The organism is Halothiobacillus sp., assembly GCF_027346185.1.
In the GTDB taxonomy this organism is placed as follows: Bacteria; Pseudomonadota; Gammaproteobacteria; order Halothiobacillales; family Halothiobacillaceae; genus Halothiobacillus.
Genome location: NZ_DAIESY010000136.1, coordinates 1 through 57,671, shown reverse-complemented (window position 1 = coordinate 57,671; position 57,671 = coordinate 1). Strand labels below are relative to the sequence as shown.

52 protein-coding genes and 1 pseudogene (1 of these 53 running past the window's edge) are annotated in these 57,671 nt (G+C 55.9%); 18 read left to right on the top strand and 35 right to left on the bottom strand.

The genetic code is table 11. From position 1 onward, the window contains the following. Positions 1 to 8: part of a DUF302 domain-containing protein coding region (locus M7R55_RS09990; RefSeq protein ID WP_298220266.1), annotated on the top strand (this coding region is incomplete at its 5' end). 392 nt of the annotated region lie to the left of the window's left edge; the window shows 8 of its 400 annotated nt. Between the two features lie 181 nt (positions 9 to 189). Here the strand turns inward: M7R55_RS09990 and M7R55_RS09985 are convergent. Then, positions 190 to 1,128, bottom strand: a complete 939-nt coding sequence (locus tag M7R55_RS09985; RefSeq protein ID WP_298220265.1) for a LysR family transcriptional regulator — start codon at positions 1,126 to 1,128, stop codon at positions 190 to 192. Positions 1,129 to 1,401: 273 nt separating this feature from the next. Here M7R55_RS09985 and M7R55_RS09980 point away from each other — a divergent pair, with 273 nt between their 5' ends. After that, entirely contained in the window at positions 1,402 to 1,845 is a 444-nt protein-coding gene (locus M7R55_RS09980) for a DUF4124 domain-containing protein (protein WP_298220264.1), read from the top strand. Positions 1,846 to 2,104: 259 nt separating this feature from the next. Beyond that, positions 2,105 to 3,811 carry a proline--tRNA ligase gene (locus tag M7R55_RS09975; protein ID WP_298220263.1) on the top strand — a complete coding sequence of 569 codons (1,707 nt, stop codon included), beginning with the start codon at positions 2,105 to 2,107 and terminating at the stop codon, positions 3,809 to 3,811. 105 nt (positions 3,812 to 3,916) lie between these two features. On the opposite strand, the pseudogene M7R55_RS09970 reads toward M7R55_RS09975, so the two are convergent. Continuing rightward, positions 3,917 to 4,324: pseudogene (locus M7R55_RS09970) on the bottom strand (flagellin FliC); the annotation flags it as partial. A 498-nt stretch (positions 4,325 to 4,822) separates the two neighbouring features. On the opposite strand from M7R55_RS09970, the gene glgP reads away from it, so the two are divergent. From glgP to M7R55_RS09945, 5 genes are all read left to right on the top strand, one after another. Then, entirely contained in the window at positions 4,823 to 7,399 is a 2,577-nt protein-coding gene (gene glgP / locus M7R55_RS09965; RefSeq protein ID WP_298220262.1) for an alpha-glucan family phosphorylase, read from the top strand. A 596-nt stretch (positions 7,400 to 7,995) separates the two neighbouring features. Next, positions 7,996 to 8,919, top strand: a complete 924-nt coding sequence (locus tag M7R55_RS09960) for a DUF6662 family protein (protein WP_298220261.1) — start codon at positions 7,996 to 7,998, stop codon at positions 8,917 to 8,919. Positions 8,920 to 8,927: 8 nt separating this feature from the next. Beyond that, positions 8,928 to 9,482 (top strand): FMN-binding protein, encoded by a 555-nt coding sequence (locus M7R55_RS09955; protein WP_298220260.1) that lies wholly within the window; start codon positions 8,928 to 8,930, stop codon positions 9,480 to 9,482. Continuing rightward, the gene (locus M7R55_RS09950) at positions 9,479 to 10,318 is read left to right on the top strand and encodes an FAD:protein FMN transferase (protein ID WP_298220259.1); all 840 of its coding nucleotides are present in this window, start codon (positions 9,479 to 9,481) and stop codon (positions 10,316 to 10,318) included. Before M7R55_RS09955 ends, M7R55_RS09950 begins: the two co-directional genes overlap by 4 nt. A gap of 3 nt (positions 10,319 to 10,321) precedes the next feature. Beyond that, positions 10,322 to 10,768: a hypothetical protein gene (locus M7R55_RS09945; protein WP_298220258.1), complete on the top strand. Its 447-nt coding sequence runs from the start codon at positions 10,322 to 10,324 to the stop codon at positions 10,766 to 10,768. A 40-nt stretch (positions 10,769 to 10,808) separates the two neighbouring features. Here the strand turns inward: M7R55_RS09945 and M7R55_RS09940 are convergent, their stop codons facing one another. The 8 genes from M7R55_RS09940 to M7R55_RS09905 all read right to left on the bottom strand — a co-directional run bounded on the left by M7R55_RS09940 (position 10,809) and on the right by M7R55_RS09905 (position 19,322). After that, a complete protein-coding gene (locus M7R55_RS09940; protein ID WP_298220257.1) occupies positions 10,809 to 13,076 on the bottom strand; it encodes a mechanosensitive ion channel domain-containing protein in 2,268 nt (755 codons plus the stop codon). Between the two features lie 45 nt (positions 13,077 to 13,121). Beyond that, positions 13,122 to 15,029, bottom strand: coding sequence for an excinuclease ABC subunit UvrC (gene uvrC, locus M7R55_RS09935; RefSeq protein ID WP_298220256.1), 1,908 nt, complete (start codon positions 15,027 to 15,029; stop codon positions 13,122 to 13,124). After that, the gene (locus M7R55_RS09930; protein ID WP_298220255.1) at positions 15,026 to 15,664 is read right to left on the bottom strand and encodes a response regulator; all 639 of its coding nucleotides are present in this window, start codon (positions 15,662 to 15,664) and stop codon (positions 15,026 to 15,028) included. Before M7R55_RS09930 ends, uvrC begins: the two co-directional genes overlap by 4 nt. Before the next feature lie 70 nt (positions 15,665 to 15,734). Further along, positions 15,735 to 16,211 (bottom strand): CYTH domain-containing protein, encoded by a 477-nt coding sequence (locus M7R55_RS09925; RefSeq protein ID WP_298220254.1) that lies wholly within the window; start codon positions 16,209 to 16,211, stop codon positions 15,735 to 15,737. 21 nt (positions 16,212 to 16,232) lie between these two features. After that, the gene (locus M7R55_RS09920) at positions 16,233 to 17,204 is read right to left on the bottom strand and encodes a beta-ketoacyl-ACP synthase III (protein ID WP_298220253.1); all 972 of its coding nucleotides are present in this window, start codon (positions 17,202 to 17,204) and stop codon (positions 16,233 to 16,235) included. Then, positions 17,201 to 18,226 (bottom strand): phosphate acyltransferase PlsX, encoded by a 1,026-nt coding sequence (gene plsX / locus M7R55_RS09915; RefSeq protein WP_298220252.1) that lies wholly within the window; start codon positions 18,224 to 18,226, stop codon positions 17,201 to 17,203. Before plsX ends, M7R55_RS09920 begins: the two co-directional genes overlap by 4 nt. A gap of 177 nt (positions 18,227 to 18,403) precedes the next feature. Beyond that, positions 18,404 to 18,592, bottom strand: coding sequence for a 50S ribosomal protein L32 (rpmF, locus tag M7R55_RS09910; protein ID WP_012824664.1), 189 nt, complete (start codon positions 18,590 to 18,592; stop codon positions 18,404 to 18,406). 91 nt (positions 18,593 to 18,683) lie between these two features. After that, a complete protein-coding gene (locus M7R55_RS09905) occupies positions 18,684 to 19,322 on the bottom strand; it encodes a YceD family protein (protein ID WP_298220251.1) in 639 nt (212 codons plus the stop codon). A gap of 189 nt (positions 19,323 to 19,511) precedes the next feature. On the opposite strand from M7R55_RS09905, the gene M7R55_RS09900 reads away from it, so the two are divergent. Beyond that, the gene (locus M7R55_RS09900) at positions 19,512 to 20,099 is read left to right on the top strand and encodes a Maf family protein (RefSeq protein ID WP_298220250.1); all 588 of its coding nucleotides are present in this window, start codon (positions 19,512 to 19,514) and stop codon (positions 20,097 to 20,099) included. 8 nt (positions 20,100 to 20,107) lie between these two features. Here the strand turns inward: M7R55_RS09900 and M7R55_RS09895 are convergent, their stop codons facing one another. The 3 genes from M7R55_RS09895 to M7R55_RS09885 all read right to left on the bottom strand — a co-directional run bounded on the left by M7R55_RS09895 (position 20,108) and on the right by M7R55_RS09885 (position 22,216). Next, positions 20,108 to 20,338, bottom strand: a complete 231-nt coding sequence (locus M7R55_RS09895) for a hypothetical protein (RefSeq protein ID WP_298220249.1) — start codon at positions 20,336 to 20,338, stop codon at positions 20,108 to 20,110. Next, on the bottom strand, positions 20,307 to 21,329 hold the full coding sequence (gene lplT, locus M7R55_RS09890; RefSeq protein WP_298220248.1) for a lysophospholipid transporter LplT: 1,023 nt from the start codon (positions 21,327 to 21,329) through the stop codon (positions 20,307 to 20,309). The genes M7R55_RS09895 and lplT overlap by 32 nt, the downstream gene beginning before the upstream one ends. 293 nt (positions 21,330 to 21,622) lie before the next feature. Next, positions 21,623 to 22,216: a Spy/CpxP family protein refolding chaperone gene (locus M7R55_RS09885; protein WP_298220247.1), complete on the bottom strand. Its 594-nt coding sequence runs from the start codon at positions 22,214 to 22,216 to the stop codon at positions 21,623 to 21,625. 194 nt (positions 22,217 to 22,410) lie between these two features. On the opposite strand from M7R55_RS09885, the gene M7R55_RS09880 reads away from it, so the two are divergent. From M7R55_RS09880 to M7R55_RS09855, 6 genes are all read left to right on the top strand, one after another. After that, entirely contained in the window at positions 22,411 to 23,121 is a 711-nt protein-coding gene (locus tag M7R55_RS09880; protein ID WP_298220246.1) for a response regulator, read from the top strand. After that, positions 23,118 to 24,605 (top strand): ATP-binding protein, encoded by a 1,488-nt coding sequence (locus M7R55_RS09875; protein WP_298220245.1) that lies wholly within the window; start codon positions 23,118 to 23,120, stop codon positions 24,603 to 24,605. Before M7R55_RS09880 ends, M7R55_RS09875 begins: the two co-directional genes overlap by 4 nt. Next, positions 24,569 to 25,492: an alpha/beta fold hydrolase gene (locus tag M7R55_RS09870; protein WP_298220244.1), complete on the top strand. Its 924-nt coding sequence runs from the start codon at positions 24,569 to 24,571 to the stop codon at positions 25,490 to 25,492. Before M7R55_RS09875 ends, M7R55_RS09870 begins: the two co-directional genes overlap by 37 nt. 210 nt (positions 25,493 to 25,702) lie before the next feature. Next, positions 25,703 to 26,302 (top strand): peroxiredoxin, encoded by a 600-nt coding sequence (locus tag M7R55_RS09865; RefSeq protein ID WP_298220243.1) that lies wholly within the window; start codon positions 25,703 to 25,705, stop codon positions 26,300 to 26,302. A 239-nt stretch (positions 26,303 to 26,541) separates the two neighbouring features. Next, on the top strand, positions 26,542 to 28,755 hold the full coding sequence (locus M7R55_RS09860; protein ID WP_298220242.1) for a S8 family serine peptidase: 2,214 nt from the start codon (positions 26,542 to 26,544) through the stop codon (positions 28,753 to 28,755). Then, positions 28,752 to 29,156, top strand: coding sequence for a hypothetical protein (locus tag M7R55_RS09855; protein WP_298220241.1), 405 nt, complete (start codon positions 28,752 to 28,754; stop codon positions 29,154 to 29,156). Before M7R55_RS09860 ends, M7R55_RS09855 begins: the two co-directional genes overlap by 4 nt. A gap of 44 nt (positions 29,157 to 29,200) precedes the next feature. Here M7R55_RS09855 and rlmC read toward each other — a convergent pair whose 3' ends face one another. From rlmC to leuC, 7 genes are all read right to left on the bottom strand, one after another. Beyond that, positions 29,201 to 30,346, bottom strand: a complete 1,146-nt coding sequence (rlmC, locus tag M7R55_RS09850; protein WP_298220240.1) for a 23S rRNA (uracil(747)-C(5))-methyltransferase RlmC — start codon at positions 30,344 to 30,346, stop codon at positions 29,201 to 29,203. Between the two features lie 148 nt (positions 30,347 to 30,494). Continuing rightward, positions 30,495 to 32,627 (bottom strand): FimV/HubP family polar landmark protein, encoded by a 2,133-nt coding sequence (locus M7R55_RS09845; protein ID WP_298220239.1) that lies wholly within the window; start codon positions 32,625 to 32,627, stop codon positions 30,495 to 30,497. Between the two features lie 337 nt (positions 32,628 to 32,964). Further along, entirely contained in the window at positions 32,965 to 33,987 is a 1,023-nt protein-coding gene (locus M7R55_RS09840) for an aspartate-semialdehyde dehydrogenase (RefSeq protein ID WP_298220238.1), read from the bottom strand. A 72-nt stretch (positions 33,988 to 34,059) separates the two neighbouring features. Next, entirely contained in the window at positions 34,060 to 35,133 is a 1,074-nt protein-coding gene (gene leuB / locus M7R55_RS09835) for a 3-isopropylmalate dehydrogenase (RefSeq protein ID WP_298220237.1), read from the bottom strand. A gap of 26 nt (positions 35,134 to 35,159) precedes the next feature. Further along, positions 35,160 to 36,089 carry an EamA family transporter gene (locus M7R55_RS09830; protein ID WP_298220236.1) on the bottom strand — a complete coding sequence of 310 codons (930 nt, stop codon included), beginning with the start codon at positions 36,087 to 36,089 and terminating at the stop codon, positions 35,160 to 35,162. A gap of 15 nt (positions 36,090 to 36,104) precedes the next feature. Beyond that, positions 36,105 to 36,755 carry a 3-isopropylmalate dehydratase small subunit gene (gene leuD, locus M7R55_RS09825; protein WP_298220235.1) on the bottom strand — a complete coding sequence of 217 codons (651 nt, stop codon included), beginning with the start codon at positions 36,753 to 36,755 and terminating at the stop codon, positions 36,105 to 36,107. A 48-nt stretch (positions 36,756 to 36,803) separates the two neighbouring features. Beyond that, positions 36,804 to 38,210: a 3-isopropylmalate dehydratase large subunit gene (leuC, locus tag M7R55_RS09820; protein ID WP_298220234.1), complete on the bottom strand. Its 1,407-nt coding sequence runs from the start codon at positions 38,208 to 38,210 to the stop codon at positions 36,804 to 36,806. A 123-nt stretch (positions 38,211 to 38,333) separates the two neighbouring features. Here leuC and M7R55_RS09815 point away from each other — a divergent pair, with 123 nt between their 5' ends. Next, positions 38,334 to 39,245 carry a LysR family transcriptional regulator gene (locus M7R55_RS09815; RefSeq protein WP_298220233.1) on the top strand — a complete coding sequence of 304 codons (912 nt, stop codon included), beginning with the start codon at positions 38,334 to 38,336 and terminating at the stop codon, positions 39,243 to 39,245. Here M7R55_RS09815 and M7R55_RS09810 read toward each other — a convergent pair. Further along, complete coding sequence (locus tag M7R55_RS09810) at positions 39,233 to 40,324, bottom strand: alkene reductase (RefSeq protein WP_298220232.1); 1,092 nt, start codon at positions 40,322 to 40,324, stop codon at positions 39,233 to 39,235. The two genes, M7R55_RS09815 and M7R55_RS09810, sit on opposite strands and share 13 nt — an antisense overlap. A gap of 81 nt (positions 40,325 to 40,405) precedes the next feature. Continuing rightward, on the bottom strand, positions 40,406 to 40,756 hold the full coding sequence (locus tag M7R55_RS09805; protein WP_298220231.1) for a DUF2288 domain-containing protein: 351 nt from the start codon (positions 40,754 to 40,756) through the stop codon (positions 40,406 to 40,408). Positions 40,757 to 40,888: 132 nt separating this feature from the next. Between M7R55_RS09805 and M7R55_RS09800 the strand changes: the two genes are divergently transcribed. Continuing rightward, on the top strand, positions 40,889 to 41,287 hold the full coding sequence (locus tag M7R55_RS09800) for a cupin domain-containing protein (RefSeq protein WP_298220230.1): 399 nt from the start codon (positions 40,889 to 40,891) through the stop codon (positions 41,285 to 41,287). A gap of 49 nt (positions 41,288 to 41,336) precedes the next feature. Beyond that, entirely contained in the window at positions 41,337 to 41,585 is a 249-nt protein-coding gene (locus M7R55_RS09795; protein ID WP_298220229.1) for a hypothetical protein, read from the top strand. A gap of 141 nt (positions 41,586 to 41,726) precedes the next feature. Here M7R55_RS09795 and kdsB read toward each other — a convergent pair whose 3' ends face one another. From kdsB to rlmH, 13 genes are all read right to left on the bottom strand, one after another. After that, a complete protein-coding gene (kdsB, locus tag M7R55_RS09790) occupies positions 41,727 to 42,497 on the bottom strand; it encodes a 3-deoxy-manno-octulosonate cytidylyltransferase (RefSeq protein WP_298220228.1) in 771 nt (256 codons plus the stop codon). Beyond that, the gene (locus M7R55_RS09785) at positions 42,494 to 42,712 is read right to left on the bottom strand and encodes a Trm112 family protein (RefSeq protein WP_298220227.1); all 219 of its coding nucleotides are present in this window, start codon (positions 42,710 to 42,712) and stop codon (positions 42,494 to 42,496) included. The genes kdsB and M7R55_RS09785 overlap by 4 nt, the downstream gene beginning before the upstream one ends. Before the next feature lie 71 nt (positions 42,713 to 42,783). Then, positions 42,784 to 43,806, bottom strand: a complete 1,023-nt coding sequence (gene lpxK, locus M7R55_RS09780; RefSeq protein WP_298220226.1) for a tetraacyldisaccharide 4'-kinase — start codon at positions 43,804 to 43,806, stop codon at positions 42,784 to 42,786. Beyond that, positions 43,807 to 45,612, bottom strand: coding sequence for a lipid A export permease/ATP-binding protein MsbA (gene msbA, locus M7R55_RS09775; RefSeq protein WP_298220225.1), 1,806 nt, complete (start codon positions 45,610 to 45,612; stop codon positions 43,807 to 43,809). It abuts the gene before it with no gap. Positions 45,613 to 45,667: 55 nt separating this feature from the next. Further along, complete coding sequence (locus M7R55_RS09770) at positions 45,668 to 46,081, bottom strand: biopolymer transporter ExbD (protein WP_298220224.1); 414 nt, start codon at positions 46,079 to 46,081, stop codon at positions 45,668 to 45,670. Between the two features lie 10 nt (positions 46,082 to 46,091). Further along, positions 46,092 to 46,715, bottom strand: a complete 624-nt coding sequence (locus M7R55_RS09765) for a MotA/TolQ/ExbB proton channel family protein (RefSeq protein ID WP_298220223.1) — start codon at positions 46,713 to 46,715, stop codon at positions 46,092 to 46,094. A 46-nt stretch (positions 46,716 to 46,761) separates the two neighbouring features. Then, entirely contained in the window at positions 46,762 to 48,648 is a 1,887-nt protein-coding gene (locus M7R55_RS09760) for a DUF4139 domain-containing protein (protein ID WP_298220222.1), read from the bottom strand. A gap of 57 nt (positions 48,649 to 48,705) precedes the next feature. Next, positions 48,706 to 49,809 (bottom strand): 3-deoxy-7-phosphoheptulonate synthase, encoded by a 1,104-nt coding sequence (locus tag M7R55_RS09755; RefSeq protein ID WP_298220221.1) that lies wholly within the window; start codon positions 49,807 to 49,809, stop codon positions 48,706 to 48,708. Between the two features lie 106 nt (positions 49,810 to 49,915). Then, positions 49,916 to 50,803, bottom strand: a complete 888-nt coding sequence (locus M7R55_RS09750; RefSeq protein ID WP_298220220.1) for a carbon-nitrogen hydrolase family protein — start codon at positions 50,801 to 50,803, stop codon at positions 49,916 to 49,918. Beyond that, positions 50,800 to 54,843 carry a YhdP family protein gene (locus M7R55_RS09745; RefSeq protein WP_298220219.1) on the bottom strand — a complete coding sequence of 1,348 codons (4,044 nt, stop codon included), beginning with the start codon at positions 54,841 to 54,843 and terminating at the stop codon, positions 50,800 to 50,802. Before M7R55_RS09745 ends, M7R55_RS09750 begins: the two co-directional genes overlap by 4 nt. 90 nt (positions 54,844 to 54,933) lie before the next feature. Further along, on the bottom strand, positions 54,934 to 56,424 hold the full coding sequence (gene rng, locus M7R55_RS09740) for a ribonuclease G (RefSeq protein WP_298220218.1): 1,491 nt from the start codon (positions 56,422 to 56,424) through the stop codon (positions 54,934 to 54,936). Beyond that, positions 56,417 to 57,046, bottom strand: coding sequence for a Maf family protein (locus M7R55_RS09735; protein ID WP_298220217.1), 630 nt, complete (start codon positions 57,044 to 57,046; stop codon positions 56,417 to 56,419). The genes rng and M7R55_RS09735 overlap by 8 nt, the downstream gene beginning before the upstream one ends. A 152-nt stretch (positions 57,047 to 57,198) precedes the next feature. Beyond that, a partial coding sequence (gene rlmH, locus M7R55_RS09730) for a 23S rRNA (pseudouridine(1915)-N(3))-methyltransferase RlmH (protein ID WP_366881182.1) occupies positions 57,199 to 57,671 on the bottom strand: 473 nt, incomplete at its 5' end.

Here is a 57,671-nt window from a genome sequence, read left to right as displayed (position 1 = left end):
GTTTCTGATCCGACTTGGCCGGTGGCCTGCACCGGCCACCACGAGAAAACCCCGGTGTAATCCGGGGTTTTTTATTCTCTGCGGCTTGAACGGGGTTGAACACCCCAAATAAAAAACCACCCTAATCAGGGAGGTTTTCAGATTGAACCGGCACAAATCACCATTGCCTGATCGGGGCGCCTGCCAGATTTAACCGATGTTACCCCCCCGGATGCTTTCCAGATCTTGCATCGGCGAGCTGTTGCTACAGTAATCCCGCGAAAACTCAAGCAAATCTTCCATCGCCGGCAGACGGAACTTGTGCCGCTGACGGACAAAAGAAAAATCACGGAACAAACGAGGGCTCAGTGGCACGGCCTTGAGCAGACCGAGCTTGAGTTCTTTGGTAATGCCGGATGAGGACATGATCGACAGACCCATACCAGCTTGAACCGCCCCCTTGATCGCTTCCGGGCTACCCAGTTCCATACAGACATCCCAGCCATCTGAATAACCATGCTCAACCAGATAGTTCAGTACCATTTCCCGCGTACCCGACCCTTCTTCGCGGCAGATGAAGTCATAAGACATGAGCTGTTCAAGGGAAACCGACTCCAAACCAGCCAGTTTATGGTCCGGCGGAAGAATGACGACCAGCTCATCACGGCGACAGGTTTCAACCAGTAGGTTCTTGTTCCCCACCGTACCCTCCACAATCGCCAGATCAACCACATTATGCTCAACCATGGATACGACTGACTCGGTGTTACCCACTTTCAATCGCACGGCGAGGTCTCGATGCTTCAAGCGGAATTTACCCAACAGGGCGGGTAGCATGTTCTCAGCAACCGTCATACTCGCGCCGATATTCAGTGAACCGCCGACCTCACCCGTCATCTCTTTGACACGGCGATCCATCTCATCATAGAGCTCGAACATACGCTCGGAAATTTCGTACACCACATGACCTACATCCGTCAGCGTGACCCGGTTATGTGTCCGGTCAAACAGGCGTGTATCAAAATGCTCCTCTAACTGACGAACCTGAAACGTGACTGCAGGCTGGGTCATATGCAAGGCATCGGCCGCCTTGGTAAAACTCAACAAGCGGGCGACGGTGTTGAACACCTTAAGACGTCGATCTGCCATGAAGAAAACTCACCTTAGTTTTGTGAATACAGATAGTGTATCAAGCCTATTTATCATTTGCGACATTACTGCGTGAAACCAAGCGTTTTACTGCATTTGGCCCATAGGTATTCCCAAGTACGCAACGAAAAGACTAATGCTTATATTTTTCGCTAATTCTCCCACAATTTGCGTGCACACTCAGAGCTGTTGAACAATCGGTTCAAAACGTTATGCTTGCACTCTCACACATCAAAAGGACGCGATATTATGCGAGGCTCAAGGAAAATAGCATTGATTGCTTTAACAGCCGCTGCAACATTTATGTTTTCCGCAGCCAGTCAGGCTGATGGCTCTACCCAGATATATAAATGGGTCGACAAAAATGGTGAAACGCATTTCAGCCAGCTCCCTCCTAAACATGGTGAGGCCCAGATCATCAACCCGGACTACGCCAATCCAGACTCTAACGAAGATAGCATGGCGGCACCTGCAGAAAAAAACAAAGACGAAACCAAGAAACCCTTGGCACCAGACCAACCCGTTTTGGCAATAAATAAAAAAGAAGCAGCCAAAGCCTGCGAAGCGGCCAAAGCCCAGATCAAGATGCTGCAGAATACGCAAAACCAACTGATGACTCAGGATGCCGACGGCAAGTACCGCCCACTGACTTCAGAAGAAATTGCTGGCCGCCTGAAGCAGGCGCAGGATGTGGCCAACAAGGCCTGTGTCCAGTAATACCAGGCTGGCTCTTCCGGGCCGCTCCCCTTCCGTTCTCACAGCCGCTCAAAAACAGGGATAAATGGCATGAGCCCATGAGCGCACCGGCTTGGGCCTATTAGCCACCGGACGGGCGTGATCTCCACACGCGAACACGCTCGGCAATATTCGCCAAATCATGTCAAAATACTCCGTTTACAACCTACATAACGCCGAAGTCTCTCGCACCCGATAGGCACAAGCGGCACGCCCCCGAACCTTTTGAGACCAAGCCCACATGCGCAGTTCGCAATTCCCGCTAAACACCCTGAAAGAAACCCCGACCGAAGCCGAGATCGTCAGCCATCAATTGATGCTGCGCTCTGGCATGATCCGACGACTGTCCTCGGGGCTATACACTTGGAGCCCGCTTGGGCTGCGTGTCTTGCGCAAAGTGGAAGCGGTCGTTCGCGAGGAAATGGAGCGCATTGGCGCGCTGGAACTGCTGATGCCCGCCATTCAACCTGCCGAGCTGTGGCAGGAATCCGGCCGCTGGCAGAAATACGGACCGGAATTGCTGCGCGTCAAAGATCGCCATGATCGCGAGTTCTGCGTTGGCCCCACGCATGAAGAGGTCATCACCGACTACGCCCGTCGAGAGCTCAAAAGCTACCGTCAGCTTCCGATCTGCTACTACCAGATTCAAACCAAATTCCGCGATGAGATTCGTCCGCGCTTCGGTGTCATGCGTGCCCGCGAATTCATCATGAAGGATGCCTACTCGTTTCATGCCGATGTGGCATCACTGCGTGTCACCTACCAGGCCATGTATGACGCCTACTCACGCATTTTCACCCGCCTGGGTTTGAAATTCCGCGCGGTGGAAGCCGATACCGGCTCGATTGGCGGCAAAGGCTCCCAAGAGTTTCACGTTCTGGCCGATTCGGGCGAAGATGCCATTGCCTATGCGGTCAATGGCGATTACGCCGCCAACATCGAAATGGCGCCCACCTTCCCCGCAAAATCGGGCCGTGCCCTGGCTACAGCCAGTTTGACGCGTGTCGCCACACCCGGCGCCAAAACCATCGACGAAGTGGCCTCCTTCTTGGGCGTGCCCAGCAACCGGATTCTCAAAACCTTGCTTGTGCGTGGGCGAGAAACGCCTGTCGTAGCCGTTGTACTGCGCGGCGACCACGAATTGAACGACATCAAGGCAGCCAAGCATCCGCTGATCGCCGATCCGTTTGAGTTCATCCCGCCAGCGGAAGCGTTCACACACACGGGGGCGAACGTCGGTTCCATCGGCCCGATCGATTTGAAAATGCCCGTCATCGCCGACTTTGCGGCGGCTGACTGCGCGGATTTTGTCTGCGGCGCCAACGAAGATGGCTGGCATCTGACCGGCGTAAACTGGGGACGCGACCTGCCCGAGCCACAAACCGCTGATCTGCGCAATGCCGTCGAAGGCGATCCGGCACCCGATGGTCAGAGCGTTCTTGCCATCGCCCGAGGCATCGAAGTCGGTCATGTATTCCAGTTGGGCACCACCTACAGCGAGAAAATGCACTGCGAATTCCTGGACGAAGCGGGCAAACCCGCCACCGCCATCATGGGCTGCTACGGCATTGGTGTTTCCCGCATCGTGGCTGCCGCCATCGAACAGAATCACGATGAAAACGGCATTGTCTGGCCCGTCCCCCTTGCCCCATTCGAAATCGCCATCGTCCCCATCAACGGCCACCGCGCGCCCGCAGTTCAAGCCGAAGCCGAGCGGCTGGAGGCCGAACTCACCGCCCAAGGCTTCAGCGTGCTGCTCGAAGATCGCGGCCTGCGCCCCGGCGTTGCGTTTGCCGACATGGAACTCATCGGCATCCCCTTACGCATCGTGGTGAGCGAGCGCGGCCTTGCGGCGGGTGAATTTGAGACCCGCCTGCGGTGGGAAAGTGAGAATAAGAGCGTCCCCGCCGATCAGGTTCTCGACTGGGTCAGCCAGAACTTGAAATAAAATCTGTCGCCCCGACCCGGTTGCTGCAACGAAGCAACGGGACAGGTAGCAAGCACCGACCTGATATCTGGCATTGGCAGAGCCGCTCAAGCCACCAGCCAACACGTTCTTGCCGTTAAATTGGGTGTTACTGATGATGCGGCTTAATTCACTTTGCAGTTGACCAAATTCAGTCTGCAGGTTTTGCTGGCCAGTCGTGCTATTGGTGGCATTGGCAGATTGAACAGCCAGATCACGCATCCGTTGCAGGGTAGAAGTCAACGCACCCATTGCGCCTTCGGCGGTCTGCGCCATGGAAACACCATCCTGCGCGTTGCGCGCGGCCACGGTTGAACCGTTGATCTGGGTTGTCATCCGATCAGCAATCCCCAAGCCAGCCGCATCGTCCTTGGCGCTATTGATACGCAAACCGGTGGACAAGCGCAGCATTGCAGTCTGCATTGTATTCTCGGTCATTCGCAGGGTATTTTGGGATTGCAGTGAAAGAATGTTGGTATTGATTACGTTAGCCATGATCTTAATCCTCTCGTGGGTTTTTGCTTGGCAACATGCCAAAGAATTCGGACTGTGGTTGCTTTATCGGCGGCCTCGGAAAAAACTTTAGGGAAGCTCTGAATAATTCCATCCTGGAATTCTCAGAGCACGCAAAGCAAAAGATGTGACTTTTGCTTTGCTTCATTTTCAATCACATACGTGATTGAAAATGGCGGCACGTCCTTGTGCCGCGCGGAACCTCTGAATTATTCAGAGGTTCCTTAGAATTTTTCAAAAAAATTTTTCGACCCTTGATGTACCGGTTTCACATGCCATCAATTCGTCCGCAAACTGCTTATCGGCAATGGGGTGAGAAACTTGAGCCCCGATCCACAATCCAGGTCAGAAATCGTAGTGCTCAGAAATAGTTCGCATGAACATGACAGCTTCAAATGAAAACGGTATAACCCTAATAGCCAACCTTGATACGAAGGCATTGTTCTCGCAACCATCACCGAGCAAGGGATACGTAAACCCATGACCGCCCAGATTTATGTCTTAGAAATCACCCCGCGCCTGCCAGAACGCATCAAGCGTATGGATGATCTGGCCAATAATCTTTACTACAGCTGGACTCGATCCATACGGCACCTGTTCAGCCAGATTGACCCGGTGTGCTGGCAGCAGACCGATGACAATCCGAAACTGTTTCTGAAAAGGGTATCGCAGGCAAAAATGGACGCCGCGATGGCTGATCCGGTATTTCTGGCCGATTATGATGACGCTTGTCGGCATTTCGATGACTACCTTGCTCAGCCCATACCTGAGTCAATAGCTAAGAGCATTCAACCCAATGACCTGATCGCGTACTTCTGTGCCGAGTATGGCTTTCACGAATCACTGCCCATTTATTCCGGCGGGCTGGGGATTTTGGCGGGTGATCACTGCAAGGCGGCATCAGATATTGGCATCCCGTTTGTAGCGGTCGGCTTGTTGTACCGACAAGGCTATTTCAAGCAGACCATCGATGCCCAAGGCAACCAGATAGCCACCTATCAGGACATTGATTTCACCACACTACCCATCGCACCTGCCACCGACTCCAAAGGCAATGCCGTAACCATCAGCCTCAACTTTCCTGGCCGTGTTATCGAAGTCAAGGTCTGGCTTGCCATGATCGGGCGCATCCGCTTGTTTCTGCTGGATACGGACTTGCCCGGCAATTCGACTGATGACCGACAAATCACCTACCGGCTGTATGGTGGTGATCGCCGTACGCGAATCGAGCAGGAAATTGTACTGGGCATTGGCGGCGTACGTGCGTTGCGCGCACTCGGGTTGGCGCCCACTGCATGGCATATTAATGAAGGTCACGCGGCATTCCAGATTCTTGAGCGTCTGCGCGAACACGTGTCATCGGGCGAAACACAAACGGTTGCATTGGAAATGGTTGCCTCAACCACTGTGTTCACCACGCATACGCCCGTACCCGCTGGGCACGATGTGTTCACGGATGAACTGATAACAGAATATTTCAGTTCATTCTGGCCGGAGATCAACCTCGATCGGGAATCATTTCTCGCACTGGGTCATGAGCCCCAGGAACCGGGTTTCAACATGACCGCATTGGCACTGCATGGCTCGCGTCAGCACAATGGGGTTTCAGCCATTCACGGTCGAGTCGCGGCAGAAATGAGCCGTGATTTCTGGCCTGAAGTACCGGCCAGTGAAAACCCAGTCTCGCATGTTACCAATGGTGTTCATGTCGACACGTTTCTCGCTCGCGAACTTTCCCAGCTATTCAGCAGCCTGCATCGAGACTGGCGATGGAATATGCAGGACCCGGAATTCTGGCGATTTGTCGATGCCATCGCGGAAGATCGGTTCTGGTCGGTGCGTTGTTCACTCAAGGCCGAGCTGATCCGGGAAATCCGTCAGCGCCTCACCCAACAGCTCTCGCAAGACGGTCTGAGCGACATCCGAACAGAACGCACCTTACGGTATCTGGATCGCCCGGTGTCCGATGTTCTACTCGTCGGTTTTGCCCGTCGCTTTGCCACCTATAAACGAGCGAATCTGCTCTTCCGCGATCGTGCACGGTTGGCGGAACTGCTGGCTGACGAAGAGCGCCCAATCGTATTCGTATTCGCGGGCAAAGCTCATCCAGCAGACGAACCGGGCAAGGCTTTGATCCGGGAAATCTGGCAAATGGCCAATGAACCCGAATTCCAGGGTCGTATTTTGCTGTTGGAAGGCTACGACATGGCACTCGCGCGGAAACTGGTCACCGGCTGCGATGTATGGCTGAACAATCCCGAATATCCTCTTGAAGCATCGGGTACTTCGGGGCAGAAGGCGGGTTTGAACGGTATATTGAACCTGTCTGTGGCCGATGGCTGGTGGGGAGAGGGTTACAAAAAGGAAGGACAAATTGCGAATGGCTGGTCCATCAAACCCTATAACCGCAGCTTCAACCATGACTATTGCGACACGGAAGAAGCCAGCGATTTGCTGACGCTGCTGGAAAGTGAGGTCAAGCCGCTGTTTTATCGACGTGACCACAATGGCATGCCAAACGAGTGGATCAAATACGCCAAGATGGCCATCCGCACGATCCTGCCGCAATTCAACTCCGCCCGTATGGTTTGTGATTATCTTACCCAGCATTATTTACCCGCAACGGTTTACGGGCGTCGCTTGAGACAAAATAATGGTGCCGAAGCACTCTCCCTCGAAGACTTCAAACGCCGTGTTCGTGCCGCATGGCCAGACGTGACGGGAGCATTGGTTTCTGATGTTCCTGCACAAATACATAGCGGCGACACGCTCACCCTGAACGTTGCGGTCACACTCAATGGCCTGAATCCACAGGACATTGCCGTTGAGTGCCTGTTCGGACAGGATACGCCGAGCGGAGACTGGACAACTGTCGAGCGGTTCAGTACAACCGCCACCTTAACAGGCACCGAACCCACCACCCCGGCCGGGACGCAGGTATACAGCTTCATACTGAATATTCAACTCGTCGGTTTACAAAAATTCAGATTTCGGCTCGTTCCCAATCACAGCGCCCAACTTCACCCGTATGAGTTGGGTTTGATGAAGTGGATATAAGGGAGCACGAATGCCAAGAATTCTTAGGGAAGGTCTGCACAAATGCAGACATTCCCGTGCAGGGCATGGATGCCCTGCCACTGAATGACGCAAATCATTGATATGCAAAGCACAAGACGGGCGTGAACGCGTAGCTGGCGTAAGCCCACCGGCTTGTGAACGCGAAGCTGGCGCAAGCCCGTGTCTGCATGAAGCCATGGATGGATTCGTGCAGAGATTCCTTAAAGCACCGGTTACAAACCGGTAAACCCTCCCCCTGCCCCAATGCCATTAAGTCAGGCTCTACAACATAAGGAACTATCACAATGATCACCGCCAGGCCAGTTTGAAAACACTTATGCCCACAAACCAACAAGTTCATTCGCCTTGAATTTCGCCCCAAATACATTTCGTTTCATTCCACCCATCGCCCGCTTCCTTTTCGCTTCGGATAACAGCTTAATCTACTGTCTCAAATTCGGGTTCCACTATATCCGACAGGCTCCTGGCTTTCATACCTAACCAAAAAAACAGGATCGCGTGTTGACTTCAATTCAAATCTAATCATAATGCGAACGGTTCGCGTTTGCCTTTGGATACCTATTGAGGAAACTGATATGATTTTTGCAGCAAAACGTTCTTCACTGGCCGGTGTGGTTGCTCTGAGCCTAACGGGTGCTTTCGCACCACCTTTCATTGATCGCGCCGAGGCGGATGAGAACCTTCTGGGGTACACCACCGGGGCCGAGACGACACCAAAGGGAGGCAACGAACTGTATCTGTGGAACACGATTCACTCAGGCAAACGCCAAGGCAGCTATACCGCCGACTATTTCCGGCTGGAGTACGAACGTGGCCTCACGGACACCCTGTCCGGTTCAATTTATCTCAATGGCTATCGGCATAAATACAGTGGCAGTCCGGTACCTGGAGAAATAGATGGTTCATTAAGCCAAACCAAATTCAGCGGTTTCTCCGTCGAGCTCAAAAAGAATATCTTGTCGCCCTACAAGGATGATCTTGGTGTGGCCTTATATGGTGAGCTCACCTATGACACGGTCGACAGCATCACCGGTGCGGCCATTCGTGGCTGGGAGCTGGAGACCAAGGTCATTTTCCAAAAACCCTATCTCGATGGTCAGTTTCAGTGGCTGACCAATATCGAATTCGAGGCCGAAACAGCGAAGGATAATGAATCCGGCGCCGTTGAGAGTGCCATCGCGCCCAGGCTGCGCTCAGGTATCTCCTATCGTTTTATACCGAACTGGTACATCGGTGCGGAGGGTTGGGTGGATATGGAAATGCTCAATGCCGCAGCCGATCCGGCAGAACCGGGCAGTGGCGGCTGGGAGTTCGATCACTGGGATTTCTTCGCCGGACCCAGCATTCATTACGGCGGGAAGCGCTGGTGGGCCACCCTTACATGGGCGCATCAGTTCGCCGGTTCCAGTGAGGAATCTGGTGCGCAGAACCGGACCGATTTGCACTTAGCCGATCACGAACGTAACGAACTCCGCCTGAAAGTGGGTTACAACTTCTGAGGTTTACCATGCGCTATGCCCCCATCATCGCGCTGGCGCCGTTCATGGTGTCCGCGGTTCAAGCCAATCAATACTTCACAACCGAACAGGCACAAAAGGCATTGTTCCCTTCGGCAACTCAATTTCTTGCAACACCGGTCAAACTCAGCAGCGATCAACGATCGCAGATAGAAGAACTGAGCGATGTGCGCCAGCGCTGGAAGGAGCAACCCGTCTGGCGCGCAGAAAAAGATGGCGCATTTCAGGGTTGGTATATCGAGGATCGTGTGATCGGTAAACACGAATTCATTCGTTATGCCGTCGCGCTCTCGCCGGAAGGCCGTGTTTTGGGTATCGAGATCATGGAATACCTCGAAACCTACGGTGATCAAGTCCGGCAGGCCGACTGGCGCGGTCAGTTTCTGGGGCGGACCACCCAAAGTGGCTTCAAACTCGGCGAGGATATTCGCAACATCAGCGGCGCGACGCTCTCCTGCCGCAATGTCACCAATGGGGTCAAGCGTCTGTTGGCGTTGCAACAAGTGGCGCTGACCACACCTGATTCGAGATCGAAGCCAAAATGAGTCCGAGCGGCACACCACCGATTCAACGCATGCGCCCGGCTCTGGGTACCTTTGTCGAGATTTCGGCAGCGGGCCGACCACCGGATCAGCTCACAGCGGCCATTGATCGGGCGTTCGCCGACATCGAGCACGTGGAACAATTGATGAGTTTTCATCGGCCTGAGAGTGATATCGGTCGAATCAACCGCAGTCACGGTGCGATTGAGATTCATCCCTGGACTGCCCACGTGCTGCGTCTGGCGTTGCGATTGGCGCAAACCAGCGCGCATCGATTCAATCCCACCGTAGGCGGTGAACTGGTTGCGCGCGGACGACTCCCTGATCCGGCGACACCGTTCATACCAACGGGCCACGCCGACGACATCCGGCTTGAGGGCACGCGCCTGCAACGCCTTCGCCCCGTGCTGATTACGCTCGATGGCATTGCCAAGGGCTGGGCGGTTGACCGCGCCATTGCTCGCTTGAGAGCCTGTGGCGTGACGGATGCCGTTGTCAATGCCGGCGGCGACTGGCGCTGCTTCGGCACACCCCGGGTGATTCGACTTGACTCGAACGCCGGTTGCATCGCCTTGGGTCAACTGACGAACGGTGCCTGCGCCACTTCAGCAGCGGGCCGAAACGCACAGGACTTTCCCGCTCAATTGATCGCGGGAAGCGAGCCCGTTCGCTACGGGCAATGGACTGTGATCGCCCGATATGCCTGGCTGGCGGATGCGTTGACCAAAGTCGCCGCTGCCACCGCAAACGACGAGGCGCCCGAAGTTATCCGGCGGCTCGGCGGTCAGCTGCTCGAACCGATCGCCCCGCGCCAACCCATCCTTTTGGACGATATCTGAGTCATGCTGCCTAAATTCAAACAACAAGGCTACCCGGCCCCGTTTGCGCCCTTACTGATGGCTGGCCTGGCCCTGGTGCTCGCAACCGGACTGGCACTGGTGCCGTTGTTGCTGGTCTTTCAATGGGATTGGTGGGACTTTCCCTGGAAGCCCTCCGGCTTGACCCGCATCGTGCTTACCGCAAGCCATGTATTCAGTGGTTTTCTGGTGCTGGCGTTGATCGGTGCGGTTTGGACGGTGCACGCACGCGCCGGATGGCTGAGGCAAGAGCGTCATATCTCCGGCACCGGATTGCTGCTGACCGTTGGGATACTCACGATCACGGCCCCGCTCCTGCTCTACGTCAGCCATGAAAACAGTCTCACATGGATTGCCACCGCGCATGCTGCGTTCGGCGGTCTGCTCCCCCTGATCCTGCTGGGTCATGTCCTATGGAGAAGAAAACGTTGATCTGGCTTTTGAGGTGACAGGATCGTAATCACAGACGAGATCAGCCTGCCGCCTCCGGCTTGCAGCCCAAATTCTGGACATAGACCGGCGGTGCTTTGCCCGATTTATCTTCACCGAAGTAAATGGTGGTGTGCGGAAAGGGAATTTCAATGCCCGCCGCATCAAAATGCATTTTGACGAGGCGGTTATATGCTCTACCAACAGCCCATTGTTCGCCCGGAGCTGTTTTGATCTGAACGCGGATATTCACCGAACTGGCGCCCAGTTCCGTGACACCCGGAATGCGTATCGGCTCAAGAATTTTGCCCAGCATCGCGGGGTCCGACTTGAGCTCATCAAATGCCGCTTCCAGATGTGCGATGGCATCGTCGATATTTTCACGATAGGCAATGCCATATTCTGCCTTGTGATAGGCGTAGCCCCGCATGTAGTTGGAAACCACCTCCACGGCCGAGAACGGCACGATGTGGTAGGTGCCATTAAGATCACGCAGACCGACCGAGCGGATCGACAACCGCTCGGCCGTTCCGGTAATTCCGCCGACGGTAATCGTATCGCCGGTATTGATGGCGTTTTCGAGCTGGATGAATACGCCCGTGATGACATCCTGCACCAGTTTCTGGGCACCAAAACCGATGGCGAGACCCAAGACACCCGCGCCCGCCAGTAAGGGGCCGATGTTCACACCCAATTCCGACAGCACCATCATGACAGCCATGGTCAACAGGGCGATGGCTACCACATTGCGGAACAGGGCGAGCAGGGTCTGCATCCGGGCAGATGGCATGTGGTCGCTCACACCATTGAGCTTGATTTCGATCAGACTGGCCGTCACCAACCATGCGAGCAAGGTACCGAGCAGAATGAAAGCCACATCGAAAACCGTGCTGAGGAACTGTTGTCCAGGATTTGTTCCCAACCAGTTGAATATGTTCGTGACATGCCATACCGAGAGTATCAGAGCGATGGTCATCAACAGAATGACCAACCGGATGGCTCGAACCAGCCAAGGCAGATAGATATTGAGGCGCCGTTCGAGTAACGGAACCTTCTTGCGATGCCTGTCCTTGAGCCGCACCTCACCGCCGAGCAGCTGCACCACGATCCCGGAAAGCAGTAGAGCGCCGATAATCACCAGTGCGGTATAGCCTGTCGCGCGAGCGATAAAGGGCAGGGCATCGGTCGGACGCGTCAATCCAACCAGAAATACCATGCAGATATATAAAGTGGCAAGCAGGTGCCAGCTATGTGCCAGGGCGCTCAACAGCCAGGAAACCATCCCAATGGGGTGCCTCTGGGCTATTGTCAACAGGGCTGCACGCAGGGCTCGACGCTGACAGAACACTGTGTGGAGCGCATAGATCAAACCAGCCAAGGCCAGCGCCCAAACCACGAACTGCGCCGTGTCGCCTCCCCAAGCACGCCTCACGACGGGCACCAGCCACATCAAGCCGTAACCGAGAAAACGAATCAAGCGCGAACTGCGCCGCATCCAGAAGCGTGCCTGATCTGATTTGATAGGGAACAAGCCCAAGTTGTCGTATGAAGGCGTCAGCACCAGTGCGATGATCAGCCGGACAAACTCAAGGCTGATGAATGCATTGAGGAATAAGGTTTGTTGCCACAAGAAATCCTCGCTATCCCCCGCCAGGGTCGCAGACAGGAAATTCCCCATAAAAAAGATCAGGCCCAGAACCAGCAAGCCGATGCCACCAATCAGGCTCAGGGATAAGGAAAGCCGCAGCAGATGCTGCCGCGGGCTGGCCACGGCCGCCCAGCGGTCCAAACGCGAGAGCACCGGCCGGATTAATCGGCCATACATCAGCCACGAACCGTAGGCGAACAGGAACAATACCGCAAGACGCCAGGCTTGGTCTCCCATCCGTAACCAGTCCCAGGAGGCAGGGTCCATGTGAAGCAAATGATTCAGTTGTATCCATGCCTTGATTGCCCCTTGGTGAATGGCATGAAACACACCCAGGGTATCGACCGCCATGTCACTGGCCAGCGCGAACCCGGCATGAGATTTTTGTGCTGTTTCGCCTGAAGCTCCGCCAGCACCCCCACCAGGAGACTCGGCCGCAAGTCGTTGCAACTCCTTGATCAGAACCGCTCTGGATTTGGGATCTTCCAGCAAGGCTGCAAGGGCCGCGTAATCGGGAGCCGCATTGACCTGCTGCGCCTTGGATTGCGCACCCGCACCTGTCACCTGTGCGGGTGCGGCCAAGGCCGCCTTCATGAAGCCGATAAGCGCCGCCAGCATCAGGCCCAGCATCACCAATCGTCGTCCTTCAAAAATGAATCGCATGACCTCTCCTGTTTCGTTCTTCGGCGCCATGATCCGCCAGCACATTTATGTTTCGCTTTCTGATGTGGCACCTTCGTGCAACCAGGCATGAATGCCATCGGCCAAAGACACCGAAATACCCGGCACCTTGGCCAACTCCGCAGCGCTGGCGTTGCGCAAACCGCGCATGCCACCGAAGTGCTTGAGCAGAGCCTGCCGACGCTTCGCACCCACGCCGGGAATCTTTTCCAGATCCGATTGAGTGCGTGCTTTCTGGCGCCGTGCCCGATGGCCGGTAATGGCGAATCGATGCGCTTCATCGCGCACCTGCTGAATCAGGTGCAGCGCCGGATCGTGCGGGTCGAGCCGTGTTTCCTCACCACCCTGCCCGGTCGATGTCTTGGGTCGGATCAGTCGTTCCTCACCCGCGCGGCGTTCAACCCCTTTGGCCACACCGAGGATGTAAACCGAATCGATGCCCAGTTCTGTGAGCACATCCTGTGCCTGCGCCACCTGCCCGGCTCCCCCATCGATCAGCAGAACATCCGGCAGGATACCGCCCTCGCGCTGAGCACGAGCGAACCGGCGCGTCAGCGCCTGATGCATGGCGGCATAGTCGTCGCCGGGCGTAATGCCCTCGATCGAGTAGCGACGATACTGATCTTTCTGCGCGCCTTCCACCCCGAAAACCACACAAGACGCCACGGTTAATTCCCCTTGTGTGTGGGAAATATCAAAGCATTCAATGCGTTGAATCTGGCTCAACCCCGTCACAGTGCGCAAGGCGGCGAACCGTGTCTCAAGGCCAATACGGCTGGCCAGGCGCTCTTGGGCTGCCAGACTTGCATTTTCTGCCGTTTGATCCAGCCACTCCCGGGCCTTGCCGCGCTGCGGCGTTGTGAAGCTGACGCGGCGCCCGGTTTGCGCACCCACGGCATTGGACAGGCCATCGGACAAGAACGCGACATCCTGCGGCAGGGGGAAACATAAAACGCGCGCGGGTGCCTCGCGTTCGGCGTAATACTGGCTGATGAAACCGGCCATGGTTTCCGCCGGTTCCGTATCCGCCGGGACTTGGGGGAAATAGCTGCGCGTACCAAGGTGGCGGCCATCGCGAATGGTCGATACCGCCACGACCGTCAGGTTCATCAGCGTGATCAGGGCAATCACGTCAGCATCACCATTCACGCCCGTGATCGATTGCTGTTGGGCTACCACACGAAGCTGGCTGATCTGGTCGCGCAATTGCGCTGCCTGTTCGAAGTCGAGCGCGGCGGCGGCCTGCTCCATGCGTTCGGCCAGTTGTTCGGTCAGGATCTGGCTGCGACCGCTCAGGAAGGCCATGGTATCGTCGACGTCCTGCCGATAAGCCTCCGGGCTGATATAGCCGACACATGGCGCCTTGCACCGCCCGATCTGATATTGCAGGCAAGGGCGACTGCGATTGCGAAACACGCTGTCTTCACATTGACGCACCTTGAAAACCTTTTCGAGCAGATTCAGCGTCTCACGCACCGCACTGGGCGCACTGTACGGCCCGAAATAGCGCCCCTGCCGCTTGCGGGCTCCCCGGTGGTAGGCGAGCCGCGGATATTCCTGATCGGTGGAAACATAAATCCAGGGGTAGCTTTTGTCGTCGCGCAGCAGAATGTTGTATCGGGGGCGATGGGCCTTGATGAGATTGCTTTCCAGCAACAGCGCTTCGGCTTCGGTCTGGGTGGCAGTGATTTCGATCTGGACGATCTGGCGCACCAAAGCCTGCGTTTTAATGGCCTGCTGACCACGAAAGTAGCTCGACAGGCGCGCCTTGAGATTCCGCGCCTTGCCGATATAGAGAATCACATCATCATCACCGTACATCCGGTAGATACCGGGGCGTTCGGTCACCGATTTCAAAAAACTCGCCGCATCGAAAACCGATGACGCCTCTGCGTCGGGCGGGGAAACAGGCTGGGCGGCAGGCTGGTCGATCATTCGTTGATCACGACCCGCCCGGATTTCACGGCCAAGCGCAATAACTCGATGTCGTTGTTGACGCCGAGTTTCTCCTGCAAGCGCACTTTGTAGGTACTGACTGTCTTGGGGCTCACGCACAGCGCATCGGAGATGAACTGATTGGATTTTCCTTCCAAAATCATCATCAGCACCTGCTGTTCCCGTCCCGAAAGGGTTTCGAAGGGGTCTGAGGTTTTGCGCATGGATTGCAGGGCGATTTCCTGCGCGATGCGCGATGAGATGAAACGGATTTTATGACTGGCGTTTTCGATGGCGGTGATCAGCTCCTGCGGCGGCGCGTCTTTCGTCACATAACCATGTACACCAGCCTCCAGAACCGAGCGCGCCAAGGCCGCATCCGCTTCCGCCGTTACCGCAATCAAACCGATCTCGGGATAGCGGGCCTGTATCCGCCGGATGGCTTCCAACCCGCCCATGCCGGGCATGTGTATGTCACAAAGCACGACATCGACAGATTCGGTTTTAAGCAGCGCCAACGCCGCTTCGCCACTATCCGCTTCAGATGTCACAGCAATGCCCTGCTCGCTCCCAATCAAATGAGCCAGCGCCTTGCGCACCATGGTGTGATCATCTACGAGCATCACACGAATCATGTTTCCACTCCCGATCGCGATGCCGATACATAACACATGGATTTAGTAGCTCCCGAACACCCTTGCGTAATCACCATTGTGCAAAGGGATTCCGAACCAGCGACACATTATAGTAACGAGGGTCTTCGGTCACTTCTTCCCCGACCCAATCGGGCCTATGGAACGTCTGATCCACAGAGTTCAGTTCCACTTCAGCCACCACAAGGCCCTGATTGGCTCCGAGAAACTCATCGATTTCCCAGAGCAGGCCGGCAAAATGCACGTGATGGCGGATTTTCTCAATCACGGCACCCGAACACAAATAGGCCAACATATGCTCGGCATCCTCATTAGGAATCGGATACTCGAACTCGTCGCGCGACATGCCCAATCTCATGCTCTTGATATTGAGATAAGCCTGATCGCCGCCAATTCGCACTCGCACCGACGCCTTGGCGCCATCGGTCAGGGTGGTCAAATAACCTTGACTCAAACGACGACTGGATGTCGCCGCCGCACGCCAGGTGTCATCCTTGAGCAAAAACTTGCGTTCGATTTCCAGTGCCATCGTTGAACCTCTCGGATGAACTTAAAATCGGATCAGCGCCGAACCCCAGGTAAACCCGCCACCAAATGCTTCGAGCAGAATGATATCGCCCCGCTTGATGCGCCCATCGCGCACGGCGGTATCCAGTGCCAGAGGCACCGAAGCTGCCGAGGTATTACCGTGTTTGTTGACCGTGACCACCACGCGCTCCATCGGCAAATCGAGCTTGCGTGCCGTCGCCTGGATGATTCGGATGTTGGCCTGATGAGGAACCAGCCAATCGATGTCGGCATTGGTCATCCCGGCAGCATCCAAGGTCTCATCGACGATACGACCGAGCGTATTCACTGCGATCTTGAACACCTCGTTGCCACGCATTTCAATGAACGCCGTGCCGTCGGCCAGCATCTGTGGGTCAACATCCGGCCCCGGCTTGACGGTTGTCAGAAGCGATTCATAAGCCCCATCCGCATGAATGTGGGTACTGATGATTCCGGGTTCTTCGCTGGCTTCGAGCACGACCGCACCGGCACCATCGGCAAACAGCACGCAAGTACCGCGATCCTGCCAGTTGACGATTCGAGACAGGGTTTCCGCCCCGATGACCAGCGCGCAATGGGCCGCGCCAGTATTGATGAATTTCTCTGCCACGCTCAACGCATAAACGAAGCCCGTGCAGACCGCCTGAATATCGAAGGCAGGCGAGCCGTGGATGCCCAGCTTTTGCTGCAGCAGGCAGGCTGTTGAAGGAAACACACGATCAGGCGTCGTGGTCGCCACGATCAGTAGGTCGACATCCGACGGGGTTCTGCCGGCTGCTTCCAAAGCACGGCGCGCCGCCGGTTCGGCCAGATCAGAAGTGAGTTGTCCTTTCTCGGCGATATGACGTTGCTCAATACCCGTCCGTTCCCGAATCCAGGTATCCGAGGTTTCCACCATCTTTTCCAGATCCTGATTTGTCAGGATCCGTTCAGGAAGGTAACTCCCGGTACCGGTGATACGTGCATGAATCATGCTGTTTCCTTTTCATTCAATAACTGACCCAGCCGCTGGTCGATGCGGCGCGGTACGTCTTTTTCGATCTCGCGCAGCGCCACGCCCAGTGCACTGGAGAACGCCGCCACATCGGCGCCGCCATGACTTTTGATCACAATACCCTGCAGCCCCAGAAAACTGGCGCCATTGTAGCGGCCGGGATCGAGTCTGTTCTTCAAACGTTTGAGTACGGGTAGTGCAAATGCTGCGGCCAGCTTGGACATTAGACTACGACCGAACTCTTCGCGCAGAAACTGGGTGATCATCTTGGCCAGTCCTTCACTGGTCTTGAGGGCGACATTGCCCACGAAACCATCGCAAACCACGACGTCCACATCACCTTTATAGATGTCGTCCCCTTCGACAAACCCGATATAGTTGATCGGCCCGTTTTCCAGCAGTGCCGAGGCGGCCTTGACGGTATCGTTGCCCTTGATGGACTCGGCACCGACATTGAGCAGGCCGACTCTGGGAGCGGGATTATCGTCATAAGCTTCCACCAGCACCGAACCCATTACGGCAAACTGGAACAGATGGTCGGCATTACATTCGACATTCGCTCCCAGATCCAGCACATGGGTATGCCCGCCCTTGCGACTCGGCAAAGCCGTGCAGATGGCCGGACGCTCGATACCGGGCAGGGTCTTGAGGACGAATTTAGCCGTAGCCATCAGCGCGCCGGTATTGCCCGCGCTCACGGCCGCCTGGGCCGATCCATTGCGCACGCAGTCGATCGCAATTCGCATGGATGATTTTTTCTTTGTACGCAATGCCACAGCGGGCGATTCCGCCATCTCAACGACTTCCGGCGCGTGGACAATTTCCACCTTTTCGCCTTCGACCAGCCCATGAGCGCTCATCTGGGCACGTAACAGCGTCTCATCCCCGACCAACAGCACGGTGACGTTGGGATGTGTCTTGAGGAATTGCGCCGCTGCCGCCAGCGTAACGACGGGGCCGTGATCGCCGCCCATCACATCAATCGCAATTTTTACCTTCATGAAAAATATTCAGCCTCACCAAATCTTGACTCAAAAAACAAACCCAAGACCAATCCGATGCGAACGAATTCACATCAGGTTGATCGCACGCATCACTCAAAAATGCCGGGCAAAACAAAAACCTTGCGCACCAGGGCACGCAAGGTTGGGATCATTCCGCACCGCCACTTGGGTCGATTAAGCTTCGGCGGTCGCTTTTTCGGCAATCACACGCTTGCCACGGTAGAAACCGTCCGCAGTCACTTGGTGACGGCGATGGGTTTCACCACTGGTCGCGTCCACTGACAGAGTGGGTTTAACGAGGGCATCGTGGGTACGACGTGAATCGCGACGCGCACGGCTCTTTTTATTTTGCTGAACAGCCATTTCTCAACTCCTGACACTAAAAATCGCGTTTCTCACCAAAACGCCAAACTAAAACTCCGCGACCATGACCAATGCACGGTTGCGGCTAAATCTATTGATCTTCACCCTTTTTGCCTGACCCTTTCGACCCCGGCGCGTTCCACTGTTCGGCTAATCCAGCAAAGGGATTAAGCCGCTTCGGTCGCTCAACCATGGGGGCGACGACCTCATCCTCGGCTTCTTCTCGCCAAATGGGTTGGCACTGATGCTCGTGCATAACCACCACAGGGATAGCCATCAGCACTTCCTCTTCGAGCAAGTCCGAAATACTCACCCCGCCTTCAGCATCAACCAGAACGGGTTCGCGAGCATCACCCACCTGTTCCGCCTGGTCGTCATTGTAGACAAACTGCAACAATGACGAACCCGTCAAGGGCTGGCTCATGGGTTGAAGGCACCGGGCACAATCAATCTGAACCGTGGTATGCACGTCCAGCTGCGCAAGCATTGCCCGGCCTTCATCCCGAAAAAACCGCAGATCGAAATCAAGCGACGTCTCCGGAGCTTCACGCGGTACAAAAGGCGCCAACCGCGGCAACTCGGCCAAAAGAACAGATGCAGAAAACGCTCGCTCACTATCGCAAGCCATGCGCACCATCAAGCGCGGCAAACTTGCTGCGGATTGAAGCTGCCCGCCCGCCCCGCTGCCAGATTGGCCGACCGCAGGATGCGATCCGTTGTCTAAACTCATGCCGAATACCTGTTTATATGGCCCGGCCCCAAATCAACCCAGGTCTATCAACCCAGGCTAATTAACCAAGGCTAATTGACCAGAAGCAATTAACTTTGGCGCGAGCCAAAAATATGACCGCACACTCGGCATTAGCCAGACCAGAATCGTATAATATTAGCGATTTATTGCTTGGCACGCAAAATGTATATGCAAAATAATCCTTCTCTTGTGCTCGCTTCATCCTCCATCACCCGTCGCGCCTTGCTTGATCGCATCGGGATGCCCTATCAAATCGACGCACCCGACATCGACGAACGCGTCCATGAGAATGAAGCGGCCGAAGCAGCCTGCCGTCGTCTGGCACGGGGAAAAGCACGCACGGTTGCCGAACGCCACCCCGGTTCGGTCGTCATCGGGTCAGATCAACTGGTATCCTGCGATGAGCGCATCATGGGCAAACCACACGATAGGCCACGTGCAATCGAGCAATTACGGTTCATGTCCGGCAAAGCCATTTATTTCCATGTATCGGTCGCTGTCATCGATGCTCATGGCGGTCTGCAGGAACACAGCGAAACCGTCACTGCACATCTTCGAAGCCTTTCTGATTCGGAGATTCAACATTATCTCACTCGGGAACAACCATTCAACTCGGCGGGCAGCATGAAATCAGAGGGACTGGGCACCGCCCTGCTCGAGTCAATGCAATCGAACGACCCCACGGCAATCCTCGGCCTGCCCCTGATTGCCACCTTACGATTACTCCGCGCAGCCGGTATCAACCCGCTGGGTTGAGCGCCCCATCAGCAGGAACGACCTCCTCGAAGCCGCCAGACGGCCAGCGCAGCCATCCCCGACGTCACCACTATTCCAAACCCGTAAGCTACGGCCACCGGGTTCATTCCCGCTTCGATAGCTAGAAAATACAACCCGGCCATACCCAACATGGCCAGATTTTCGAAAAAATTCTGCACGGCCAATGTACGACCCGCACCGATGGTCTCATGCCCCCGTTCCTGCAGGAGCGCATTCAACGGCACCACAAAGTAACCACCCGCCACGCCCACCAGCATTAGGATGACAGCCGTGGGAGCGAATGCGTGCATGGGCGCCAGCAACACGATCAATGGCCCCAGCGCCAAACCACCCAGAATCGTTCGATTGGCCTGCTCCAGACGCACGCTGACGGCAGCCAGACCGGCCACCCACAACGATCACGATGGACACCAACCCCATCAGGTTGGCTGGCGCCTGATTGTCGAGCAATGACAATGCAACCGGAACCCAGGCAAAAATCAACAGCCGCAAGGAAGCGCCCATCCCCCAGAACAAACTCGTGCCGATGATGGCAAAGCGCACGTCGCGAATAAGCCACAACACAACCAGGTTGTGAATAAACTGCTTAAGCAAATGCGCCAGCTCATGCCGAACAAAGCGATGGATCACGGGCAACCTGGGGATTCCCAGATTCGCGAGCGCAGCCAGAAGATACATACCCGCCGACACAACCACGGCCAGCACCACAGACTGATCCGTGAGCCAACCGCCCGCCAATACCCCTAACAAAATGGCGGCGATCGTCGAACCTTCCAGCAAACCATTTGCCTTGACCAGACGATCGGGATGCACAAGTTGCGTGAGAATGCCGTATTTGGCGGGCGAGTAAATTGCCGCACCGATGCCTGCGATGGCATAACCCAATAGCGAGTTTGCACCGAACAGAATCATCAACGCACCCAGCAATTTGACCAGATTGGCGTACAGCATCACACGCCCCTTGGGAAAGGCATCCGCCACCGGCCCCACATAAGGCGCCAAAACAATGAACGCCACAACAAACACAACCTGCAGCAGAGGCAGGAGTGCCTCGCCATGAGCCGCCGTTTTAAGCAGCGCGATGGCCGCCACGAACAGAAGGTTATCGGCCATCGCCGAAAGAAACTGCGCCACGAGTACGGCCATCATGCCGCGCGATGCAAGTCCGTTCACTGCCGTTTCTTGTGCCGAAATCTGTGTTGTATTCATGCTGCGGTTTCCGCCCTATCGATCACATGACATAGGTTTAATGGGGGCAATTTTACCTCTTCAAACATACGCTTGTCCCGCCCGAACGGGTGCACGACGAGAAGCAAGCAACAGGATCTGCAAGATTGCACACATCTTCTTCGGTTTGCCACTTGTTTGCTGTGGCCGAAGCTGGAAGCTCGATAAGTTGAGCAAACGCTGACTCGTCAAACGCAAAATTGAACAAACAAAAAAAACCCCGCCGGAGCGGGGTCATGCTTGCTTGGCTTCAAAGGCCGGATCGAGAGGATCGATCAGGGCTGGATCGGCGCGCCCATTGGGCGCCCTGCTCCACCGGGGCCTTGTTGCATACCGGGTTTTTGACCATGAGCACCAAAATGCTTGTGCTGATGTTGACGTGCCATTTCATCCAGAACCTGCTGCTGATTCGGCGCAAGAGCCGCACGCAGCTCGGATGTCGCCTTGCTCAGACGCGCCATCTTTTTCGCCATCAGTTCGGCTCGTTCCGCACGGAACTCTGCCAGTTGGGCTGCATTCATATCGGGGCCGGGACGTTTGAAATGCTTCGGCATCATATCCATACGCACTTTTTTATACTCATCCCAAACAGCTTGCTGACTAGCCGTAATTTGCAGACGATTGGCCATAGAATCGAGATTTTCCTTCATCCGGGCGGCCATCTGCACGCGCATATTTTCTCTCTGCGCGGGGTTATTGCAGTCGGGCGCCATTTTCTGGCCGACTGGCGCGGCAGAACTGACCGACGTCTCGGCCATGCTGATCGTAGCGAAACCACCGGCAAGGGTCATCAGTGCTGTGGCGAGGGCCGCCATGCGCAGTGCCGGGCGACGGGTTGAAATAATCTCGTTTGATGTTTGAAGGCTCATAGCTTCTACCTCGGGTCAATGGAACAACGATTCACGGGAATCATTAAACCCTGCGACTGTAAACCGGGTATTTCAGGGTCACCCCCACGTGTAAACGGCATGTAGTGGTTTTGTAATTCAAAGAGATTATGTCGCTTTCCGGCGGCATGGCTGGGCTAAGATAGCGCCTATTCATTAATAGACGAATCAAATTCATGAAAACAATTCTAGTGGTAGATGACGATGCCGATCTGCGTAGCCTGTTGCGGAAATATTTGACCGATCAAGGCTATCACGTGCTCGAGGCAGCGGAAGGGAACGAGTTATGGACGCGACTCGAGAACTCGACGGTCGATCTGATCATTCTTGACCTGATGCTGCCGGGTGAGGACGGCTTGTCCCTATGCAGAACTATCCGGGCACGCCAGACCACCCCAATCCTGATGCTGACCGCCCGTGGCGATGAGATGGATCGCATCATCGGTCTTGAGATGGGCGCTGATGATTATCTACCCAAGCCATTTCACCCGCGCGAATTGCTCGCTCGGATCCGCAGCATTTTCCGTCGCTCGGAACAGCAGAACCATGCCCAGCCACCCCGCCACCTGCACTTCAACGGTTGGACGCTTGATCTGGCCGCCCGACATTTGATGAGCGCAGATCAAATCGTCATTCCGTTGTCCACGGGAGAGTTTCGCCTGCTCAAAACACTGGCGGAACACCCGAACACGGTGTTGTCTCGCGACCAACTCATGGACGCGCTCGCGGGTAGAGAATCCGATCCGCTCGACCGAACGATCGATGTCATGATGAGCCGCCTCCGCCGCCGACTGAGTGATGACGCCCGCGAACCCACGCTTATCAAGACCATTCGAAACGAAGGCTACATGCTCCTCACAAACCCACAAGGCGGGCAACCGGGGTGAACAAGAAGCGAACCCGGGCATGGTGTATCTGGCCACTCAGCCTGTTCGGACAGGTACTGTTCATGCTCACGCTGGGCATTGTTGCGGCGCTCGTGTTGAGCCTCGGCTTACTGGTGGCCGATCGCGCCCGCCTAGGTGAGCGTTTGCTGGGCGACTACGCCGTACAGCGGATTGCCCAGATCATTCAGATTCAGAACGATACCGCACCAAATGAACGGCGCCGTCTTGCCCGCTGGATGAATACACCACTGACCCACCTGATGTTTCGCCAACCTTGGCGACAAGCCGGGCGCCAAACTACGGGTCCACTCAACGCAGCAGGAATGCCGGTGGAAAATGCGATGACACGGCAGTTTGCACAACGCCTGCAAGCCGCGTTGGAGCAACCGATACCGATCCAGGTTCTGGCCATTAACGGCGACGACATGGATCGGCGCGCCCAGCGAACGCTTGAACCCGAAACGGCGCCCATACTGCTTCAGCAGGCACCGTGGACACTCGACCGCCATTGGCAGATGCAGCCCCCGGCGCGCGGTCACTGGGAACATGCGCTGTTGATTCAGGCTCGGCTCGATGACGGCAGCGTTCTGACTCTGCGCCATGCCCTGCCGCCGCCCATGCGCTGGCCATTTGAAACCATGGGATGGCTTTTGCTGCTGGGTCTGATTGTAATCGCAGGCGTGGCCTGGATTCTGCGCCGCCTCACACATCCACTCGATGCGCTGGTCGAAGCGGCCGTCCGTCTGCCTCAGAATCTGAATCAGGCACCACTGGCGGAAACCGGCCCCTTAGAAGTCAGTCGGGCGGCACAGGCATTCAACCAGATGCAACGCGACATTCAACGACTGATCGAAGTTCGTGGGCAAGCGCTGGCGGGCGTCTCGCACGATTTGCGATTACCGATCACTCGAATGCGGCTGCGACTCACCTCACTTGCGGACGATGAGCTCAAACAGAAAATAGAAAACGACCTCAGCGAAATGGATGAGATGATCGGCCACACCCTGGCTTTTTTGAGAGCCGGCACCACAACAGAGCCGCTTGTATCACTCAATCTCGACGCACTGCTTGATTTGCTGTGTGAAGACATGACCTTGCTGGGTGCGCAAATCCGGCGGCATGGCGCGGCAGAAACACCCGTCAAGGCGAGACCCCAGGCACTTCAACGGGCTTTGCAGAATGTACTGGATAATGCGCGGCGCTATAGCGATGGCCCCATCGATCTTTCGGTCGAAGTCCGTCCTACCGACGTGGTGATTCGTGTTGAGGATCGAGGTCCCGGTATTCCCGAAGCGGACCGGGAACGGATATTCGAACCCTATGTGCGTCTCGAAACCTCCCGTGCAAGGCATACGGGTGGCAGTGGTCTCGGCCTCGCCATCGCCCGCGCGTCCGTGCGTGCTCAAGGGGGAGATATTCGCATTCTTGGCCGCAAAGATGGCGGCACATGCGTAGTCGTCACCCTGTCGAAGGCACGACTATGAACGTGCTCTTGACAGGTACAGGTATAGCCATCGTGATCGGTGGGCTACTTCTCCTGTTCAATAGACGTTTGCGACAGAGCCTGACGGCAGCGAAGGAACCCATTGTGCAGTCGCTGGCCGAGCATCATCTCATTGGTGCTGAAATCAAGATTCCGACTCAACGCGGACGACAATTGGACGGTTGGTTGTTGACGGGGCAGAGGGAGCGCAACCCGCAGGTTGTCGTCATCACGCATGGCTGGGGAGCCAATCGCGAACTCATGCTGCCATTGGCACGCCCGCTTCAGGCCGCTGGTTTTCACGTATTGCTTTTTGATGCACGCAGCCACGGCAGCAGCGATAACGACAATTTCTCCTCCATGCCTCGTTTTGCAGAAGACATAGATGCCGTTCTGAACTGGATTCGAATGCAGGCACAGTTCAGCCTAGCCTCGGTGTCATTGATCGGGCATTCCGTCGGTGCCGCCGCCACCCTGCTGGCCGCCTCACGCAGAGACGATATTGCCTGTGTTGTCAGCCTCGCGGCATTCGCCCATCCTGAGGATATGATGCGCCGCTGGCTTGAATCCAAAAAACTGCCTTACTTTCCCTTGGGCTGGTACGTGCTCAATTATGTGCAGTGGGTCATCGGGTACCGGTTTGATGCCATTGCGCCCATTCATACAATCAAAAGCATTTCCTGCCCCGTTTTGATCATGCACGGCAGCGATGACAACACCATTCCACCGGCCGATGCGAAGCGGATTTTCGAGAAGGGCAATCAAGCAATCAACCGCTTACTGATTTTACCTGGCGAACACGACGCGACCGATGAGATCGAACAGCATATTCACGAACTGATCTCGTTTATCGAGTCGACAAAATTATCGACAAATCATACGCATTAAGACTTAGGGAGCCTCTGCGCGGGAAAGTCTGCATTTGCGCAGACATTCCCTAAACTCCGTGGACGGAAGCAAGACTTGAGATTGTTCTGTCAGTTGTGGTAAATAAACGAGTGGTATATTGCCCCGGCAAGATATTTTTTATTTCTTCTAACATCACAACATCAACATGGGTTGTCCCCATCAGGATGTTGATTTTTCATGGAGCTACTCATGGCTGTTCTCGTATGCAAACCCGCCCCGGATTTCACTGCAACCGCTGTAATGGGCAACAACGAAATCCAGGAAATTACTTTTTCTTCTCTGATCAAAGGTAAATACGCCGTTCTGTTTTTTTACCCGCTGGATTTCACCTTTGTATGTCCGTCGGAACTGATCGCCTTCGATCACCGTTTGGCTGAATTCACCGCGCGCAATGTGGAAGTGGTGGGTGTATCCATCGACTCGGAATTCACCCACCTTGCCTGGAAAAACACCCCCGTCGAAAAAGGCGGTATCGGTCAGGTGAAATACACGCTCGTTGCCGACATCAAACACAGTATTGCAAAAGCGTACGACGTCGAACTCGACGGCGGTGTTGCCCTGCGTGGTTCCTTCCTGATCGATCGTGACGGCATCGTTCGCCATCAGGTCGTCAACGACCTGCCACTTGGCCGCAACATCGATGAAATGCTGCGTCTGATCGATGCACTGCAATTCACCGAAGTCCACGGTGAGGTGTGCCCTGCAGGCTGGAAGAAAGGCGACGCGGGCATGAATGCGACCACCGAAGGCGTCGCCAAATACCTGGCCGAGCACGCTGACAAGTTGTAATACAAACCATCCTCTGCACTACGTGCAGTAATTACGAGTTCAACGAAGCCCTCAATATTTAACCATTGGGGGCTTCGTCTTTGAGATCCAGGGAAACATCAGCCAACCGATCGACACGCTTAATCCGTTATTTTCCGGAAGAACGGCAAACTGTCATTTTGAAACGGCAGAAGCTATGTAATATCGGCGAAGCAAAAACAAACGGAAACAGACACAGACAAACAGGACGCTTTAGCTTCATGACATCACGCCACACTCTCTATACAAAATGCGCACTTGGTCTGCTGTGCGCGCTGGCCATCAACCTGCCCGCCCAGGCAGGCCTACCCGTTTCAACAACGAATATTGTGCTCCCGGCCCCCTCTGCCGCCAGCTCATTCAAGCCCGATACCGTTGTGCCCAACGAGGTTCTGGTTAAATTCGGTAGCACACTATCGGCACAGGACATGACGCCCACGCTGAACAGCATGGCGAGCAGCGTCAAACAGATCAACCGAACAGGCTTGACCTTGGTCAAGCTCACGCCCGGCACCGATACGATCTCATCGGCGATGGCTACGTTCCGCGCCATGCCGGGTGTCATTTCAGTTCAACCGAACTTTGTCTACCATACCGCTGCGGTACCCAACGATCCACAAATCAGCCAACAATGGGCGCTGAAAAATACCGGGCAGACTGTCTCGGACGCGACCTATGCCACCAGCAACCCAGGCACACCCGGTGATGACATTGATGCTGAAAATGCATGGAAGTACCAATCAGACTGCTCATCGGTAACTGTGGCCGTCGTCGATACGGGGATCAACTACACCCAGCAGGATTTAGCAAACAGCATGTGGAACGGTGGGACTCAATACCCCCACCATGGCTACGATTTCGTTAAAAACGATGACGATCCGTATCCCACAACCGGCGATGAACGCCATGGCACCCATGTGGCAGGCATTATCGGTGCTGAGGGCAATAATGGGATTGAAGGTTCCGGTGTCTGCCAGAAAGCCAGCATCATGGCGGTACGTTCGCTGGATGCAACCCGGGGCTCGACCGCAACCGTCACGCAAGGTATTTATTTTGCGGTCGATCACGGTGCGAGAATCATCAACCTGAGTCTGGGTGGTTCAGGCAGTTTTGACCAGGCATTCTCCGATGCCATCTCCTATGCCCAAAGCAAAGGCGTGCTGGTGGTGGTTGCGGCGGGTAACGGCGACTCAAATGGAAAGGGGCTCGACGTTGATCAAACCGCTTTTTACCCTTGCAGTTTTCCACAAGACAACCTGATCTGCGTGGCTGCGCTAGACCAATCCTTCCAACTCACCAGCTTTTCCAATTACGGTGCCACGAGTGTGGATGTGGGTGCGCCGGGGACGAACATACTCAGCACATTTGCAGGGCCGACCCTGACAACGGATTTTTCCAGCGGCTGGACAGCCAGCCTGGGTGCCAGTACAGGCTGGGGCTATGGGAAAACCACATCTGGTATCTCGAAACTTGTTAATCCGGTTGATTACGGCAAGAGCAGCTATGTACCAAGTACAGACGACCGAATCTGGACCGACTTTACGTTTGCAGCCGGCACTCAACTCATTGCTTTGAATTATTACCTGCAAGGGCGCATGGCCTCGGGTGATTATCTCAATTCTGGCATTGCCGTCGGAAGTAATACGGATCCCTTTGCAGGCAGTGGCACTCAACTCCAACACGAAACCGATACCCTCAGCTCCCCAGCGGCTGCGTACCCGATCAATCAGTGTGCCGGCAAAACGTGTTCGATCGGCTTCCAGTTGACCAGCACACCCTCCAGCCCAGGCGACACCGGCCCGCTGATCGCTTTTTTCAAGCTCAATACCGTTGCAGCCAACACCCGTGAGATGGGCATTGAGAACGGCACATCGATGGCGGCGCCCGTCGTCTCCGGCATTGCCGCCTTGTTGATGGCCTCCGACCCGGCCGCCAGCGATATCGACATCGCCAGGGCAATCAAAAACTCAGGCATACCGGTGCCTTCCCTCACGGGCATCACCACAACGGGCAAGGCTGCCAATGCCATGCGCGCGCTCGCCAATCTGCATTTAAGCGTTGCAGGGCTCGCTGACCAGACGGGTGCTGCGGGTCAGCCGCTGTCTGTCACATTCTCCATCAGCGGCTTGAACGCGCTAAGTGTCTCGGCAAGCAGTAGCAATACTTCTGTATTACCCAACAGCGCAATTACCGGTCAAAACAGTTGTACACAGACGGGGCACTGCACACTCCAGCTCCTCCCGGCGATGGGTGGCAACTCTACGGTATATGTGACCGTAAGCGACACCTACGGCCAACAGGCCACGGGCAGCTTCTTGTTGACGGTCCCATCTTCCGGTGGTGGCGGCGGTGGCAGCATGAACTGGGCGTTCCTGCTGGTTCTCACCGTTATTCTGGCCGCCGTTCAATGGCGCAGGCGAGGGTTGGCATCATGAAATGCAGCCGTCTGGTCTCTGCTTTTCTGCTCGCCTTGCTGTTTTCTGGTTGTCAGGGTGTCGGTGGCACCCAGATGACTGGCAAGCCCATGGCCGACACCCATACTGAGCACAACACCATGAACCCTTCCAATCAGCCCGTCGCGGGAGAATACCTGTTGACGCTCAAGCCGGGCGTGCCGGAAGACGCGCAGACCCACACGAACCTCCAGCGTGAACTAGGCGGCTTGCCCATTGTCGGCTTGTCATCCATCGGACACCGGTTGTATTTGCTCAAAGTGAACCCTGACCCCGGTTTGGCGACGATCCAGAGCGCTGTTGCGAACAGCAGGATGCTGTCTGCGGCCCAGCCGAACCAGCACTACGGCATCAACCCGCCGAAAATACAGATTCGGCCGTAAACGTATTCAAACCACATGCTGAGGCCAAGTTCATCAAAGAGTCGTTACGACGCCTCTTTGCGTTTCAACTGAACCAATACCTCACTGTGCGCCGTGTGCGGGAACAGATCGAACACCTGCGCCTTCACCAGTTCAAAGCCAGACATCATGGCAAGATCACGGGCCAGACTTTCGGGATTGCAACTGGAGTAGATGGCGGTCTGCACTACCGATTCATCCAGAAAGGCGCATAGATCGATGCCCAGCCCCCGTCGAGGCGGATTGACCACGACCAACTCCGGCATCTGGGGCAGCCTTACCGCCTGATCAATGAACTCGTTGGCTCCGAGCGCATGAAACGATACGTTTTGCAGACCCAGTTCCGAAGCGGACTGCTGCGCACTGGCAATCGCTTCCGCACTGATCTCGATTCCCGTGACGTGTCCTGAAACCACATCGGCACAGTGCAATGCAAAGCCGCCCACACCGCAAAACAAATCCCACATATGTGAAGGAGCCACCTCGGCCACCCAGCCACGGGCCGTGGCATATAACCGCTCCGCCACGCGGGTGTTTGTCTGGAAGAAGCTCTTGGGGCGAAGGTACAACGGCAAGCCATTCAAATGCACTGTCAGCGTTTCCCGGTCCGTGAGAATCACTTCCTGCTCGCCTTCAAGGATGGCCTGATGCACGGGCTGAATATTGACCGAAAGCACGGCAAGGTGGGGCAAATCGGCCATCAATGTGGATAAGTCTGCACGCAGGCGCCCGATCCATATATCCGAACGCAAAACCAGCCGGACCATCAGTGAACCGTCGTCCTCGGAAACCGTGATCAGCAGGTATTTCAATTCACCTTGTCGCTTTTTGACGTCATAAGGCGGAATACCCAGTCGACGGATCATCCGCTTGAGCGGCTCGAAGGCTTCGGTAATTGTATTTGGATACAACGGACAATTCGCTAAATCGACACCGTCACCGGCGTCATCCAGAATGCCCAGACAAGGCGAGGATGCATGGCCGGAAACGACCATTTTTGCCTTGTTCCGGAAAGCAGTTTCGGCGCTGGGGACAATGGGCAGCCAGACGCCACCCAGACCTGTAAAAGCTGATTGACAGCTAGCCTGCTTACGCTGCAACTGATCGGCATAAGGATCACCCAACCAGCGACAGGAACGACAGGTTCCACGTTCAAAATAAGCACAATGCATGAGACCTATATCCCGACGGGATACCCCGAACTAGCCAAATATCAACCTGAAGCACTCTAATCGAGATCAATTGGGGTTCAGGAAATCTCAGAAAAAAAACAATAAAAAAGGGGAGATGACTCTCCCCCTTTTGATCGCGAAGCCCGCCTTAACTGAACTTCTGTTCGATCCTCTTCAAGGCGGCTTTCATGGCGGGATTGCCTTCCGCTTCAATTTCTTCTGCAATCATCTTGTAGCTTTCCTGATCACCCACGCCGAGGAAGGCTTCTGCCAAACCCAAACGGGTATCATCCTGAACCGCTGTTTCATTTACAGGTTCGAGATCAGGCAACGCTTCCTCTGCTATCTCAGTGATCTCGGGCGTATTATCATCAAGCTCAAGATCAATGTCTTCAAGCGTGGGGGCCGGCTCTCCAGCACCCTTCAATGTAAGCGTTTCCAGAGCGCTCTCGGCCTCGACCTGGGTGGATGCCTGATTCGTTTCATCGAAGTCCAGCGAAGTGTCGGCTGGCTCTTCACTCGGCAAGTTCAAACCTGTATCAAAAGAAAAAGCGCTATCTGGAATGGCGTCCAGAGCATCCGATTCAGCAGGCGCAGAAAACTCGGTGCCTGCTTCCTCACTTTCCATTTCTAGCATAGCTGGCTCTGGAGAATAAACTTCAAGTTCCCTATTGTTTGGACGATGCTCGGAACCAAATTTCTCATCGATTCGGGACAATACGTTTTCTAACTCAGCAGTATTATTCTCTTCTGAATACATCCTTGCGAGTTCTTGATAAAGCGACAACTCGTTCGGCTGCCGGGCGATCGCCTCTTCAACCAAACCGTAGGCCTGAGCATTAAGGTTATAGGAAAGGAGTAACCGTGCTTCATCAATAACAGACTTCGAATCTGTAGCGGAACTAGCAGAAGGAATAGATGGCACCATAGGCTCAACATCTGCGACCACCCGCGGCTCAACTTCGGCTTTGGGTTGCATTGTTGCAGCACCAGCCATTACCCCCATCGTCGAGTTAATGGCTGATTCAGCGGCTTCTCGTTTACGACCTCGTGAAATTGCCAACAACAACAGGACGATGATGAGCAGACCAGCACCCCCCATCAGATAAGGAGCCCATTGCAACCAGAAATTATTGTTCTGCGCTTCCAGTTGCTTCTTGAGCAACTGGGTTTGCTCGTTGGATTCATTGATCTTCTGCTGCAACTGCTTGATGCTTTGATTCCGGTCGGAAACCAATCCTTGCACCTGTTTGAGCTGGTCATTCAACATTGAAATCTGCTTGCTCATCACCTCGCTTTTCGCATCAATGGAGGCAATGGCTTCATTGTTCTGCTGCAGAGCATCAGCCGTTGGTGCAGCCGGAGTATCTATAGCCGGCAGCGGCTCAAAACTCGATTTTCCAGCGGCTGTTTGTGCCGCCGGAGCTACCGGTTTCTCAGGCGTGGCAGCGGCTTCTCCCTTGTCAGGTTCTGCGGCAAGCAGTTCAAGCTTGGGTTTGGCTTCAATGCTCGCTGTTCCCGACGACTCAGCACCCGAGGATTTATCCATTGGCGCAGCACCTGCTGCGTTGGTTGTGACTCGCTCTGGAACCTTGAGCGTCGAACCAGCTTTCATCAGATTGCCGTTACCATCGATAAAGGCATTGGGGTTGGCATTGATGATCGCCTGCATCATCGGTCTGACAAGTGCTTCTTTATCCGCAACGGCACTTTTGGCAATGCTATAAAGTGTATTGCCACTTTGGACATGGTAAGTGCTTCCCATCTTCACATTCAACACATCGGCGACGGGTGTCCAGGTAGAACCCGACCCAGTGGCCCGGCTCGATGTGGCCGGTGGTGCGGCGTTGCCGCTCATGGCATTCTGCGGGGCAGTGACGCGACGTTCGGCATAAACCGGTGGATCCAGCAGGAGGTCGAATTCCTTGATCTGACTGCCCTCACCGGCATTGATCTGGATCAAAAGGCTCAAAATCGGGTTGGAGATGGCTCTTTTGGAGCGAACGATGACGTAATTGTGCCCGCCTTCGGAAGTGAGTTGGAATGTGATGTTTCCAGCCAGCCCATCGAGAGATAAACCCGCTTGCTGGTAGTATTCTTCAGGTGCCAGCAACACCTTAACCTGATCGAGTGAAACGCCATTGAGCCCGGTAATCGGGATTTTGACGTTGAGTCGTTCGGTCAGATGAGAGGCTATCTTAGCGTCGCCCAGTTCCGCTGCATGCACAAAAACCGGGGCACTACACAGAATACCGGCAATAATCCAACTCAACTTCCGCATGTCTACCAGCTCCTTCTAAAACAGATCTCTTGTGATCCCGGTGCAATCCGACAATCTTCCACGCTCAGGCCGGGATAGGGTTGACGTCCGGTATCCACCGTGGTTGGATTGTGCCACAAATCAGCGTCAACTTAGTCATCATTCAGCCCTAACAAGATGTTGAAATAGGGGCGCTTCCTACCCTTTTTCAACTCGCCTCGTCGCGGTACACGCCCGCGACGGGCTCCGAGGATCAAACACTTGGCGTGCTTGATCTTCTTGCAAGCCATCCATGGCTTGCCTTACCAGGGTGTTTTTCAACACCATGCTAACCGTTCGCCCCAAAAGCGGGCTCAAATCAAAGATAGTCGCGAGCCAGACACTCCGCTATCTGCACGCTATTCAACGCCGCGCCCTTGCGCACATTATCCGACACGACCCAGAGGTTCAAGCCGCGCTCTGTGGAAATATCGTCGCGGATCCGCCCGACATAGACAGGGTCTGTACCGGCCGCATCCGATTGCGCGGTTGGCCAGCCGCCGTCTTTACGTTCATCGACCACTTTGACGCCTGGCGCCTTCTCCAGCAGAGCACGCGCATCCGCCGCCGTGATCTTGTCGCGCGTTTCGATGTGCAGCGCTTCTGAGTGGCCATAGAACACGGGCACGCGTACCGCTGTCGGGTTGACCATGATGCTGTCGTCACCCATGATCTTGCGGGTTTCCCACACCATTTTCATTTCTTCCTTGGTGTAGCCGTTATCCATGAACACATCGATTTGCGGCAGCACGTTGAACGCAATGGTCTTCGGATAGACGACCGGCTCCTTGCGATCCCCACTCAAAAGCGCAGCCGTTTGGCCAGCTAACTCCTCGATTGCTTCCTTGCCCGTGCCGGAAACGGCCTGATAGGTAGCGATGTTGAGCCGGGTGATGCCCACCGCGTCGTAAATCGGCTTGAGTGCGACCAGCATCTGGATCGTGGAGCAATTCGGGTTGGCGATGATGCCGCGATTCTTGTACTGGGCAATCGCCTCGGGATTGACTTCCGGCACGACAAGCGGGATATCGTCGTCGTAACGGAATTGCGAGGTGTTATCGATCACCACGCAGCCCGCCGCTGCCGCCTTTGGCGCATAAATGGCAGATACGGATGCCCCAGGCGAAAACAAGCCAATCTGCACCTTCGAGAAATCGAACGTGGCCAGATCTTCAACCAGCAGCATCTTGTCACCAAAAGGCACCCGCTTACCCACAGAACGCTCCGAAGCCAGGGCGTATACCTTGCCAACCGGGAATTTCCGTTCGGCAAGAATTTCCAGCATGGTTTCGCCCACGGCACCGGTTGCACCCACAACTGCCACATCAAATACACGACTCATAAAAATTTATTCACTCTCGGTTTTGTATTTATTTCGCGCCCCGCTCCTCAAAAGCGGACGCCAGAACGTGTACTAGTCTAACGCAGCGACGACCGCATCGCCCATTTGCGCAGTAGAAACCTTGCGATCTTGTGGCGTGCAGATGTCGGCCGTGCGCAATTCTTGATCCAGCACGCGGCTTACCGCAGTCTCGATCTTGTCGGCCAGATCACCACGACCGAAGCTGTATCGCAGCAACATGGTGGCAGAAAGAATCGTTGCCAGCGGATTGGCAATGCCCTTGCCTGCAATATCCGGTGCCGAACCATGGCTCGGTTCGTACAGGCCCTGGCCTTTATCGTTGAGCGAGGCCGAAGGCAACATGCCGATCGAGCCGGTCAACATGGAGGCCTGATCGGACAAAATATCGCCGAACAGGTTTTCGGTCACCATCACGTCAAACTGCTTGGGCCAGCGCACCAGCTGCATGGCGGCGTTATCGACGTACATATGGGTCAGCTCAACTTGTGGGTAATCCTTGGCAACGCGAATCATGACTTCGCGCCACAATTCAGAGGTTTCCAGCACGTTGGCCTTGTCCACGGAGCAGACCTTCTTGTTGCGCTGCATCGCCGCTTCAAACGCGACGCGCCCAATGCGCTCGATTTCTGCTTCGTTGTAATGCATGGTGTTGAAGCCTTCGCGCTGGCCGTCTACTTCGCGGATACCGCGCGGCTGACCGAAATACACGCCACCGGTCAATTCGCGCACGATGAGAATGTCCAGACCGGCAACCACTTCAGGTTTCAGGGACGAACTATCGGCCAGTTGCGGATACAGGATCGCCGGACGCAGGTTGGCAAACAACCCCATCGCTGAACGAATACCGAGCAGTCCGCGCTCCGGACGCAACGGACGATCGAGATTATCGTACTGCGGGCCACCCACGGCGCCGAGCAGCACGGCATCGGCGGCCATCGCGGCTTGTCTGGTTTCTTCCGGGAAGGGATGACCGGCTGCATCGTAGGCCGCACCACCTATCACGCCATCCACGAAATTGAGCGTCAAATCCGAACCTTTTGTGACGGCCTTGAGCACCCGCACGGCCTGCTCTGTAATCTCCGGACCAATCCCGTCGCCAGGCAACACCAAAATACTTTTCTGCATTATCAACCTCAATCTTTCTTATTAGTCTACATATCGGCCAGCGCGATCATCACCACACCAGCCGCCACCAAAAACAAGGCGAACACTTCATTACGGGTGAAGCGTTCCTTCAAATAAAAATGGCCGAACAACAAGGTGAACAGCACTTCGATTTGCCCCAAACCGCGCACAAGAGCCACCTGCGTGAGGGCGAAACCGGCAAACCAAGCCGCCGAACCCAAGGCCGACAGCAAACCGACAGGTAAGGCACGACGCCAAACCACCACACATTGTTGCAAATCGCGGCGCGCAAACTTGAGCATGTACCCGCCCTGAACCAGCACCTGAATACTGTTGGTCACCAGCAGGACGAGGAGTGCCTTGATCAGCACCGGCGTCTGTTCATCCAAAGTGAGGCTGGCTTCACGCAAGGCCAGCGCCGTCAGCGCAAATGCCAGCCCGGCGCCCAAGCCAAACAGGGCCGCCGGTTGCATGGACACCTTGAGCCATCCGGGAAACGTAAATCTCTCACTTGGCAGGGCCAGCCACAACACACCGATCATCGCCGTCACCGCGCCAATCATGGCCCATTCCGGTAAGGAAATACCGAACAAGAACACCGAAATAGGCACCAATTGTACCGCTTCGGTTTTCGCGTAGGCCGTGCCGACCAGATAGTTGCGATGCCCGAAGGCGGAAATCAGGAAAAACGTCCCGAAAATCTGCGCCACACCGCCAGCCAAACAGTACAACAGAAACTCGGGCGAAAGTGCTGGTAACCCGACAGACCCTGAGCCAGACAACCACCAAAGCGCCAGAACGAGCATGAACACATCAAGCGGCAAAGCATAAAAATAGCGCACAAACGCCGCGCCACTCGCCGTCAGTTCATGACGCAGATTAGCCTGTAACGCCGTGCGCCACGCCTGAAAAAACGCAGCGGCCAGCGTGACCGGTATCCAGACGGGGATGTCCACAAGCTGCCCGATTCATCACGCCTGTTTGTCGAGAAACAACCACGGCGCGGTTTGCTGACGGCGGGCCTCGTAAGCGCGGATTTCGTCGGCGTGTTGCAAGGTCAAACCGATGTCATCCAGCCCTTCGAGCAGGCAATGCCGACGGAAGGCATCGACCTCGAACGGGATCGCCGAACCATCGGGCTTGATGATCTGCTGTTTTTCCAAATCGACCGTCAACTGGTAGCCCTTGTCGGCCGCGACGTCGCGAAACAATTCATCAACCACCTCTTCTGGCAGGGCGATCGGCAACAAGCCGGTCTTGAAGCTGTTGTTGAAGAAGATATCGGCGAAGGACGGCGCAATCACGACGCGAAAACCGAAGTCTGTCAGCGCCCACACCGCGTGCTCCCGCGAGGAACCGCAGCCGAAGTTCCTACGCGCCAGCAGGATTGTGGATTGATCATACGGCGATTGATTCAGGATGAAATCCGGGTTTTTCGTTCGCTTGCTGTGGTCCATGCCCGGCTCGCCCGGTTCAAGATAACGCCAGTCATCGAAGGCATTCGGACCAAAACCGGTTCGTTTGACCGATTTCAAATATTGTTTGGGGATGATGGCATCGGTATCGACATTCGCCCGATCGAGCGGCGCGACGATGCCGGTGTGGGTGGTAAAAGCTTGCATGATATTTCCTTGAATTAAATCAGGTTTTGGACTTAATCGGGTGACGGCTCAGTTGATCTGGCGCACGTCGACAAAATGGCCTGCTATCGCAGCGGCAGCAGCCATCGCCGGGCTGACCAGATGCGTGCGCCCACCCTGCCCTTGGCGTCCTTCAAAGTTGCGATTGCTGGTGGACGCGCAACGCTCACCCGGTTCCAAGCGATCGGCGTTCATCGCCAAGCACATCGAACAGCCCGGTTCCCGCCATTCAAAACCGGCGTTCAGGAAAATCTTGTCCAGGCCTTCTTTTTCCGCCTGTTCCCGCACGAGGCCGGAGCCCGGCACGACCATGGCGAGCTTGACGTTCGACGCCACCTTGCCATCACCGATCACGGCCGCTGCCGCACGCAAATCTTCGATCCGGGCATTGGTGCACGAGCCGATGAATACTTTATCGATGGCGATCTGTTCGATCGGGGTATTGGCAGTCAAACCCATATAGGCCAAGGCTTTGCGCATGCCGTCCGCCTTGACGGGATCGGTTTCGTTCGCCGGATCGGGCACGGTTGCCGACACGGGCACGACCATCTCCGGTGAAGTCCCCCAACTGACTTGTGGCGCAATCTCGGCGGCATCCAACACCACGACTTTGTCGAACACGGCATCGGGATCGGATTTGAGTGTGCGCCAGTAGGCTGCCGCCTGTTCAAACAGCTCGCCCTGTGGTGCGAACGGTCGGCCACGGAAGTACTCGATGGTCTTTTCGTCCACCGCGACCATGCCCGCACGGGCACCGCCTTCAATCGCCATGTTGCACACACTCATGCGGCCTTCGATCGACAGCGATTCGATGGCCGACCCGGCAAACTCGACGGCATAGCCCGTGCCGCCGGCCGTACCGATCGTGCCGATAATGGCGAGTACGACATCCTTGGCGGTCACACCCGCGCCCAACTGGCCATCCACGCGGATCTGCATGGTCTTGGCGCGCTTCTGCAACAGGGTTTGCGTCGCCATGACGTGCTCGACTTCGGACGTGCCGATGCCGAACGCCAGCGCGCCGAATGCTCCATGCGTGGAAGTGTGCGAATCACCGCAAACAATCGTCGTGCCCGGCAAGGTAAAACCTTCTTCCGGCCCGATCACGTGCACGATGCCTTGGCGCTTGTCATTCATCGCGAATTCCTGCACGCCGAATTCCGTGCAGTTGCGATCAAGGGTTTCAACCTGCTCGCGGGAAACGAGATCGTCGATGCCACGCAGCCGGTTCGTGGTCGGTACGTTGTGGTCCGGTACGGCCAGCATCGCACCCACGCGCCACGGCGTGCGGTTTGCCAGTCGCAAGCCTTCGAACGCCTGCGGGCTTGTTACTTCGTGCACCAGATGTCGGTCGATGTACAAAAGCACCGTGCCGTCCTCCTGCTCGCGCACGATGTGTTCATCAAAAATCTTGTCATAAAGGGTTTTGCCAGCCATGAGTCGCTCCTTTGGGCGTATGCACCGAGTGTGAGCATGAGCTTAACCGCAGCCATATAAAACCAAAAATAGTATTTTTTCATATAATCTATTCCCGATGGTTATATCAAAGAAGCACAGCCCATGAATCCCACCCATATCGATCATCAACACATTATGGCCTTTTTGAGCGTGGCGGAAACCGGATCGTTCTCGGCCGCAGCACAGCAACTTCACCTGACGCAACCGGCCGTGAGCAAGCGCGTCGCCCTGCTCGAATCGCAGGTGGGCGCCCCCCTGTTCGAACGGATGGCAAGACAGGTTGTATTGACGGAATTCGGCGCGCAGTTTCTGCCCGCCGCCCGGCAAGTGCGACAAGCAATGGACGATCTCGCGGCGGTCACGCTGGACAGTTCACGTCCTTTGAGCGGGCGGCTGGCGATTGCACTCAGTCATTATGTCGGGTTGCATTTGTTGCCGACCATACTGGAAGCCTTCAGTCGACGTTATCCGGATGTCGTGCTGGATCTGCGATTCATGGACTCCGAAGCCGCCATTATGGCCGTGGCCCAGGGATCGGTCCGGTTGGCGTATGGCACGCTGGGTCACAGTGCACCTTCTTCGATCGAGACAACGCCGCTCTGGCAGGAAAAACTGGTGCCACTCGTCGCATTGCGTCATGCGGCGCACCGGATGCCCACGCTCCATGAACTGGCTCAACACCTGCCCATGATCGCGCCGGCAGCGCACACCAGCACGCGTCAGGCCATCGATATCTGGTTGAACGCTCAGCAGATCAATCCACTGGCAGTGATCGAAGTGAACCAACTCGATTCGATTGCGCTTCTGATTGGCACAGGCATCGGTTGGGGGGTGCTGCCCGAAACCTTGCAGAATCCGGGTTTGGCGCGATTACCGAACACGGAACTGGCGCCCCCTGAACGTCAACTGGGTTTGATTATCCAAAAAAAACGCCCGACCCATCGACTGGCTAAGGCGTTTATGGATTGCGTGACCGAATGCCGGTCACAGAAGGGTGACACTCAGCCCGAATAGAAGGGATAGTCCGTATAACCTTTGCTGTCGCCACCATAGAACGTGTTGGCGTCAGCTTCATTCCAGGGCGCATCCAGACGAATGCGATTTACCAAATCGGGGTTGGCGATAAAAGGCACACCGTACGCGACTGCATCGGCGTGGCCTTCGGCAATGGCAGCCTCACCGCTGGCTTGGGTGTAGTGGTAGTTGACCATCAATTTCCCGGGCCACAACCGGCGCAGATCATTCAGGTCGAAATACGGCCCCGCAGCGCCCGGTTGATCGCTGCCCATGCCCGCGATGTGCAAATAGGCCAATGGATACGCGGCCAGTTCCTTAACGACATAAGAGAATGTGCTCCGAGGATTGCTGTCACTCATGCCATTGGCAGGCTGGAGCGGTGAAATGCGAATCCCCGTGCGATCGGCACCCACGGCGGTCGTCACGGCTTCGACCACTTCACGTACCAGCCGGAACCGATTTTCCATAGAACCGCCATAGATATCGTTACGGTGATTACTGCCATCCCGGAGGAACTGATCGAGCAGATACCCATTGGCCGCGTGGATTTCCACCCCATCGAAACCGGCTTCGATCGCATTCTTAGCTGCTTGGGCATAGGTCGCGACAATACCAGGAAGTTCGGCAATATCCAGTGCACGCGGGGTTTCATACGGAGCCTTGCTAAAATCCGCGGTGCGGCCCTCACCCGGAATGGCAATGGCCGATGGCGCAACTGGTAGTTTGCCACCCGGTTGAAAACTCGAGTGTGACACGCGACCGACATGCCACAACTGCAACACCATCTTGCCACCTGCCGTGTGCACAGCTGTGGTGATTTTTTTCCAGCCCTCGACCTGCTCGGCACTATGAATGCCCGGTGTATTCGGGTACCCCTGCCCTTCGGGCATGATTTGCGTCGCTTCACTGATGATCAAGCCAGCAGTCGACCGCTGGCGATAATATTCAGCCATCAGATCGGTGGGCACGTTGCCTTCGCCTGCGCGGCAGCGCGTCAACGGCGCCATCACCATGCGATTTGCCAAACTGATCTGCCCCAGATTGATGGGCTGCAACAATGCGGAATTCGAACTCATGAACCATCACCTCGAAAATAGATTGCCTGCGAATAGTTAGCCAAATAATAAATGACTCGAGAGAAATTAGCACACCGGCAATCAATCCACAGACGAATCGGATGGTGAGCGATCCTGCACCAGCACCCAGGGCGTGACAACCACACCCCACAAATCGGAATTACCGGACACCCAGTGACGCGCGATCTCGGTAGGCAAAAGGCCAAAATCACCGGCGCTCATCCAAGCTGCAACGCGCGATTTATCGTCCTCGGCCACGGCGACGGCCACTTCGACCAGATCAAGCGAACTTCCTACATGGATCACCTGCCCACGTGCGAAAAATGGCTCGATTTGTGCCCAGCCGATCGGCGCGGTTTGCCCCAGAAACATGGCCCAACGGTCCATTGGCGCATCACGCTGTTCGTTTTCGGGGTCCCTGGGTAAATTCATGGGAAAATTCATGGGGAAATTCATGGTCAAGCCGCGCTCCAAGAGGTGATAATCTGCCGCCAGCATTTTTACCGGATACCGTGACACGTATCTTTAAACAGGGGCTCTTTCGAGCATAGCCAAGCGACTTCGATGACAAAATCCGCACGGCAAAAACGCCGGACACCGATTCAGGGCGCATATTATCTCAAACACCGGGCCGATTGCCCGCCAGTCACGCAGGCAGACGGCTTGACGGTACGGTATTTGCTGCCCCAGAACAGGGGGGAAAAAAGCATGACGACATTGGGCCTGCAGGAAGTGGAACTGCAACCGGGCAAACAAGCCGATGGGCGCACCGCAGAGGGCGAGCTGATGGTGTGGCAGATCCTGCAGGGTGCGGGGCTGATGAATCTGGGGGAAACGCAGTTTGCAGTCGTGCCCGGCGATGTCATCCTGATTCCCGCCGCACAACCCTATCGGCTCTCTAACAAGTCTGAAGTTGCATTACGCCTTAATCAAATCACAACACCAATCCCCAACCCTTCTTAAGTTCAAAGGATTTTCAATGCGCATTCAACGTTCAACATTCGATTTTTTGATGATCAGCGCCATTCTCGGCAGCGTGGTCCTGGTAACGAGCTTCTTTGGCTATGGAGCCGGCACACTGGTGATTTTATTTTGGGTTTTGGTGATCCTGACTCGGCTTAAAAAGAATAAAAACACCGATTCAGCACAAGAAAGTATGCGCGGGCACACGGATCAGGCCACCAACCAATCGACAGTGGATCGGAACCCAGCACGCAGTGACGCAGGCAAAGACAATGATAGCGATGGTGGCGGTGACTAACCTGTTGTTGAAAAAAGGCTTTCCTGCCGGTTTTCAACTCGCCTCGTCGCGGTACGCGCCCGCGGCAAATCCCGATACGTTCCCGACGGATCGGTCAAGCAATCCATGGCTTGCCTTGACAGGGTGATTTTCAACACCCTGCTAAACCCGCCTTTGCAGCACATCCCGTACACGATCCAGATCTGCGGGCGTGTCCACGCCCGCGTGCGGAATCATCATGGCCACCGCCACGGCGATTGACTCGCCCATGGCCAAAGCACGAAGCTGCTCCAGTTTTTCCGCCCTTTCCAGATCGGCCATCGGCGCCGCCGCGAAGCGTTGCAGGAACCCCGCCCGGTAGGCATAAACACCCAGATGCCTAAAACCAAGCACGGCGCCGTTTTCCGGCAACCCGTCACGATGAAATGGAATGGGTGATCGAGAGAAATACAAAGCCTTGCCCGCTTCACTGGCGACGACCTTGACGGCCGATGGGTCATTGAATTCATCCATAGCGGTGATCGGCACCATCAGGGTCGCCATCGCCGCGTCTTTCTGGGCGACCAATAATCCCGCAACCTGCCGCAGCAGCTCGGGATGCATCAACGGCTCGTCACCCTGAAGATTCACCACGATCTGATCCTCCGCCAGACCCAGTTGGGTGACGACCTCAGCCAATCGATCGGCTCCCGACTCGTGATCAGCACGCGTCAGCACGGCATGGGCACCAAATTGCTCGGCGGCCGCATGGAGATCGGCGTCGTCCACGGCAACGATGATGCGCCCGGCCCCGCTTTCTTTCGCGCAATCATGCACCCAGGCCAGCATGGGGCGGCCATGAATATCGGCGAGCGGTTTGCCGGGCAGACGGGACGAACTCATCCGTGCCGGGATAATGACGCAGAAATCACCATCAAAAACGGCATCGCTCACGATGCGACCGGCTCGGCTGGATGCGCCTTACGCAAGGTTTCGTACTCTTCGTCCCCCAGCGGACGGGCATCCGTTTCCAGCATGACCGGGATGTCGTCACGAATGGGATAGGCCAATCTTGCCGACAAGGAAATCAACTCCTGGCTGGACGACTGGTAGATCAATGGCCCCTTGGTCACCGGGCACACAAGAATTTCAAGCAAACGTTTATCCACAAAAATCCCCTCAAAAAATTAGACAGTTTCTACCTGTTAGCAGTACAGCAAAAACGTTGGGAACCCCATGTTCAAGCTGAGAACTCAGGTTGGGGCTGTAGTTTGTCCAAAATGGCACGAACCAATTCATCTGGCAACCGGATTTGCCCGATGACCGCGAATACCTGCCCGGGGCGATCATGCCATGACGGGCGGTTCTGCTGCCATTTCACCGCGTCTTTCTCTGTCATCACAATCGGGGAGCCTACCCGGCGAAGGTAATGAATCAAAGCCGGAGGTACGGGTTGATGATCATCCAACGCATAGGTTTCCAGACTGAGACCCCGGTCACGCAACGCAGTGAAGAACTTCTCGGGATGCCCGATACCGGCCAGTGCGACGACGGGTTGGCCGCCAAAACTGAGTATGAAATCGTCCATGCCGAGCGTGCTCTGATCGAACAGATCGCGCAATATCGTCAATTCGAAATGAACGGCCCATTGATCATCAGAGAACTGTTCACCATTGACGATAACGAAGTCGACGTCATCCAGGGTTTTTGCCGATTCTCGGAGTGGCCCTGCCGGTAGGCACAATCGATTGCCCAATCGACGTACTCCGTCGATCACCACGATTTCGACTTCCCGAGGCAAGGCGTGGTGCTGCAAGCCATCATCACTGAGGATCACATCCACCTCCGGGTGCCTGGCTCGCAATTGCAGGGCTGCCCGCAGCCGGTCGGGATGGACGAATACGGGCACGTTCAGGGTATGGTGGATCAACCAGGGTTCATCGCCAACGGCATCAGGCCCGGCGGCTTCGGACACATCTCGCGGTTCAATCCCGATTTTGGCACCGTAACCTCGGCTGATCACGCCCACCCTGCGTCCGTGTTCCGCAAGCGTGCTCGCCAGAGCAATCAGTACCGGGGTCTTGCCGGTTCCTCCCACGGTAATATTCCCGATGACGACCACCGGGCAACCATCCTGCAACCCCTCTGCGCCACGCGCGGCGGCAGCTCGCCGCCGCCGCGCGACCATACAGGTAACGAGCGAAAGCGGCCAAAGCAACCAACTGCGCAATCCGCGCCGCTGCCAAAAATCGGGATACCACATTTACGAAGACATGGCCGCGGTTGCGCCCGAGGATGAATCGGACTTGAACTGCAAGCGATGCAGGGCCGCATATGCGCCGTTGGCTGCCAGCAATTCAGAATGCGTGCCGGTTTCGATGATTCGCCCCTTGTCGAGCACCACAATCATATCGGCGTGTTCAATCGTGGACAGACGATGCGCGATCACCAGAGTTGTGCGTCCACGACTGAGATTATCCAATGCCGCCTGAATATAGCGCTCCGATTCGCTATCAAGCGCCGATGTTGCTTCATCCAGAATCAGAATCGGTGCATCGCGGTATAAGGCGCGGGCAATGGCCAATCGCTGCCGCTGCCCGCCGGAGAGCAACACGCCGTTTTCACCCACTTGCGTGTCGAATCCCTGCGGGAGCCGTTCGATGAAATCGAGGGCAAAGGCCGCCTCGGCCGCGGCGCGCACACGTTCGAGATCCGCCTCGCCACCATCGCTATAGCCAATATTGGCGGCAACCGTGGTGTTGAACAGCACGGTATCCTGCGAGACATAGGCAAATTGCCGCCGCAGATCGGTCAGCTTCAGCGTGGATATGGGGTGTTCGTCCAGAAAAATCGTACCCCGATCGATGTCCACAAAACGCGGCAGGCTGGCGATCAGGCTGGATTTACCCGCACCGCTACGGCCAACCAGCGCCACGGTTTGCCCGGCCTTGATTTCCAGGGAAATATCCGAAAGCACCCAAGGCGCCTGTTCGCCTGTCGCGTAGCGCAAACCGACTCCATCAAAACGAATCCGCCCCGACACCCGTTCGATGGGTACGGGTGTCGACGCATCGTGTTCGCGTGGTTCGTCCATCAGGCCAAACAGGCTCTCGCCCGCCGCAATGCCCTTTTGCAGCACGGCATTAACTCCAATCAGACGCTTCATGGGCGTTAGCATCAGGCTCAGTGCCGTGATGAAGGATACGAAGGTACCGACACTGATGGTCTGCATCCGATCCCCCGTCGTCGCAAACCAGACGATGCCGGCAATGCCAATCGCCAAAATAAACTGCGTCAGCGGCGATGAGGCCGCAGTGACTGCCTGCATCCGCATGAAATCCTTGAAGTTTCGCTGATTGATGGCAGCGAATCGTGCCGCTTCAAACGCTTCGCCACCATACAGCTTGACGACGCGATGACCACTGACCACCTCTTCTGCCACATGGGAAACCTGGCCCATGGAGTTCTGAATCTGCCGGGCATGGCGGCGGAATGCTCTGGAAATTCCACCAACCAGCACGACCAGAACGGGCGCGAGCACCACGAGAAACAGGGCGAGTTGCCAGCTCAGATACAGCATCCATACGAGCAACCCGAACACGGTAATCGTGTCGCGGATGAGTGTGGTCAACGCGCGGGAGGCTGCCTCGGAAACCTGTTCGCTCTGGTAATTCAGCCGTGTGAGAATTTCACCGCCGGGGACGCGGTCAAAATAGCGCACCGGCAGGTGCAATACCTGATCGAACACGTCGCGTTTGAGGTCACGAATCACCGATCGTCCGACCCAGGCCATGCCATAGCCGGAAGCGAATTCGGCCACAACACGCACCAGAAATACGGCGAGCAACAGGGCGGGCATGAGATGAATCGTGGTGGGGTCACGGCTCACGAAGCTACCGTCGAGCAGGGGCTTCATCAAGGCGGCGAAGGCCACCTCGGTCAGGCCGGCTGCCACCATGCCGATGATGGCGAGGATCAGTACACGAGTGTACTGGCGTGTATAACGTAACAAACGTCGGTAGGTCGCCCAGCCCGATGCGGGCGTCTGCGTGGAATCGTATGTCGTCATGCCCTGCCCGGTTTGTGGATTCTATCTTGGCTTGATTCATGGTTTATTTCATGGCTCATTTCATGACTCCTTTGATGGGCGTCGTCCCAAGTCCAACCTTGGTTATGCCTGCACTGCGCACCAAATCCAACACGGAGATAACCTTCTGGTTGATCACTTCGGCGTCTGCCCAGACCACGACCGGGCGACCGTCATCGGCAATGGCCTTGAGTTGAGGCAACAAGTCATTGCTCGGCATGATGTGTCCATCCAGTGCAATCCGACCATCCTTGGCGATTTCGATCACGTGATCCTTGACCGGGGCGCGCTGTTCGCTGCCCTGATCCGATACCGGCAATGTGACATTCAATGCCCGGTCATGAATAAATGTGGTCGTCAGCATGAAGAAAATCAGCAGCATGAAGATCACATCAATCAATGGAATGAGATTGAGCTCCAGTTCTTCGCGCGGTTTTTGGCGAAATTTCATGGCGATTCCCTCAGCGTCTACTGGATTCCGTCGGATGAATCATGTCGACCAGTCGAATGGCCTCACGCTCCATTTCGATGATGCGCTCGTCCACCAGACCACGGAAATAGCGGTGAAAGATATAGGCAGGTACGGCAACCATGATGCCGCCTGCCGTCGTGACCAGTGCCTTGGAAATCCCCCCAGCCAGCAATTCGGGATTGATACCGGCCGCGCCGCCACTGGTCGTAATCGCCTGAAATACGTCAATAATCCCCACAACTGTTCCCAGCAATCCGAGCAAGGGAGAGATAACCGCAATGGTACCGAGCGTATTGAGATAACGCTCCATCTGATGCGCGACATGACGACCGGCATCTTCAATCCGGTTGCGCATGGCCTCGGCACTCCCGACATCCTGCAGGCCAGAGGCCAACACGACACCGAGGGGTGACATGCGTGCCAGTTCCGCAACCTTGTTCTGCGTCAATTGCTTACTTGCGATCCAGCTTTCCACGGTTCCGACAGGGTCACCACCCATCAGGCGGCTGTAGCGCAAGGCCCACAAACGCTCGAATATAATCGCCAGCGCGATAATCGAAGCCAGAATGATGGGAATCATCATCCCGCCGCCCGCTAAAACCAGTTCCATCATGTCGTGTTACTCCCTGAATAGATCACACAATCTCACTCGAACCGACTCACAGGCCGGATAGGGTTTTATCACTTGGCCAGCGCAAGCGGAAACCGAAATTCAGCGTGATTTTCTGATCTGGCTTGATCTGGTTGGACCATGCCCAAACGCCATCAATCCCATCGAACTGTTTGGTCGTCGGTGGCGTCGTATCGGCCAGCGTTTCCACCGAGATCTCACTGTCTTCGGCGATCGGCAGATTCATGATCACCGTGACGGCCACCGGTTCTTTGTGCTGACTTTGCACTTCGACCACCGTGCGGCGCACCATTTGGGTCGATTTACCGATCACGCCGTTTTCCTCTCGCTGATCCGGCTTCTGGTCGACGATAACCTGCACACGCCGATCAGCACCAAAGCCCAGACTCATCTTCTTGGATGGCGCCTGGGCCTGCCGGAATGCCGATCCCAGTTGCGCCCCATTGACGAAAAATTCCCAACGCCCCGCAGGAAGCGGCAATGGATTCTTCAGGACGAATGTACCCGTCAGCACGCCAAGGGGTGAAATTGTCGGGGCAATGAGCACCGTCGCATTTGCGGGCACTTGCTCGTGCTGCAGTGGGATCACCGTAGCGGTCGAGCCACTATCTACCGTTAGCGGCAGCACGCTTTTGTACTCGGCATTAAAACCGGTTTCATCAACGGGTTGCGCCACAGGAGCCGCCATCATGTTCATGGCAAGTTTCGATCGAACCTCCAGCGCAGGCTCTGCTTGCTGATGACTGTCAAAGCCAATCGTCCAGCGCGGTAATTTTGGCGCCGGGTAATAACGCCGGTTGTCGAGTAGCGACAGCGTAATCGGCACATGCGTCCAGTCTTCGCCACTGTTCTGATGCACACTGGCGGAAAATGACCAGTCGAGCTGGGCATTCTCGTCACCAATCGGGTTGGCGGGCGGATTCGCTGTTGCCACCGTCAGCGTGGGTTTCTCTGGTACGTTCTTCGCCTCAGTAGCGGTCGTCGGCAAGGTGATTAAATCGGCACGATAAACCGGTTGCCAACCCGCATCACTCACGCGGTAGCGCAGATAAGCGGGAAGAAGTCCTGAATCCACTATGCCGCTCGCCGATTTTTTACGTTCAAGTGGCAGGATCAACTTCATTTTTTCCGGCTGTTTACGAAATTCGGCCAGCTTAGCCTCCTGTTTCGTCAAAGCTTCATTGACCTTATCCAAGTCATTTCGGGCTTTACGCTGCGCAGAAATCAAATCCGCCAGCAGCTTGTCGAATGACTGCCGGGCGGCGGGCTGAGTAAGAAACGCACCTGCCTGATGCCCGGCCTTGCTCGTTACGGTCGCTGGTGCACTCATCTGTGCCTGAAAAATACTCAAACGAACCCGCGCTGCCTCAAATGCATCTCGCGCATCCGCCTGTTGAGCGCGCAGGGTATGGATTTGTGCTGCAATCGCCATATAGTCGGGCGAGGTTTCCACCGACTGTTTGAGCCATTGCAGCGGCCCGGATTGCAACAAATCGGCGGAGGAAATCTGGACACTTTCCTGATCGATATTTCCCGGCAGATCAAGCACGGTAACCGATTTGCCGGCTTGCTCATTTTTGGCTCCGGCAGCGTGATCGGCGTCAACAGGCACCATGGCGGCGGGAACATCGATTCGGCGCGTAACCCAAGCCCCCTGAGGCAATACAGTCACTTCAGTGATTCGGCTTGTCAAACCGGTCGCCACCAGTTCGCCCTGTTCGACAGAGGCAGGCTTTACCTCGGAAGCGGCTTCCGCCACAGGCATCAGCCATAAAAGCCCGATCAGCAGGCAGAGCACCAGGCAGAGCAAGAGACAACGCAAAAGCACGTGGGATTGCCGGGCGGCGAATCTATTCAAGTTGCAATAAAATTCGTCGATCAGCTTTGCATTGCCATCAACCATATTCTGGCTCATCCCTTTGATCCTGCCTTGGCCGAATGAAGTTCATCGTTCACCGAATCATTGCAGCAGTCAATGCATTGTCTGCTCATGACTCGCACAAACATCAACCAGTACACCGCCGCCGGCTCGTCGAATCCGCACCGCCTCGGCCAGACGGCGGATAACGCCTACACTGTCTTCCCAGGCGATACAGGCATCCGTGATGCTCTGCCCATACACCAACATCCGCCCCGGAAGCACATCCTGCCGTCCACCGACGAGATGGCTTTCAATCATTGCCCCGATGATGCCGGCATTGCCTGCGGCGATCTGCGTGGCGACCTCTTCGGCCACCTGAATCTGTCTTGCGTGCTGCTTCTGGCTGTTGGCGTGGGAAAAATCGATCATCAACCGCTCGGGCAGTTCGGCACCACGCAGCTTTTCAAGCGCTTCGTTGACACTGTTGGCATCAAAGTTCGGTTTTTTGCCACCGCGCAAAATCAGGTGGCAGTCTTCGTTGCCCGCAGTCGAAAAAATGGCCGAGTGCCCGGCCTTGGTAACCGACAGGAAGTGATGCGGACGGGCCGCTGCGCGAATCGCATCAATGGCCACCTGCAAACCGCCATCGGTACCATTCTTGAACCCCACCGGGCAGGAAAGGCCGGAGGCCAGTTCCCGATGCACCTGGGATTCGGTCGTCCGCGCGCCGATTGCGCCCCAGGCTACCGCATCCGAAACATATTGCGGGCTGATCAGATCCAGGTATTCCGTCGCCGCAGACACGCCCATATCCGCCAGATCAACCAGCAAATGACGCGCCACACCCAGCCCCTTGTTGATTTCGAAGCTGTTGTCTAGGTTCGGATCGTTAATCAGGCCTTTCCAGCCGACGGTCGTCCGTGGCTTTTCAAAATACACCCGCATCACCAGCAGGATGTCGTCTTTTACTTCATCGGCAAGTGTTTTCAGGCGCGAGGCATACTCTCGCGCGGCTTTCACATCGTGGATCGAGCACGGCCCCATGACGACCAGCAGCCGATCATCCTCGCGGTTCAGGATCGCCTTGATGGCCTGACGCGTCGCGTACACCGTCTCGCTACCGCGCTCGGTCAGCGGAAACTGTGCACGAATCTGATCTGGCGACAATAAATTATGGATATCGAGAATACGTAAGTCATCGGTACGATGCGTCATGGTCTGCGGCCTGCTACAAAATCGGTAATGGGTGTCTCATTTCAACCCTAAACCGGTAATAGTACTTGGCTTGGCGATGTACGTCATCTTCATACATGCAGCAAATTCACAAAACCAACCGCCGCAAATCCAGTACCGGAAATTGCTGGCGGATGTGCGCCTGGGCCTCGGCGTCGATTTCCGCCATGACGAAGCAGTCGGCCAGGGTTTTGGCATTGGCGAGCACGGTTCCCCAAGGATCGACGACCATGCTGTGACCGAAGGTTTTGCGCCCGCTGGCATGCACACCGACTTGTGCGGCTGCCACCATATATACCTGATTTTCGATGGCACGGGCACGCAGCAAGGGTTCCCAGTGCGCCCGCCCCGTGGTTTCCGTGAAAGCAGAAGGCAGACAAATCCACTCGACGCCCTGTTCGGTCAAACGGCGAAACAACTCGGGAAAACGCAAATCAAAGCAGATAGCCATACCCAAACGACCAGCCGGTGTATCGACCAGCACCAACTCGGTGCCGTGCAGGAACTGATCCGACTCCCGATAGGATTCAGCGGTCGCCGATTGCGAGGACCGACGAGGTGGCACATCAACATCGAACAAGTGAATCTTGTCGTACTTCGCCCGGATTTTACCCTGCGAATCGATCACATAGCTGCGCGACCACAATTTGCCTTCATCTGCACCACTGCTGTCATTTTGAATGGGTAATGTCCCGGCCACCATCCATACGCCTTTAGAGCGGGCCAGTGACTGCAACCAGTCCAGTGGGGCATTTTCACCCTCTACGCCAAGCCCCAGAGCGAACAGCTCGTGCGGATTCGCTGGCATGGCATACAAGTTTTCCGGCAGAACGATCACTTCTGCGCCAGCATCCGCTGCGTCACGCACCAGGCGGGCGATCACCGGTTGATTTTCTGCCCAGGTTGCTTTGCCATTGAGCTGTATTGCGGCAATTTTTGATTTTTTCATGCGGGTGATTTCAGACGTGGTTGTCATGGGGTGGAGAGCTCCGGAAGGGCATCGGTGGTTTTGACGACGGGGGCGGCGATGGTGCCCGTGACCCTGTAAACCAGCGTCGGTGCAGGATTTTTATTGATGGTCTTGAGTGCCTGCTGAATAGCCAGCACGGCGCCACCCACGATCGGGCCACCGGCCACAGTCCCGATAATGGGCAGGAGCATACCGATATCGGCATAGATTTTAACGGTGTAATCGAGGCTGTTGTCGCTTAGCTGGGTTTGTCCTGACGCCGTCAACCGCAAAGAGGCATTTTTGAGTGCCAGAGGATCAATAGTCAACAATCCCTGCTTTATGGTCCAGTCGGCGCTGAGCGAATCGAATGTAAGACCCTGATCGACCACATCGCTGAAATCCAGTCGCAATCGACGGGTAATCGCCCCCAAACTGAGTAATCCGGCCAGTCGTCCCGCGCCAGGATTGACTTCGTTAAGTTGGCCGTTCTGCATTAGAATCGCGCCGGAACCACTCAGCCGCTCAAGGGCAAATGCCACCGGTGAACCGGGCCAGGATAGCGAGAATGAAGACGGTTTGAGATCCCCATTGCTGATCGGTGAATTATCGCCAGCCACCTGCTTGAACACGGCACCAAGGTCTGTCCCTTGTGCCGACAAGTTCAATTTCGTCTGCTGTTTGTCACCCTCTTTGGCTACCGTACCCTGACCGATCAGACGAAAACTCGCTGTCGGTTGCCAGTCGATGGTCGGAATCTCCAGCGTGTCGCGCCCCGGCATGGCTGCCTCGCTATTGAGCACGAGTTTGCCCAGTCGGTGTTTACCGAACCGCAGGTCATCGATGATCACCTGTGTGCCGGGAATCTGTTTCAGATCCCACGAACTTAACGGTGTCACCTGACCGGAAGATGCCGAATTGGATGAAGATTGATCCTCGATGTGGAACCGTTTGAACTGCATCGCTATCTGGCCAGCCGGATGTGCGGCATTGGGCTGTTGATATGTCAGGTTACCGTCTAAGGCGTCGCCGCTAGCCTTGATGAGATACCGCTCATCCGCAAAGCGGACATTCAACCGGGTCGGGCCAAACTGCAAACCGGCCACCTTGAGACGATCGGTCTGAATATTCAGGTCGAAGGGGGCGACAGTCGTGCTGGAAGATACTTTTCCCGGTCGGGAGAACGCGTTACTACTCAGGATCGGCTGCCATGCGTCCCAATCAAGCACTGGAGTATTCAGATTGATGGCCAGATTCGCCGGAGGATTGATCGCAGAATCTGTGACGGATTGATCGGCACTTTCAGCGCGATTACTGACATCCCCCCCACTCAGAGCGCCGCGGTTATTGAACCCCAGAGTGGCTTGCCACGGTACGCTGCCTTGCGCTTTAAGATCCAATTGGCGCAAAACGCCGCCGGTAAACCTGAGGTCGGCTCCGAGTGGCCAGACCGCATCGGCAGCTTTGCCGAACGGCGGCGGCAGCTGGCTCGATACGCCGACAAGATCACTGTTTGCCTGGACTGTAAATTGATCGCCGTGATGAGGAATGTTCAGCTCAATCGTAGTGTCCGCCTTGCCGCGCACCCGATCAAGCAGGGGCCCAAACGCCGAGACGGGCTTCTCCCGCAACGCGAACAAGGGATCAAGGCGCGTTTGCAAGCTCACGATGGTCGAATCGTCTGATTTACCGGGCTTTAATGTTATCGTTGTCGGTTCGTCATTAAAACGGGCAGAAAGGCTCTTGGCGGAGAAATCCACGTTATGAAAATCGATGGCTCCTGAAATCTGGCTCACTTTGATCGGCGTTTTGTCGAGAGACAGGTCGTTGTTTTTCAATACCAAATGGCCGTTTACTTCGGGCTTTTCAACATGCTTCAATCCCACGAGAACCGAAATATCCAACCCGGCTTGTCCCGTGGCCTTGAGCGCGTTCAAACTGCCGGCACCCAATAGTGGGGTTTGCCCGATAAATCCGATCAGTTGGCTCAAAGGCGCTCTGGCTGTTACGGCAATATCGAGTGCGGCTTTGTCCAGATCAAAGATACTCACGCGTGAGCCATCCATAGGCACTTCGGCCAGCGTTCCGTGGTCAATCGATGCGTGGAACTGCTGATTGACGAATGCGATATTGCCATCGGCATCCTTGAGCGCAGGCCAATGAGGTAGAAAAGGCAAAACCAGATGTTTGAAATCAAACACCACCGAGAACCACCCACCGCCAAGAATGAATGGGAATCGAGCCGGGTCGCCATTGAATACAAAATGCCCGCGATCCACTCGACCGGGTTGCCCGCCCCCTTTCTCGGGCAACTCAAGATTCGTATCCAGCCAGTGCAGCACATTCTTGCCCAGCAGGTTCCGCGGCAAATACGCCGGAACGCGCGCAACATGAATATCGCCGAATTCACTGTCGATGGTGAGTTGAGCCGGATGATCCTTGTCTGCGGCCTGATATCGGAAACCCGTATCCGTGAACAGATCGGCATTCTTGATGCGCAAACCCGGGCTATAGACCATAAGCCCCCCTGAATCGGCATCGTGCAGATACACATCACCTTTCAGGGCATCGATGGTCATTGGTTCACGGAACATGCCCGGCACGGCAAGCACGAGATTCGATTGATCAAAACGCGCCAACCAGCCGGCTGGCTGTTTGTAGAGCTTGAGGTTCAGACCGCCGAGTCCATCGGCCTGACCAATGACCGGCCACAAGCGCCGCCCCGGCACGTTGCCGAAATGCTGCAATTCGAGATAACCCGCCACAAGCGTATTGCCGACCAGATGCAGGCGGATATCCCGGGCATCGCCCCGCAGCGCATTCTGCCCCAACAATTCCAGAAATGACTTGGGCAAAGGTGCGGTCGCCAACCAGACAGCAAGTTGATGCAGGTCGACGTAACTCGATGCGTAATCGGTCCGGTTTCCGGCGTGGATCAGGTGAATTGAATGAACGGGCCAGTAAGTATCGTCCGCGGTCACTACGTGGATATCATCGGCATCCATGCGCCAGCCGTCCGCCGTTTTCTGCCAGATCAACCGCCCGCCAATCCGACGCAAATCCGCCTGAGACTGAGTTGCAGCCAGCACACCAATACCCGCAATCTTCGCCATCCGGCTGACCTTGAGGTTGGAAATATCAAAATCGGCCGAAACCGAGCTCAGACTCGTTCCGGCAAAGCGCAACCACAACTCGCCGGTCAGTTGCCCTTGATTGACAAGTGGCATCCCAGCTGAACAATCCAGGTCTTCTACCTGTTCGGCACAGCCGCCGAGCTCGGCCCGAACCGGTCCATGAGTAAAGTCGCGAACGGCCTGCTGCATGGCGGGCAGGTTCCAGTTATGGGCACCCAAATACACTTCGGCGTTTGGTTCATCGCCCAAATGTCCATCCGCCCGCAAACTAACCGGCGTGGTGCCGAATCCGGGTGCGAACAGCTCCCCGGAAAGCGACCAGCCATGCGACGCCAGCCGCGCCGTCGCGTTCAGATTGATGGTCTGATGGGTCTCGGGGAGATCGGATGTCGCCGGTCTAATCCACTCAACCACGGCATCATGAATGGATACATCGCCCAAGTCCGGCAATCTGGACAACCAGTCGGACCATGAATTCGCCTTCTTTTCCGGTTCATTTTGCGGCGCGCCTGAGAGTGTCCATTTTCCATCGGCTTGCTGAATGAATGCCAGGTGCGGCTTGTCGATCACGATCTTCCCGGCGACCCAATGCCGGGTAACCAAACTGCGCCAAGGCGCAAGCGATATGCCAAAACGCGAGATGGCCGGGCCATTCTCTCCCAAGCGTAGATCCGTCAGTACTAGCTGCGGGCGGTAATTGACGAAGCTTATCTCAATCGACCCGAACCGCACCGGTGCGCCCCAAGCCTGGGACAACACATCCTGTACCTGTGCCCGATATTGGGTCATGTAGGGCAAGGCGACGCGCAATGCACTGAATACCAGCGCAAACAAAATCAAGATCACGGCCACAGATGCCAGCAATAACCGCATCAACCGGCGCAGAGGCCGGGAGGACAGATGGATTGCATGCGGCAGATGAATGTGAGTCACAGCTGGGGTTCACCTTGGTAGAAATTACCCTGAACGCAGTATATCAGCGCCACATGCCACTCCGGTGAACTGGAGTCTGGAGCGATACATTCACATAAGAACGATGTCGTACTGCTCCGGTAAATAGTGAACATCGGCCTGCAAGCGCAGCGGCACACCAATGAATTCCTGCAATTCGGCCAGCGAGGTCGAATCTTCCTCACGCAGACGATCGATGACCGCAGATGAGGCGATGACCAGCATCTGCTTCGCATGGTACTGGCGTGCCTCGCGGGTCACCTCGCGGAAAATCTCGTAGCAGACGGTTTCAGCCGTTTTGACCGTACCGCGCCCACCACAGGTCGGGCAGACCTCGCAGAGAATATGTTCCAGCGATTCGCGCGTGCGTTTGCGGGTCATTTCGACCAGCCCCAATCCGGAAACCTCGCACACCTTGGTGCGGGCATGATCGGCTTCGAGTGAGCGCTTGAGTGTTTCCTGCACCGCCAAACGATGATCCGGCTCGATCATATCGATGAAATCGAGAATGATGATGCCGCCCAAGTTACGCAATCTCAGTTGACGCGCAATGGTGCTTGCGGCCTCCAGATTGGTTTTGAAAATGGTTTCCTCGAGATTTTTCGAACCGACAAACCCGCCGGTATTCACATCGATCGTGGTCATCGCTTCGGTCTGATCGATGATGATGTACCCACCGGATTTGAGCGGCACGCGGCGTTCCATCGCATTGGCGATTTCCTGCTCGATGTTGTGCATGTCGAACAGGGGTCGCTCACCGGGATAATGTTCCAGCATCGGCAGAATATCCGGCACCATTTCCTGGGCGAACTGAATGGCCCGATGATAGGTCTCGCGTGAATCGATACGGATTTTCTCGACATAGCGACCGAGCACATCGCGCAAAGTCCGCAGTGCAATCGGCAGATCTTCGAAAATCAGCCCCACGCCGTTGGTCTGACTCTGGCGTTCCTGGACACTGGCCCACAACCGCAGCAGAAAGTCGTAATCCTGTCGCAGCGCTTCGGCAGTCGCCCCTTCGGCTGCCGTTCTCAGAATGAATCCACCGATCTCGTTGTCGCCCGTCCGCTCGATCGATTCGGCCATGAATTTGCCCAGAAAATCCTTGAGGCGATCGCGCTGTATCGGGTCTTCAATCCGGCTCGATACACCGATATTCCGACCATTGGGCAGATACACGAGATAGCGCGACGGGATGGTGATTTCGGTCGTCAGGCGCGCACCCTTGGTGCCCAAGGGGTCCTTGATGACCTGAACCACGAGATTCTGCCCCGTTCGCAGCAGGTCGTAGATCATCCGCGGGCGCGTCTCGACACCGGTTTCCTTTTCCTCCGGCTTGAGCTCGATATCCGAGACATGCAGAAACGCGGCGCGCTCCAGCCCGATATCCACGAACGCCGCTTCCATGCCCGGCAACACTCGGCTGACCCGCCCCTGATAGATATTGCCGACGATGCCGCGCGACCGTGAGCGTTCGATATTGATCTCTTGCAGGACCCCGTTTTCGACATAGGCGATCCGGGTTTCCTGCGGGGTCACATTGATGAGGATTTCTTCACTCATGAATCGAATCTCGTTGTGTTTGCAGCCAAACAGGATGAATGCCAAATTCTGCCAGCAGTTGCGCCGTCTCAAACTGAGGCAGACCGACCACCGCACCCCAGGAACCGCAGATCCGTTCGACGAACTGGGCTGCCATGCCTTGCAAGGCATAGGCACCGGCCTTATCCAGCGGTTCGCCGGTCGAAAGGTAGGCGGCGATCTGTGCCTCGCCAAGCGGCATCATCGTGACATCCGTTTGTACGATCACCGATTCGCAACGCAGGCGATCGGCGACGGCGATGGCAGTTACCACGGCATGTGTCTGTCCGCTCAGGGCTGACAGCATCGCGGCCGCTTCGCGTTCATCGACCGGCTTGCCGAAAATGCGGCCCTGATGGATCACGACGGTATCTCCGGCCAACACGACGCTGCCGTCAGGCAAATCGGCCATGGACAATGCCATTGCCGCCTTGCTGCGCGCCAATCGTTCGACCAGAATCCGTGCTGATTCATTCTCTTGCGGCGTTTCATCGATCGAACAGACATCAGCCGGCAAGGTCTGAAACTCGAACCCCATATCTGCCAGCAACTGAGCGCGGCGCGGCGAGCTGGAAGCCAAAAACAGTGGTTTGGAGCGATTCATCGGCGGGTTCCTCGAAAAACCGTCACGAGCATGTTCGAGTGCAAGGAGCCGCACAGTGAGCAACGAGACATATCAAGTAGATAGGCGAGGCGCGAACGAGCACGCGACGCTGCAATCGGACAGCGCAGTAGGTTTTTCGAGGTGCCCTGCATTTATTCACGGTGATAAGGATGTCCATTCAATAACGACCAAGCCCGGTAAAGCTGCTCGGCCAGAAGCACACGAACCAGCGGATGCGGCAGGATAAGATCGGACAGGCGCCAGAGCCGGTCGGCACCTTGGCGAAATTCGTCCGTCATGCCATCGGCACCGCCAACGACCACGGCAACATCACGCCCGGATTGCATCCAGTCGGCCATTTGAGCCGAGAGTTGGGCGGTCGTCCACGACTTGCCGCGTTCATCGCAGATGATTCTCCAGGCGCCCTTGGGTATTTGCGCCTCGATCCGCGCACATTCTTCAGATTTCGCGCGCTCGGTTGCCATGGTCTTGCTGCGCGCCACGGCGGGGACTTCGTGCAACTGAACCGGGCAGGCGGGCGGCATCCGTTTCAGGTATTCCGCCGTGCCTGCATTGGCCCAGTCGGGCAAACGCGTCCCGACACTGATCAGATGGATTTTCAACG

Bases quoted from the DNA above. Each gene is read 5' to 3' on its own strand.
- M7R55_RS09755 (WP_298220221.1), bottom strand. From the start codon at position 49,809: ATGACGCATCGTACCGATGACTTACGTATTCTCGATATCCATAATTTA.
- M7R55_RS09885 (WP_298220247.1), bottom strand. From the start codon at position 22,216: ATGAGCCTTCAAACATCAAACGAGATTATTTCAACCCGTCGCCCGGCA.
- M7R55_RS09765 (WP_298220223.1), bottom strand. From the start codon at position 46,715: ATGATGGAACTGGTTTTAGCGGGCGGCGGGATGATGATTCCCATCATT.
- msbA (WP_298220225.1), bottom strand. From the start codon at position 45,612: ATGACGACATACGATTCCACGCAGACGCCCGCATCGGGCTGGGCGACC.
- lplT (WP_298220248.1), bottom strand. From the start codon at position 21,329: ATGAATACAACACAGATTTCGGCACAAGAAACGGCAGTGAACGGACTT.
- M7R55_RS09815 (WP_298220233.1), top strand. From the start codon at position 38,334: ATGAATCCCACCCATATCGATCATCAACACATTATGGCCTTTTTGAGC.
- M7R55_RS09925 (WP_298220254.1), bottom strand. From the start codon at position 16,211: ATGGCACTGGAAATCGAACGCAAGTTTTTGCTCAAGGATGACACCTGG.
- leuB (WP_298220237.1), bottom strand. From the start codon at position 35,133: ATGCAGAAAAGTATTTTGGTGTTGCCTGGCGACGGGATTGGTCCGGAG.
- M7R55_RS09795 (WP_298220229.1), top strand. From the start codon at position 41,337: ATGATCAGCGCCATTCTCGGCAGCGTGGTCCTGGTAACGAGCTTCTTT.
- M7R55_RS09880 (WP_298220246.1), top strand. From the start codon at position 22,411: ATGAAAACAATTCTAGTGGTAGATGACGATGCCGATCTGCGTAGCCTG.
- M7R55_RS09905 (WP_298220251.1), bottom strand. From the start codon at position 19,322: ATGAGTTTAGACAACGGATCGCATCCTGCGGTCGGCCAATCTGGCAGC.
- plsX (WP_298220252.1), bottom strand. From the start codon at position 18,226: ATGAAGGTAAAAATTGCGATTGATGTGATGGGCGGCGATCACGGCCCC.
- uvrC (WP_298220256.1), bottom strand. From the start codon at position 15,029: ATGATCGACCAGCCTGCCGCCCAGCCTGTTTCCCCGCCCGACGCAGAG.
- rpmF (WP_012824664.1), bottom strand. From the start codon at position 18,592: ATGGCTGTTCAGCAAAATAAAAAGAGCCGTGCGCGTCGCGATTCACGT.
- M7R55_RS09920 (WP_298220253.1), bottom strand. From the start codon at position 17,204: ATGATTCATGCACGTATCACCGGTACCGGGAGTTACCTTCCTGAACGG.
- M7R55_RS09805 (WP_298220231.1), bottom strand. From the start codon at position 40,756: ATGAATTTACCCAGGGACCCCGAAAACGAACAGCGTGATGCGCCAATG.
- M7R55_RS09860 (WP_298220242.1), top strand. From the start codon at position 26,542: ATGACATCACGCCACACTCTCTATACAAAATGCGCACTTGGTCTGCTG.
- M7R55_RS09865 (WP_298220243.1), top strand. From the start codon at position 25,703: ATGGCTGTTCTCGTATGCAAACCCGCCCCGGATTTCACTGCAACCGCT.
- M7R55_RS09900 (WP_298220250.1), top strand. From the start codon at position 19,512: ATGCAAAATAATCCTTCTCTTGTGCTCGCTTCATCCTCCATCACCCGT.
- M7R55_RS09975 (WP_298220263.1), top strand. From the start codon at position 2,105: ATGCGCAGTTCGCAATTCCCGCTAAACACCCTGAAAGAAACCCCGACC.
- M7R55_RS09945 (WP_298220258.1), top strand. From the start codon at position 10,322: ATGCTGCCTAAATTCAAACAACAAGGCTACCCGGCCCCGTTTGCGCCC.
- leuD (WP_298220235.1), bottom strand. From the start codon at position 36,755: ATGCAAGCTTTTACCACCCACACCGGCATCGTCGCGCCGCTCGATCGG.
- leuC (WP_298220234.1), bottom strand. From the start codon at position 38,210: ATGGCTGGCAAAACCCTTTATGACAAGATTTTTGATGAACACATCGTG.
- lpxK (WP_298220226.1), bottom strand. From the start codon at position 43,806: ATGTGGTATCCCGATTTTTGGCAGCGGCGCGGATTGCGCAGTTGGTTG.
- M7R55_RS09940 (WP_298220257.1), bottom strand. From the start codon at position 13,076: ATGCGATTCATTTTTGAAGGACGACGATTGGTGATGCTGGGCCTGATG.
- M7R55_RS09930 (WP_298220255.1), bottom strand. From the start codon at position 15,664: ATGATTCGTGTGATGCTCGTAGATGATCACACCATGGTGCGCAAGGCG.
- M7R55_RS09770 (WP_298220224.1), bottom strand. From the start codon at position 46,081: ATGAAATTTCGCCAAAAACCGCGCGAAGAACTGGAGCTCAATCTCATT.
- M7R55_RS09760 (WP_298220222.1), bottom strand. From the start codon at position 48,648: ATGAGCCAGAATATGGTTGATGGCAATGCAAAGCTGATCGACGAATTT.
- M7R55_RS09870 (WP_298220244.1), top strand. From the start codon at position 24,569: ATGCGTAGTCGTCACCCTGTCGAAGGCACGACTATGAACGTGCTCTTG.
- M7R55_RS09750 (WP_298220220.1), bottom strand. From the start codon at position 50,803: ATGACAACCACGTCTGAAATCACCCGCATGAAAAAATCAAAAATTGCC.
- M7R55_RS09985 (WP_298220265.1), bottom strand. From the start codon at position 1,128: ATGGCAGATCGACGTCTTAAGGTGTTCAACACCGTCGCCCGCTTGTTG.
- glgP (WP_298220262.1), top strand. From the start codon at position 4,823: ATGACCGCCCAGATTTATGTCTTAGAAATCACCCCGCGCCTGCCAGAA.
- rng (WP_298220218.1), bottom strand. From the start codon at position 56,424: ATGAGTGAAGAAATCCTCATCAATGTGACCCCGCAGGAAACCCGGATC.
- M7R55_RS09735 (WP_298220217.1), bottom strand. From the start codon at position 57,046: ATGAATCGCTCCAAACCACTGTTTTTGGCTTCCAGCTCGCCGCGCCGC.
- M7R55_RS09950 (WP_298220259.1), top strand. From the start codon at position 9,479: ATGAGTCCGAGCGGCACACCACCGATTCAACGCATGCGCCCGGCTCTG.
- M7R55_RS09810 (WP_298220232.1), bottom strand. From the start codon at position 40,324: ATGAGTTCGAATTCCGCATTGTTGCAGCCCATCAATCTGGGGCAGATC.
- M7R55_RS09855 (WP_298220241.1), top strand. From the start codon at position 28,752: ATGAAATGCAGCCGTCTGGTCTCTGCTTTTCTGCTCGCCTTGCTGTTT.
- M7R55_RS09800 (WP_298220230.1), top strand. From the start codon at position 40,889: ATGACAAAATCCGCACGGCAAAAACGCCGGACACCGATTCAGGGCGCA.
- M7R55_RS09845 (WP_298220239.1), bottom strand. From the start codon at position 32,627: ATGCGGAAGTTGAGTTGGATTATTGCCGGTATTCTGTGTAGTGCCCCG.
- M7R55_RS09960 (WP_298220261.1), top strand. From the start codon at position 7,996: ATGATTTTTGCAGCAAAACGTTCTTCACTGGCCGGTGTGGTTGCTCTG.
- M7R55_RS09955 (WP_298220260.1), top strand. From the start codon at position 8,928: ATGCGCTATGCCCCCATCATCGCGCTGGCGCCGTTCATGGTGTCCGCG.
- rlmC (WP_298220240.1), bottom strand. From the start codon at position 30,346: ATGCATTGTGCTTATTTTGAACGTGGAACCTGTCGTTCCTGTCGCTGG.
- M7R55_RS09840 (WP_298220238.1), bottom strand. From the start codon at position 33,987: ATGAGTCGTGTATTTGATGTGGCAGTTGTGGGTGCAACCGGTGCCGTG.